This is a genomic window from Thalassospira sp. HF15, assembly GCF_011806525.1.
In the GTDB taxonomy this organism is placed as follows: Bacteria; Pseudomonadota; Alphaproteobacteria; order Rhodospirillales; family Thalassospiraceae; genus Thalassospira.
This window is the reverse complement of the sequence record NZ_JAAVKI010000008.1, coordinates 1-57,671: the sequence shown is the minus strand read 5'-3', so window position 1 is coordinate 57,671 and position 57,671 is coordinate 1. Positions and strand designations below refer to the sequence as shown.

The 57,671-nt window shown below is 54.3% G+C and carries 43 protein-coding genes (1 of these 43 running past the window's edge); 29 read left to right on the top strand and 14 right to left on the bottom strand.

Annotated features, from left to right (window positions below):
• From HED22_RS17120 to HED22_RS17030, 19 genes are all read left to right on the top strand, one after another.
• Positions 1-1,139 carry the 3' portion of a penicillin-binding protein 2 gene (locus HED22_RS17120; protein WP_167724520.1) on the top strand. The gene continues 580 nt to the left of window position 1, outside the view, so 1,139 of the gene's 1,719 nt are visible here — the last part of the coding sequence; its start codon lies beyond the left edge, outside the window; the stop codon is at positions 1,137-1,139.
• A complete protein-coding gene (locus HED22_RS17115) occupies positions 1,126-2,586 on the top strand; it encodes a UDP-N-acetylmuramoyl-L-alanyl-D-glutamate--2,6-diaminopimelate ligase (RefSeq protein WP_167724518.1) in 1,461 nt (486 codons plus the stop codon). Before HED22_RS17120 ends, HED22_RS17115 begins: the two co-directional genes overlap by 14 nt.
• A gap of 59 nt (positions 2,587-2,645) precedes the next feature.
• Positions 2,646-4,076 carry a UDP-N-acetylmuramoyl-tripeptide--D-alanyl-D-alanine ligase gene (gene murF, locus HED22_RS17110; RefSeq protein WP_167724516.1) on the top strand — a complete coding sequence of 477 codons (1,431 nt, stop codon included), beginning with the start codon at positions 2,646-2,648 and terminating at the stop codon, positions 4,074-4,076.
• 24 nt (positions 4,077-4,100) lie between these two features.
• The gene (gene mraY, locus HED22_RS17105; RefSeq protein WP_167724513.1) at positions 4,101-5,189 is read left to right on the top strand and encodes a phospho-N-acetylmuramoyl-pentapeptide-transferase; all 1,089 of its coding nucleotides are present in this window, start codon (positions 4,101-4,103) and stop codon (positions 5,187-5,189) included.
• A 12-nt stretch (positions 5,190-5,201) separates the two neighbouring features.
• On the top strand, positions 5,202-6,599 hold the full coding sequence (gene murD, locus HED22_RS17100) for a UDP-N-acetylmuramoyl-L-alanine--D-glutamate ligase (RefSeq protein ID WP_167724511.1): 1,398 nt from the start codon (positions 5,202-5,204) through the stop codon (positions 6,597-6,599).
• Positions 6,596-7,735, top strand: a complete 1,140-nt coding sequence (gene ftsW, locus HED22_RS17095) for a putative lipid II flippase FtsW (RefSeq protein WP_167724509.1) — start codon at positions 6,596-6,598, stop codon at positions 7,733-7,735. The genes murD and ftsW overlap by 4 nt, the downstream gene beginning before the upstream one ends.
• A 154-nt stretch (positions 7,736-7,889) precedes the next feature.
• Positions 7,890-9,089: an undecaprenyldiphospho-muramoylpentapeptide beta-N-acetylglucosaminyltransferase gene (murG, locus tag HED22_RS17090; protein WP_167724507.1), complete on the top strand. Its 1,200-nt coding sequence runs from the start codon at positions 7,890-7,892 to the stop codon at positions 9,087-9,089.
• Entirely contained in the window at positions 9,086-10,495 is a 1,410-nt protein-coding gene (murC, locus tag HED22_RS17085; RefSeq protein WP_167724505.1) for a UDP-N-acetylmuramate--L-alanine ligase, read from the top strand. Before murG ends, murC begins: the two co-directional genes overlap by 4 nt.
• Positions 10,496-10,502: 7 nt before the next feature.
• On the top strand, positions 10,503-11,447 hold the full coding sequence (gene murB / locus HED22_RS17080; protein WP_167724504.1) for a UDP-N-acetylmuramate dehydrogenase: 945 nt from the start codon (positions 10,503-10,505) through the stop codon (positions 11,445-11,447).
• The gene (locus HED22_RS17075; RefSeq protein ID WP_167724502.1) at positions 11,444-12,358 is read left to right on the top strand and encodes a D-alanine--D-alanine ligase; all 915 of its coding nucleotides are present in this window, start codon (positions 11,444-11,446) and stop codon (positions 12,356-12,358) included. Before murB ends, HED22_RS17075 begins: the two co-directional genes overlap by 4 nt.
• Complete coding sequence (locus HED22_RS17070) at positions 12,346-13,209, top strand: cell division protein FtsQ/DivIB (RefSeq protein WP_167724500.1); 864 nt, start codon at positions 12,346-12,348, stop codon at positions 13,207-13,209. Before HED22_RS17075 ends, HED22_RS17070 begins: the two co-directional genes overlap by 13 nt.
• 269 nt (positions 13,210-13,478) lie before the next feature.
• On the top strand, positions 13,479-14,690 hold the full coding sequence (gene ftsA / locus HED22_RS17065) for a cell division protein FtsA (protein WP_254870220.1): 1,212 nt from the start codon (positions 13,479-13,481) through the stop codon (positions 14,688-14,690).
• Positions 14,691-14,879: 189 nt separating this feature from the next.
• A complete protein-coding gene (ftsZ, locus tag HED22_RS17060; protein ID WP_167724496.1) occupies positions 14,880-16,535 on the top strand; it encodes a cell division protein FtsZ in 1,656 nt (551 codons plus the stop codon).
• A gap of 335 nt (positions 16,536-16,870) precedes the next feature.
• Positions 16,871-17,839 (top strand): UDP-3-O-acyl-N-acetylglucosamine deacetylase, encoded by a 969-nt coding sequence (lpxC, locus tag HED22_RS17055; RefSeq protein WP_167724494.1) that lies wholly within the window; start codon positions 16,871-16,873, stop codon positions 17,837-17,839.
• A gap of 223 nt (positions 17,840-18,062) precedes the next feature.
• A complete protein-coding gene (locus HED22_RS17050; protein ID WP_167724491.1) occupies positions 18,063-18,887 on the top strand; it encodes an outer membrane protein assembly factor BamD in 825 nt (274 codons plus the stop codon).
• Between the two features lie 260 nt (positions 18,888-19,147).
• The gene (recN, locus tag HED22_RS17045) at positions 19,148-20,818 is read left to right on the top strand and encodes a DNA repair protein RecN (protein ID WP_167724489.1); all 1,671 of its coding nucleotides are present in this window, start codon (positions 19,148-19,150) and stop codon (positions 20,816-20,818) included.
• Between the two features lie 49 nt (positions 20,819-20,867).
• A complete protein-coding gene (gene ligA, locus HED22_RS17040) occupies positions 20,868-22,967 on the top strand; it encodes an NAD-dependent DNA ligase LigA (RefSeq protein WP_167724487.1) in 2,100 nt (699 codons plus the stop codon).
• 27 nt (positions 22,968-22,994) lie between these two features.
• The gene (locus HED22_RS17035) at positions 22,995-23,387 is read left to right on the top strand and encodes a hypothetical protein (protein WP_167724486.1); all 393 of its coding nucleotides are present in this window, start codon (positions 22,995-22,997) and stop codon (positions 23,385-23,387) included.
• Positions 23,359-23,946 carry a thermonuclease family protein gene (locus HED22_RS17030; RefSeq protein ID WP_167724483.1) on the top strand — a complete coding sequence of 196 codons (588 nt, stop codon included), beginning with the start codon at positions 23,359-23,361 and terminating at the stop codon, positions 23,944-23,946. The genes HED22_RS17035 and HED22_RS17030 overlap by 29 nt, the downstream gene beginning before the upstream one ends.
• Positions 23,947-23,958: 12 nt before the next feature.
• Here the strand turns inward: HED22_RS17030 and HED22_RS17025 are convergent, their stop codons facing one another.
• Positions 23,959-24,996: a DMT family transporter gene (locus tag HED22_RS17025; protein ID WP_167724481.1), complete on the bottom strand. Its 1,038-nt coding sequence runs from the start codon at positions 24,994-24,996 to the stop codon at positions 23,959-23,961.
• 141 nt (positions 24,997-25,137) lie between these two features.
• Here HED22_RS17025 and HED22_RS17020 point away from each other — a divergent pair, with 141 nt between their 5' ends.
• On the top strand, positions 25,138-26,043 hold the full coding sequence (locus tag HED22_RS17020) for a LysR family transcriptional regulator (RefSeq protein WP_167724479.1): 906 nt from the start codon (positions 25,138-25,140) through the stop codon (positions 26,041-26,043).
• Positions 26,044-26,119: 76 nt separating this feature from the next.
• Here HED22_RS17020 and mgrA read toward each other — a convergent pair whose 3' ends face one another.
• Positions 26,120-27,172: an L-glyceraldehyde 3-phosphate reductase gene (mgrA, locus tag HED22_RS17015; protein ID WP_167724477.1), complete on the bottom strand. Its 1,053-nt coding sequence runs from the start codon at positions 27,170-27,172 to the stop codon at positions 26,120-26,122.
• A 160-nt stretch (positions 27,173-27,332) separates the two neighbouring features.
• Positions 27,333-29,357, bottom strand: a complete 2,025-nt coding sequence (locus tag HED22_RS19770) for an aminopeptidase P family protein (protein ID WP_167724475.1) — start codon at positions 29,355-29,357, stop codon at positions 27,333-27,335.
• A 255-nt stretch (positions 29,358-29,612) separates the two neighbouring features.
• Between HED22_RS19770 and HED22_RS17005 the strand changes: the two genes are divergently transcribed.
• Both HED22_RS17005 and HED22_RS17000 read left to right on the top strand, forming a co-directional pair.
• Positions 29,613-29,804 (top strand): hypothetical protein, encoded by a 192-nt coding sequence (locus HED22_RS17005; protein ID WP_167724472.1) that lies wholly within the window; start codon positions 29,613-29,615, stop codon positions 29,802-29,804.
• Positions 29,805-29,998: 194 nt separating this feature from the next.
• A complete protein-coding gene (locus HED22_RS17000) occupies positions 29,999-30,736 on the top strand; it encodes an SDR family oxidoreductase (protein WP_167724470.1) in 738 nt (245 codons plus the stop codon).
• 17 nt (positions 30,737-30,753) lie between these two features.
• On the opposite strand, the gene HED22_RS16995 is transcribed toward HED22_RS17000, so the two are convergent.
• From HED22_RS16995 to wecB, 5 genes are all read right to left on the bottom strand, one after another.
• Positions 30,754-34,353, bottom strand: coding sequence for a PAS domain S-box protein (locus tag HED22_RS16995; protein WP_167724468.1), 3,600 nt, complete (start codon positions 34,351-34,353; stop codon positions 30,754-30,756).
• Between the two features lie 19 nt (positions 34,354-34,372).
• Positions 34,373-35,458, bottom strand: a complete 1,086-nt coding sequence (locus HED22_RS16990; RefSeq protein ID WP_167724466.1) for an HD domain-containing phosphohydrolase — start codon at positions 35,456-35,458, stop codon at positions 34,373-34,375.
• Between the two features lie 363 nt (positions 35,459-35,821).
• Positions 35,822-36,703, bottom strand: coding sequence for a 50S ribosomal protein L11 methyltransferase (locus HED22_RS16985; protein ID WP_167724464.1), 882 nt, complete (start codon positions 36,701-36,703; stop codon positions 35,822-35,824).
• A 75-nt stretch (positions 36,704-36,778) separates the two neighbouring features.
• The gene (locus HED22_RS16980) at positions 36,779-39,133 is read right to left on the bottom strand and encodes an ATP-dependent helicase (protein ID WP_217701907.1); all 2,355 of its coding nucleotides are present in this window, start codon (positions 39,131-39,133) and stop codon (positions 36,779-36,781) included.
• 132 nt (positions 39,134-39,265) lie between these two features.
• Positions 39,266-40,363 (bottom strand): non-hydrolyzing UDP-N-acetylglucosamine 2-epimerase, encoded by a 1,098-nt coding sequence (wecB, locus tag HED22_RS16975; protein ID WP_167724460.1) that lies wholly within the window; start codon positions 40,361-40,363, stop codon positions 39,266-39,268.
• A gap of 315 nt (positions 40,364-40,678) precedes the next feature.
• On the opposite strand from wecB, the gene HED22_RS16970 reads away from it, so the two are divergent.
• A complete protein-coding gene (locus tag HED22_RS16970; protein WP_167724458.1) occupies positions 40,679-41,266 on the top strand; it encodes a hypothetical protein in 588 nt (195 codons plus the stop codon).
• Positions 41,267-41,336: 70 nt separating this feature from the next.
• On the opposite strand, the gene HED22_RS16965 is transcribed toward HED22_RS16970, so the two are convergent.
• Positions 41,337-43,130, bottom strand: a complete 1,794-nt coding sequence (locus tag HED22_RS16965; RefSeq protein WP_167724456.1) for a chloride channel protein — start codon at positions 43,128-43,130, stop codon at positions 41,337-41,339.
• A 291-nt stretch (positions 43,131-43,421) separates the two neighbouring features.
• Between HED22_RS16965 and HED22_RS16960 the strand changes: the two genes are divergently transcribed.
• The gene (locus HED22_RS16960; protein WP_167724454.1) at positions 43,422-44,672 is read left to right on the top strand and encodes a multidrug effflux MFS transporter; all 1,251 of its coding nucleotides are present in this window, start codon (positions 43,422-43,424) and stop codon (positions 44,670-44,672) included.
• 67 nt (positions 44,673-44,739) lie between these two features.
• Here HED22_RS16960 and metH read toward each other — a convergent pair whose 3' ends face one another.
• From metH to HED22_RS16940, 4 genes are all read right to left on the bottom strand, one after another.
• A complete protein-coding gene (gene metH / locus HED22_RS16955) occupies positions 44,740-47,391 on the bottom strand; it encodes a methionine synthase (protein WP_167724451.1) in 2,652 nt (883 codons plus the stop codon).
• A gap of 38 nt (positions 47,392-47,429) precedes the next feature.
• Positions 47,430-48,503, bottom strand: coding sequence for a homocysteine S-methyltransferase family protein (locus HED22_RS16950; RefSeq protein WP_167724449.1), 1,074 nt, complete (start codon positions 48,501-48,503; stop codon positions 47,430-47,432).
• Between the two features lie 44 nt (positions 48,504-48,547).
• Positions 48,548-49,441, bottom strand: coding sequence for a methylenetetrahydrofolate reductase (gene metF, locus HED22_RS16945; RefSeq protein ID WP_175581294.1), 894 nt, complete (start codon positions 49,439-49,441; stop codon positions 48,548-48,550).
• Between the two features lie 90 nt (positions 49,442-49,531).
• Entirely contained in the window at positions 49,532-50,509 is a 978-nt protein-coding gene (locus tag HED22_RS16940; RefSeq protein ID WP_167724447.1) for a metalloregulator ArsR/SmtB family transcription factor, read from the bottom strand.
• A gap of 302 nt (positions 50,510-50,811) precedes the next feature.
• On the opposite strand from HED22_RS16940, the gene HED22_RS16935 reads away from it, so the two are divergent.
• Together HED22_RS16935 and HED22_RS16930 are read left to right on the top strand one after the other, a co-directional pair.
• Positions 50,812-51,597 (top strand): VacJ family lipoprotein, encoded by a 786-nt coding sequence (locus tag HED22_RS16935; RefSeq protein WP_254870213.1) that lies wholly within the window; start codon positions 50,812-50,814, stop codon positions 51,595-51,597.
• 9 nt (positions 51,598-51,606) lie between these two features.
• Entirely contained in the window at positions 51,607-52,245 is a 639-nt protein-coding gene (locus HED22_RS16930) for a phospholipid-binding protein MlaC (protein WP_167724445.1), read from the top strand.
• Between the two features lie 133 nt (positions 52,246-52,378).
• Here the strand turns inward: HED22_RS16930 and ettA are convergent, their stop codons facing one another.
• On the bottom strand, positions 52,379-54,058 hold the full coding sequence (gene ettA, locus HED22_RS16925) for an energy-dependent translational throttle protein EttA (protein WP_167724443.1): 1,680 nt from the start codon (positions 54,056-54,058) through the stop codon (positions 52,379-52,381).
• A gap of 531 nt (positions 54,059-54,589) precedes the next feature.
• Here ettA and HED22_RS16920 point away from each other — a divergent pair.
• The 3 genes from HED22_RS16920 to HED22_RS16910 all read left to right on the top strand — a co-directional run.
• On the top strand, positions 54,590-54,850 hold the full coding sequence (locus tag HED22_RS16920) for a DUF4212 domain-containing protein (protein ID WP_167724441.1): 261 nt from the start codon (positions 54,590-54,592) through the stop codon (positions 54,848-54,850).
• Between the two features lie 24 nt (positions 54,851-54,874).
• Positions 54,875-56,641: a sodium:solute symporter family protein gene (locus HED22_RS16915; protein ID WP_167724438.1), complete on the top strand. Its 1,767-nt coding sequence runs from the start codon at positions 54,875-54,877 to the stop codon at positions 56,639-56,641.
• Positions 56,642-56,764: 123 nt separating this feature from the next.
• The coding region (locus tag HED22_RS16910) for a CBS domain-containing protein (protein ID WP_167724437.1) at positions 56,765-57,671 on the top strand (907 nt) is incomplete at its 3' end.

Here is a 57,671-nt window from a genome sequence, read left to right as displayed (position 1 = left end):
CGGAGCGCGAGTTTGACAACGAACTGCGCATCAATAACGGCCCGCTGGAACTTTCGCTTGATACCCGGGTGCAATACGCACTTGAGGAAGAAGTCGAAACCGCGATGGAAACCTATAGCGCGGTTGGGGCTGCAGGCCTTGTGATGGATGTCTATACCGGCGAAGTCATCGCCATGACGTCACTTCCGAACTTTGATCCGCACCGTCCGGGTCAGGCACCAGCCGATGCACGCTTTAACCGTTCCACGCTTGGCGTTTATGAAATGGGCTCGGTGTTCAAGCTGTTTAACACAGCCATTGCCCTTGAAACCGGTACATCCACGCTGAATTCGGTCTATGACGCGACGGAACCGCTGGCAATTGGCGGTTTCAGAATTCGCGACTATCACGCTGAAAACCGTTGGCTGACTCTGCCCGAAATTCTTGTTCATAGCTCGAATATCGGATCAGCCCGCATGGCGATGGCCTTTGGCGGCGAGAACCAGCGCAAGTATCTTAAAAAGCTAGGCATGCTCGACAAACCGCAGATCGAGCTTCCTGAAGTCGGCGGGCCGCTTGTGCCCAATCCGTGGCGCGAAATCAACACCATGACGATTTCGTTCGGCCATGGTCTGGCTGTCACCCCGCTTCAGGTTGTCAGTGGCATTTCCACCATCGTCAATGGTGGCATTCGCCGCCCGGCGACCATCCTTAAACAGGATGGTGCACCGGCAGGCGAACGTGTGTTTTCCCAGAAAACGTCGGATCTGATGCGTCGCCTTATGCGACTGGTCGTAACCGATGGTTCTGGCAAGAAGGCCGAAGTGGCGGGGTACTTCCTTGGCGGGAAGACCGGCACTTCGGAAAAACTCGTGAACGGGCGCTACGTCAAGAACGCCCGCATGTCGACCTTTGTCGCCGCCTTCCCGATGCAGGACCCGAAATATGTGGTTCTGGTGACGTTGGACGAGCCCAAAGGCACTAAAGAAACTTTTGGATTTGCCACAGCAGGTTGGGTGTCCGCCCCTGCCGTTGGCAAGGTTGTGACACGTATTGCTCCCCTTTTGGGCATTGAACCGGCGAATGCGAAGGCGCCGGCGATTGAGCAAGCGCTGCAGATCGAACTTCGCAAGGGGGAGCGCAAACTTGCGTCTTTCTGAGCTCATGGCAGGTGATCAGGCGGCATTGAAACATGCCGAAGGACAGGACCCGGATATCACGGGCCTGACAGCAGACTCACGTACTGTGAAGGATGGCTATATGTTTGCCGCCCTGTCCGGTGCGCGTGATGACGGATCCAAGTATATCGCCGATGCGATCAAGCTTGGTGCCGCAGCCATCCTTGCAAAGGACGGAACGCCAAGACCGGCAGCCCCAACGGTTCCGCTGATCCCGGTGGAAAACCCGCGCAAACGTTATGCCCAGTTGGCAGCCCGCTTTTATGGTCAGCAACCGGCAAACATTGCAGCGATTACCGGTACCAACGGCAAGACATCAACCGCGATCTTTACCGAACAGCTCTGGACGATCCTTGGCAATATGTCCGGATCGATCGGAACACTTGGTATTCGCGCGGCTGGCGCAAAAATCCCCGGTTCGCTGACGACACCGGATCCGGTCGCACTTCACCAAAGCCTTGATGAAATGTCTGGCATCGGGGTCACCCATGTCGCGATGGAAGCAAGTTCTCACGGGCTTGACCAATATCGTCTTGATGGCGTGAAGGTCACGGTTGCTGCCTTCACCAACCTGTCGCGCGATCACCTGGATTATCACGGCACGTTCGAAAAGTATTTCGCCGCCAAAGCCCGCCTGTTTTCCGACCTTCTGGTTGCAGACGGCACGGCCGTGCTGAATGCCGATATCGAACAGTTCAACCTCCTTAAAGAAGTCTGCGCCAAGCGCGGTGTGAATGTTCTGTCCTACGGACTGAATGCCGATGACATCAAACTGATCAAGGCAACACCGGACAGCACCGGCACCAAAATCCGCCTTGCGGCGAACAAGGGCGAATACAACATTCACCTGCCGCTGATGGGAAGCTTCCAGGTAATGAATGCGCTGGCCGCGCTTTCCATTGTTGTCGCATCCGGTGCCGATCTTGATCAGGCGGTTCTTGCGCTTGAAAAACTTGAAGGCGTGCGTGGACGTCTGGAACTGGTCGGCAAAACAAGCTTTGGCGCGCCGGTATTCGTTGATTACGCCCATACACCAGATGCGCTTGAAACCGTAATCAAGGCCGTCCGACCGCATTGCAAAGGCCGCCTGGTTTGTGTATTCGGGGCCGGTGGAGACCGTGACGTCGGGAAACGCCCGTTGATGGGACAGGTTGCCCAGGACTTTGCCGATATTGCCATCATCACCGATGACAATCCGCGCAGCGAAGATCCGGCCACCATTCGTGCTGCTATCAAGGAAAAGTGCGAAGGTGCCGTCGAAATTGGTGACCGCGCTGAAGCCATCAAACGCGGCATTGGCATCCTTCAGCGCAACGACGTCCTTATTATTGCCGGAAAAGGCCATGAAAGAGGCCAAATTGTCGGTGATACGGTTCTTCCATTCGATGATGCATCTGTTGCCCGCAACATCCTTGCAGGTGGCAACTGACCTTAATTCCCGTTACGGCGCTTTGGTCGTAATGGTCTGCTCGAAAAGAAAGTGACGTTATGACGAAGGCTGTTTTATGGACCGCACAGGATGCCGCAACCGCAACCGGTGGCAAAACCACAGGTGACTGGACGGTAACCGGCATCTCGATTGACAGCCGCAAAGTCAGCGAAGGCGATCTGTTCATCGCCCTGAAAGGCCCGAATTTCGACGGCCACAAATTTGCCCAGGCCGCCCTTGATGCAGGTGCCCATGCCGTCATGGTTTCAGATGACCGTGGCATTACCGACACTGACAAGGTTCTTCTGGTTGATGACACGATGGCCGCCCTTGAGCGCCTTGGCATTGCCGGACGTGCGCGCAGCAAAGCCAAAATCGTTGCCATCACTGGCAGTGTCGGCAAGACCGGCACCAAGGAAGCCCTTAAATACGTGCTGTCCCAGCAGGGAAAAACACATGCCAGCCCGGCCAGCTTCAACAACCATTGGGGCGTACCGATAACACTGGCGACACTGCCGGCCGATGCCGATTTTGGTGTCTTTGAAATTGGCATGAACCATCCCGGTGAAATCAGTTCGCTTGTCAAAATGGTCAAGCCATCTGTGGCGCTGATCACCACGGTGGTTGGTGCGCACACCGAATTCTTTAAGGATGAAGCCGAAATCGCCATGGCCAAGGCCGAGATTTTTGAAGGCCTTGATAGCGACGGCACCGTCATCCTGAACCGAGACAACCTGCATTACTTTGCCCTTGCCCGCCGTGCCAAGGAACTTGGCCTTGGCAACATCAAATGCTTCGGCACGGATGCCGTTTCGAATTATCGCCTGTTTGAAGCCAACATTGTCACTGATGGCAGTGCTGTCCGTGCGCGGGTCGGCGGTCAGGATCTGGAATATTTCATCGGGTGCCCTGGCGAACACTGGGTTCTGAATTCATTGGCCGTTCTCGGCTGTGTCGATGCGATTGGGGCGGACCTCATCAAGGCCTCCAAGGATCTGGCCGATGTCACACCACCTGCCGGGCGCGGTGAAACACACACCGTCAAACTGCCATCTGGCGAAGGCACATTTACCCTGATTGATGATGCCTATAACGCCAACCCGACCTCGATGATGGCCGGGATCAAGGTATTATCCCAAACCAAACCGGGAGAAGGCGGACGCAAGATTGCAGTTCTCGGTGACATGCGTGAACTTGGCGACAGCGCGACCAAGATGCATGCCGATCTCTATCACCCGCTGACTTCGCTTGAGATTGATCGGGTTTATTCGGTTGGGCCTCTGATGGCCGAGCTCGACAAGACTTTGCCTTCCGAACGCAATGCCGGCCACTTTGACACCGCCGAAGACGCGATTGAGCCGATCAAGGCCGATTTGCGCGATGGCGATGTGGTTTTGCTCAAAGGATCGCTTGGCATTTACGTTTCGAAAATTGTATCGGCACTAAAATCCTGTGGCGTGTTGGAAAAATCCACAACCGCAACAGAGTAAGTCGCAAAAGGAACGACCAGAGCAATGCTCTATAATCTGCTTTATCAATTTGCTGATCAGATGCCGGTACTGAACCTGTTTCGGTATATCACCTTCCGCACGGGCGGTGCGATCATCACATCGCTTGTCCTTGCCTTTGTGATCGGCCCGCACCTGATCAACTGGTTGCGTTCCAAACAAAGCGAAGGTCAGCCGATCCGTGAAGATGGCCCCGAAAGCCATTTGTTGACCAAAAAAGGCACGCCCACCATGGGCGGGCTTTTGTTGTTGCTATCAACGTCAATTGCCACCCTGCTGTGGGCCGATTTGACCAACCCCTATGTCTGGGCGGTCTTGCTGGTAACCATCGGCTATGGCTTCCTTGGTTTCCTGGACGACTTTCTGAAGGTTTCCAAACGTAACACCAAAGGTCTTCCGGGCAAGCTCAAGCTTCTTGGACAGTTTTCGATTGCTGCCCTTGCTGCCTGGTGGATTTCTTACAACACCGCCGATCCGCTTTCGACCGCGCTGGCCTTCCCGTTCTTCAAGAACTTCCTGCTGGATCTGGGTTGGTTCTTTGTGCCATTTGCCATGTTTGTCATGGTTGGTGCTTCGAACTCGGTGAACCTGACAGATGGCCTTGATGGCCTTGCCATCGTGCCGGTAATGATTGCGGCAGCAAGCTTTGCGTTGATCACCTATCTGATCGGTAACGTTCAGTTCGCGGAATATCTGCAAGTCCATTACGTTGCCGGTTCTGGCGAATTGACCATTTTCCTTGGCGCCCTGGTTGGTGCAGGCCTTGGCTTCCTTTGGTACAACGCACCGCCTGCAATGGTGTTTATGGGCGATACGGGCTCACTGGCGCTTGGTGGTGCGTTGGGCGCGGTTTCGGTTGTCACGAAGCACGAACTGGTTCTGGCGATTATTGGTGGCCTGTTTGTTCTGGAAACCCTGTCAGTGATCATTCAGGTCGGGTCATATAAACTGACCGGCAAGCGCGTATTCCGCATGGCCCCGCTTCATCACCATTTCGAGAAAAAGGGCTGGCAGGAAGCGACCATCGTGATCCGCTTCTGGATCATTGCCGTCATCCTCGCACTGGTTGGTCTTGCAACCCTGAAACTTCGTTGAGGACAAACTGAGGTGATTGATCTTTCGCATCTGCGCGGCAAAACCATCGCGGTTCTGGGGCTTGGGAAATCCGGACTGGCCAGTGTGAAAGCATTGATCAATGCAGGCGCAATCGTCTGGGCATGGGATGACACCGCGTCATCGCGCGAACAGCTCGAACCGCTTGGCCTTGTGCCGATCAATCTGGCGGAATGTGACTGGTCAGAGCCCGAGATGCTGGTGATCAGCCCGGGCATTCCATCCACCTTCCCGTCCCCGCATCCGGCCGCCGAGAAAGCACGCCGTGCGGGCAAGCCGATCATTTGCGACGTCGAACTGTTGTGCACGGCACAGCCTGATGTCCCCACACTTGCCATCACCGGCACCAACGGCAAATCAACCACTACAGCCCTCACCGCCCACATCATTGGACAGGCCGGGATCAAAACGCAGGCCGGTGGCAACCTTGGCAATGCGGCACTCGGGCTTGAGCCATCGACGAGCGACGATTGCCTTGTTCTTGAACTGTCATCCTATCAGCTTGAACTGCTTGAACATGCGGCCTTTGATGCCTGCGCACTTTTGAACATTACGCCGGATCATCTTGATCGCCATGGCGGGCTCGATGGTTATATCGGCGCAAAGCACCTGATCTTTGCACGTTCCAAAGGCCCCAAATGGGCAATCATTTCCATTGATGATGAGCCATGCGCGAAAATGGCCGTTGAACTGGCCCGTGAAGGTGGTCGGCACATCATCGAAGTATCGGTCAAACAACCGGTCGATCACGGCATCTATGTTGATGCGGATGGCTGGTTGATTGACGACATGACCGGCGCACAGACCCGTATTCTTGATCTTGCAACCGTCACCCACATGCCCGGACGCCACAACTGGCAAAACATTGCCTTTGCCTATGGACTGTGCCGTGTGCGTGGGATCGATGCCACCCGGATCATTGATGGCATCATGTCCTTCCCGGGTCTTGCCCACAGACAAGAACTTCTGGGCAGCATTGATGGCGTGGTATTTGTCAATGACAGCAAGGCCACCAATGCCGAGGCATCGGCAAAGGCGCTTTCGGCCTATAAGAACATTTACTGGATTGTGGGTGGCAAACCCAAGGAAGGCGGGATCGAAGGCCTGCAGGAATTCTATCCCCACATCAAGAAAGCCTATCTGATTGGCGCTGCGACCAATGAGTTTGCCGAAACCCTTGGCGATGATTTGCCGTGGGAAAGATGCGAAACCCTTGATGTCGCAACCCGTGCCGCGTTTACAGACGCCAAGGCAAGCGGTGATGATAAACCGGTCGTGATGTTAACCCCTGCCTGCGCATCTTTTGATCAGTTCAAAAGCTTTGAGGCACGTGGTGACGCATTCAGGGAAATCTTCGCCCAACTTGGGACATCCGGAAAGGTAAGCGCATGAAGTCCCTGTTTGGTCATAACACGCATATCGCCTTTTCGCGCGCCGACACATCAGTTCTGGGAATCTGGTGGTGGACGGTTGATCGCTGGTTGCTGGCCGCCATCATCCTTCTGATGGGGATTGGCGCACTTCTGGTGATGTCAGCAAGCCCACCGGTTGCCGATCGCATCAATGTTGACAGCTTCCACTTTGTGACCCGCCAGTTTGTCTTCCTCGGTATGGCGACGATCTGCATGTTTACCATTTCCCTGTTACCGGTGAAATGGATCAGGCGGCTGGCATCGTTCATGTTTCTGGGTGTGATCTTCTTGCTGATCATAACCCCCTTCATCGGATCAGACATCAAGGGTGCGGTGCGTTGGATCAACATTGCCGGGATTAACCTGCAACCTTCGGAGTTCCTCAAACCGGCCTTTGCAGTTGTCATTGCCTGGATGTTTGCCGAAGGACGCCTGAACCCCAACTTCCCGGGTTATATCGTTTCCAGCCTGATGCTGGCACTTTGCATATTCCTCCTGATGATCCAGCCCGATTTTGGTCAGACCGTTGTGATCACCTCGATCTGGTCAGTGCAGATCTTCCTGGCTGGCCTTCCGATCATTCTGGTGTTCTGTCTGGGGCTCGGCGCGGTTGGGCTGGCGGTTACCGCCTATCTGATCCTACCGCACGTGCAGTCGCGCGTGGATCGCTTCCTTGATCCCGCATCGGGTGACAGCTATCAGATCGAACGATCCATGGAAGCCTTCATGAATGGCGGCATCATGGGCCGTGGACCGGGTGAAGGCTGGGTTAAGAACTCCATCCCCGATGCCCATTCCGATTTCATCTTTGCCGTTGCGGGCGAGGAATTCGGGCTTCTGTTCTGCGTGCTGGTTGTCGGTGTCTTCACCTTTATCATCATGCGCGGTCTTTCACGCCTGATGGGGGAGCGCAACCTGTTTGTGGTTCTCGCGGTCACCGGCATTCTGGTTCAGTTCGGCTTGCAGGCCGTCATCAATATGGCCTCCACCCTGCAATTGGTCCCGCCAAAAGGCATGACGCTGCCGTTCGTTTCCTACGGTGGGTCTGCAACCATCGGGATTGCAATAGGCATGGGATTTGTTCTGGCGCTGACGCGTAAGCGCCCCGGCGAATAACCAACAATCGACCACAAAAACTTTCTGCATCAAAACGACAAATTCGGGCCTTATTCAGTGACCGGTTTGAAGGGATATTAACCTTTGTCGGGTTCTGATGGGGGTAACTGTCAGGGACCTTCCCTGCACCGCCGCCGTTTTACATGTGGACAAGATGACTGACTTCGCAAATCCAGAATTTTCTGCCGCTGAAACACCGCTGGCAGGTCAGGTGATCGCCGTAACATCCGGCGGCACCGGCGGACATATGTTCCCGGCGGTTGCCTTGTCCAAATCACTGGTCCGTCGTGGCGCACAGGTCCTGTTTTTCACCGATGCCCGTGCCGCACGCTACACCGAGGGTGTAGAAGGTGTCGAAACCGTCATCCTTCCTGCAGGCGGGATTGCCGGCAAAGGCATCAAGGGCCGCCTGATCGGTGCCGCCCGTCTTGGCCTTGGCACACTAAAAGCCCGTAAACGGATCAAAAAAACCAAACCATCAGCTGTGATCGGCTTTGGCGGCTATGCATCCATCCCAGCGACCATGTCGGCGAAGTGGCTGGGTATTCCCTATGCCATACATGAACAAAACGCGGTTTTGGGTCGGGCGAACAGACTGGTAGCGAGTAACGCACAGCGGATCGCCACGTCCTTTGCCAAGGTCACGATGATTGCACCTGGTGACGAAGCCAAGGTGATCTGGACCGGTAACCCGGTGCGCGCCGAAGTCGCCGCCCTTGCCGCGAGCGAATATGACGCACCCACCAATGATGGTCCAATACGCCTTCTGATAACCGGCGGGTCACAAGGGGCACGCATCCTGTCCGAGGTGCTGCCGACTGCACTTGTCAATCTGCCAGAAGGTCTGCGTAAACGTCTGGTCGTCACCCAACAGGCCCGCGAAGAAGATATTGATGCGGTCCGCAAGACTTACGATGGATCACAGATAGACGTCACACTGGCATCATTCATCGATGACATTCCCGAACGTCTGCGTGATTGCCATCTGGTGATAGCCCGTTCGGGTGCCTCGACCGTTGCCGAACTGACAGCAGCCGGTCGACCGGGTTTTCTGGTGCCGTTGCCCCATGCCATCGATGACCACCAGCGCTACAATGCCCAGCAGGTCGAAGAAGCAGGTGGCGCATGGTTGATGCCACAGGATCGTTTCAGCAGCGAGGCTGTAACAGACCGTTTGGCAAAACTTTTGACCAATCCCGCTGCCCTAACCCGTGCTGCGAAGGCTGCAAAAAGCAGTGGGCGTGCGAACGCCGCAGAGCGGTTGGCAGACATGGTGCTTGATATGCTGGGCTTGAACCCGGCGGGAAGCCCTGACAACAAGAACATGAATGAAGACCGAGGAGACACGCAATGAACACCCTGCCGCTCAACATCGGCACCATCCACTTTGTCGGTATTGGTGGCATCGGCATGTCCGGTATTGCCGAAATCCTGAATAACCTTGGTTATTCGGTGCAGGGCTCGGACATTTCCGACAATGCCAATGTGCAGCGCCTGCGCGCCCTTGGCATCAAGGTCTTTGTCGGCCACAAGGCGGAAAATGTCGAAGAAGCCAAGGTTGTTGTGATCTCAACGGCGGTTAAGGCCGACAACCCCGAAGTGATTGCTGCGCGGGCTGCGATGATCCCGGTCGTGCGCCGTGCAGAAATGCTGGCCGAACTGATGCGCCTTAAGGCCGCGATTGCGATTGGCGGCACGCACGGTAAAACCACGACAACATCGCTTGTCGCCACCATGCTGGATGCCGCCGGATTGGACCCGACTGTGATCAATGGCGGCATCATCAATTCATACGGCACCAATGCACGTTTGGGCGAAGGTGACTGGATGGTGGTCGAGGCAGATGAATCTGATGGCACGTTTGTAAAAGTGCCGTCCACGATTTCAGTCGTCACCAACATCGATCCCGAACATCTCGACCATTGGAAAGATTTCGATCAACTGCGCGAAGCCTTCAAGAACTTCGTTCAGAACATCCCGTTTTATGGCTTTGCCGTGCTGTGTATCGACCATCCCGAGGTCCAGGCCCTGATTGGTCGGGTAACGGATCGACGCATTTTCACATTCGGTTTCTCGCCGCAGGCCGATGTACGTGCGGTCAATGTGCGTACCAATATCGGCGACAGTGTCTTTGACGTTGTCATCCGCGAACGGGTCGATAGCGAGGAACGTGTCATCAAGGATGTTCGCCTGCCGATGGTCGGTGACCATAACGTATCGAACTCGCTGGCGGCGATCACCGTTGCCCTTGAGCTTGGCATCCCCGACGAGAAAATCGTCTCCGCCTTTGACGGGTTTACTGGCGTAAAACGCCGCTTCACCAAAACCGGCGAAGTCGACGGTGTCACTATCATTGACGATTACGGTCACCACCCGGTTGAAATCAAGGCCGTGCTAAAAGCCGCCCGTCAGGCAACGCGCAACAACGTGATCGCAGTGGTTCAGCCGCACCGCTATTCGCGCCTGCATGACCTTTTCGAAGATTTCTGTACCTGCTTTAACGACGCGGACAGCGTAATTGTCGCAGATGTATTCGAGGCCGGTGAAAGCCCGATTGAAGGTGCATCACGTGACGCCCTTGTCGAAGGCCTGCGCAACCGTGGCCATCGCCATGTCAGCGCACTCGAAGGACCTGAGAAACTGGCGGAAGTGATCAAAAACGAAGCCGAGGCAGGCGATCTGGTCGTTTGTCTGGGTGCTGGCTCAATCAGTGCATGGGCCAATGCCCTGCCCGCCCAACTTGAAGCAATCAAGAACTGAAACAGATATGAGCACGCCGGAACACCATACGCCCCTGATCGACCGCCTGCCGAAGGTACGTGGCAAGCTGCGTGAAGGCGCGCAACTTGCCAAAGTCACCTGGTTTCAGGTTGGCGGCCCGGCCGATGTGATGTTTCGGCCCGCCGATGAAGCCGACCTTGCCGATTTTCTTAAAGGCAAGCCAGCAGACATGCCGGTAACTGTGATCGGGGTTGGGTCGAACCTTCTGGTGCGTGATGGCGGAATTCGCGGGATTGTGATCCGTCTGGGCCGTCCGTTTACCGAGGCCAAGATCAAAGATGGTGATCTGCATGTCGGCGCCGGGGCGCTTGATTTGAACGTTGCCCAGACCGCTCAGATGAACGGCATCGCCGGTCTTGAATTCCTGTCAGGTATTCCGGGCACAATTGGCGGGGCCCTGCGCATGAATGCCGGTGCCTATGGCACGGAAATCAAAGATGTTCTGGTTTCTGCCACTGCGATTGATGACAAGGGCAACATACACAATGTCACGCCCGATGAAATGGATATGTCCTATCGCCATTGCGGTGTCCCGGAAGACTGGATTTTCACATCCGCCGTCTTGCGCGGCACGTCAGGTGATCCAGCAGATATAGCCAAACGCATCGATGAAATCCAGCAGGCGCGTGCCGGATCACAACCGATCAAATCGCGCACAGGCGGGTCGACATTTGCAAATCCGGTTCCGGCCCGAGCATGGGAAGTCATCGATGCTGCCGGCTGTCGCGGACTTAAGATCGGCGGCGCACAGATGTCCGAACAACACTGCAATTTCATGATCAATACGGGCGATGCCACCGCCCTTGATCTTGAACAGCTGGGTGATGAAGTCCGTAAACGGGTCAAAGAACATAGCGGCGTAGAGCTGCGCTGGGAGATTCGGCGCATTGGCGAACGCCTTGGCCACTCGATCATAGGAAAAGACGCATGAGCAAACATGTCGCTGTCATTCTGGGCGGTTGGTCAGCAGAACGGGAAGTTTCCCTGTCATCGGGACGCGAATGCGCCAAGGCACTACGTGAAAAGGGTTATAGGGTCACCGAGGTCGATGCGACGCGCGATATCGCACGTCAAATTGGGGCAATCGATCCCAAGCCGGACGTGATTTTTAACGCACTTCACGGTCGCTGGGGCGAAGATGGCGCGATTCAGGGCCTCCTTGAAATCATGAACATTCCCTATACCCATTCGGGTGTCCGGGCATCGGCGATTGCCATGGACAAGATGTCTGCCAAGGCGATGTTTGCCGAATATGACATTCCCTGCGCTCGCCACGTCTGGGTAACACGCGATGACATCGCGTCCGGCAAGGCATTGCCACCGCCCTATGTCCTGAAACCCAATAATGAAGGGTCTTCTGTCGGAGTTGAAATCATCCTCACGCCAGAGGAAGAGCAAAACATGCTGGCGCGTGATTGGGATCACGGCGAAGGCGTCATGCAGGAAGAATTCATTCCCGGGCGCGAAATGACCGTTGCCGTCAAGGAAGGCAAGGCGATGGAAGTCATCGAAATCCTGACTGGCAATCATGCCTTTTACGATTTTGAATCCAAATACGCCCAGGGCGGGTCAGAGCATATCATTCCGGCCGACATTGAAACTTCCCTGCGCGACCGACTGCAACGCCACGCCGAAGAAGCCTACAAGGCACTTGGTTGCCGGGGTGTCGCACGTGCAGATTTCCGCTATGACCCGGACCAGGACCGACTGGCGATCCTTGAGATCAATACCCAACCCGGCATGACACCGACATCGCTTGTTCCCGATGCCGCCCGTCACGACGGAATGAGCTTTGCTGATATCGTCGCATGGATGGTGGAGGATGCCTCATGCGAACGCTAGAGGAGCAGGCCCGCGAACGGCGCGAAAAGCTTGATAAACGGCATGGCGTTGCCTCCAACGTCAAAAAGATCGCGCGCGTCATGTGGTGGAGCGGCTTTATTGGGGCCATTACCATCATTCCGGCGACCCTTTTCTATACCGGCAAGGCTGACAAATGGCTCGACATGGCCGAACAGGAAAGCATTCGCCTGTCCGCCGAATTTGGCATGACGGTCAAGAATATCGAAGTATCAGGCCGCGAAAAAACCGACACCAACGCGCTTCTGGCCGCCATTGGACAGAAACCGGGCACGCCGATCATTACCTTTGATGTTGATGCTGCACGTGAACGGGTCGAGGAACTGTCATGGGTGCGCAGAGCAACGGTCGAACGCCAGTTGCCTGATACCCTGATCGTATCGGTTGTTGAACGAAAGCCGCTGGCACTTTGGCAGACCGAAGGTCGTGAACATGTCCTGATCGATGGCGATGGCGAACAGCTTCAGAATTATGAACTGGGGGATTATCTTGATCTTCCGGTTCTGGTCGGCGATGACGCACCAAAAGCCGCGGCTGAAATGCTGACCACCTTGCAAGGCATACCGCATCTCTATGACCAGATCACCGGTGCGCAGCGCATTGGCCATCGCCGCTGGAATATTCAGCTTGCCAATGGGATGTTCATTCGCCTGCCCGAAGAAAACATGGACAAGGCCTGGCAACGTCTTGAATTGCTGGACCGTGACCATGGCATTCTTGATCGCGATGTTCTGATTGTTGATCTGCGTCTGCCGGACCGGACATTTGTCCGCCTGACACCCGGGGCCGCGGAACAAAGACGCAATCCGCCAAAGAAGGAAGGCGCGGTCTGAACTGACCGCCCATCAGCCTTCTTGCAAAACCGCCGCCTTGCAGCCAGCTTGGACGGTAATTTTTGATTACCGATATTTTTTACGCTGTTCTTTCGAACATTCGCATGAAAGATGCGTTATCTGAGGGCCTGCCTTAACCAAATTGCAACCGCTTTTGGTGGAAAACAGGCTTAATAAGGTAGGGTTATAAAAGTCCCGCCACATAACCGATAAAAATTCAGAGCATTCAATTGGCACGCGGCAAAACCAGATCAGGATTGATTGCGGCTTTGGACATTGGAACGTCCAAGGTCTGCTGCTTTATTGCGCGACGTGAAAAAGACCAGCCCCCCAAAATCATCGGCATCGGTCATAACATGTCCAAGGGTCTGCAAAGCGGAACCATCTCCAATCTTGATGCCGCTCAGGAAGTTGTTCTCGCCGCTGTCAATGCGGCCGAAAAAATGGCGGGTCAGACAATCGACTCGGTCATTGTTAACCTTTCTGGTGGCCGTCCTGAGTCTGAAACCCACACGGTTGAGCTCCCGCTCGGTTCCCGCCCGATCGGCAACCTTGAGATCCGAAAACTCAACGACCAGAAAGAAGCCCTTCTGCGTCAGGCCGGCGATGAACTGATCCATACGGTTCCGCTGGGCTTTCGTCTTGATGGTGCCAATACCATGAACGACCCGCGTGGCATGTATGGATCGACCCTTGGTCTTGATCTGCATTTTGTCCGCACCCAGACAGCACCTTTGCGTAACCTTGATACCCTGCTTGCGCGCTGCCATCTTGCGATTGAAGAAACCGTTGTCACCCCGCTGGCATCGGGTCTTGCTGCGCTGACTCCTGATCAGCGGGATCTGGGCGCAACCGTGATCGACATGGGCGCCGGTACGACCAGTGTTGCCGTGTTTAACGCCGGTCAGGTGGTCTACACTACATCCATCCCGGTGGGTGGTGCACATGTGACGCGTGATATCGCCTATGGCCTCAACACGTCGCTTAACCATGCAGAACGTATGAAAACCCTGCATGGCAGCGCTTTGACGTCCCCGTCTGATGATCAGGAAATCCTTGCGGTTCCGACCATTGGCGATGAAGACGAAAACAATTTCAATCATGTCCCGCGCTCGATGCTGATCAACATCATCAAGCCCAGGCTTGAAGAAACCTTTGAATTGATTCGCGATCAACTTGAAGAGCATGGCCTGACCCAGATTGGCGGCCGCAGCATCGTTCTGACCGGTGGCGCCAGCCAGCTTAACGCCATTGCCGATCTGGCCAGCCAGATGTTTGAACGCCCGGCTGCCATTGCCCTGCCACACGGTGTATCGGGCCTTGCCGAAGCAACTGGCGGACCCGCCTTTTCCGCCTGTTCGGGCCTGCTGTTACGCGCAGTTTCGCAACAGAACGACCCGCTGAGCGAGGCCATGGCGCAAATCCGTCAATCCGGCGGACGTTGGGGCCGATTGGGCGCGTGGTTCAAAGAGAACTTCTAGTACGCAAATCAAACGTACTTTTTTCTCCGATTTCCTGAAAACTTTTAGCCGTATTAAGAAGGCAATAACTCTTTGCCCGCTAAAACGAACTTGGAGGTCTTTGTGTCCGATGTGATTTTTGCACACACAGGCAAAGGGAAGGCTTGTGATGGACCCTCAGCTCTAAAGCGCGGAGAGGAAGAGCAAACAATGAGTACAATCAATTTTTCCGTCCCGGAGACGGAAGAAAACCTGAAGCCGAAGATTACCGTTATCGGTGTCGGCGGTGCCGGCGGCAACGCCGTTAACAACATGATCGCATCCGAACTCGAAGGATGTGACTTCGTTGTTGCCAACACCGATTCTCAGGCCCTGACCCAGGCAAAAGCAACACGTAAGATGCAGCTTGGCCGTAAAATCACCCAGGGGCTGGGTGCAGGCGCACGTCCTGATGCAGGCAGTGCCGCCGCTGAAGAATCCATTGAAGACATTCAGGCACAGCTTGAAGGCAGCCACATGGTATTCATCACCGCCGGTATGGGTGGTGGTACGGGTACCGGCGCCGCCCCGGTTATTGCACGTGCCGCCAAAGAGGCTGGCATCCTGACCGTCGGGGTTGTTACCAAGCCGTTCCATTTCGAAGGCACGCGCCGCATGCGCACGGCCGAACAGGGCATTGAGCAGCTTCAGCAGTATGTTGATACCCTGATCATCATTCCAAACCAGAACCTGTTCCGGGTTGCGAATGAAAAAACCACCTTCGCAGATGCCTTCCAGATGGCTGACGATGTTCTGCGCAACGGTGTGCGTTCGATTACCGACCTTATGATGGTTCCGGGCCTTGTGAACCTTGACTTTGCCGATATCCGCACTGTCATGAGCGAGATGGGCAAAGCCATGATGGGCACCGGCGAAGCATCGGGCGAAAAACGTGCACTTGAGGCTGCCGAAGCCGCAATAGCCAATCCGCTTCTGGAAGATGCTTCGATGAAAGGTGCCCGTGCGGTGCTTATCAACATCACCGGCGGCATGGATATGGCGCTTTACGAAGTTGACGAAGCCGCGAACCGTATCCGCGAGGAAGTCGCATCCGAAGCCAACATCATCTTTGGTTCGACTTTCGATCCGACCATCGAAGGTGCACTTCGCGTTTCTGTCGTCGCAACCGGTATCGATGCCGAAGAAGTTCGTCGTCCGCAGCCGACCACCGTTTCCGTGGCTCAACCCTTGGCACAGAAACCGGCTGAACAGCCAGCAGCAGCGCCGTCCTTCGCCCAGCATGGCGCAGGCAACGCAGCAGCCGCTGCTGCAGAGAGCGCCGGTACAGGTGATTACGCTGGCGGTGGATCGGTTGACCATATTCCGGCTGATCGCTTTGCTGCGACAGGTAGTGCACAGCAACCGGAAATCAGCCATCAGGCTGAAGCACAGGAAACCGGGTCGATAGAAATGGGCCAGACGGTTCTCAAGCCGAAACCTGTTCTGCGCGCTGACAAGCCGACCGAGAAGACCACCAGCAACGGCGACATGGCGTTCATTCCGCCGCGTGCTGTAAGCCCGAGCGAAGCTGAGCATAAACCGCACAGCCCGGATGTCTTCGAGGCAGCTGATGCCCAGAATGCAACCTCGCCGCGTTCGGTTCTGAGCAGCCTGTTTGGCAAGAATAAAACCGCCAAGGAACCGCATCAGCATGCGGAACCGAGAGTCTCGCAGCCACAGGCACCGGCACCGCGTCAGACCGAAATGCCACTTGGCGAAGATGGCGAGCATGTCACCAAGAAGGAGCCCGCTTCCCGGGGCAAGGCGCCCGGCGCGTCTGATGACCTTCTTGAAATCCCGGCCTTCCTTCGTCGTCAGGCCAACTGACGACGACCTCCGCGCGAAGATGGGGAAGGCTGGTGGCCTTCCCCTTTTTTTTGAGTGTTCAACCTTAGATGACGCAACACATCAACGATTGTGATCAAAGGCCCAGGCCCGGATTATGGCACAGCACCTAAATCGCAAGACGAAACTAGATTTTATTGTTTAATTTCAGATTTCTACGAAGTTTACAAAGCGTAACAAAGAGTGATTTGAGTGATTGTTCAATCATCAGTAATGTCTGAAACTAACAAAGCAGGGGCCGATGGATTTGAAAATGGCCTTAAACATGCTTTGACTGTGATTGATTATAAACTGACTGACCTGATTTGGGGGTTCCTGTGAACAATATTGCCGATCTTGGTTCTGCTATCTCGCAGACAGGTATGTCCGGCGACGGTTATGTGGCCCAGCGCACATTGAAAGCCTCCATCGGGTGTGCCGGTGTCGGTTTGCATTCAGGTCAGAAGATCCGCATCACCTTGCACCCCGCACCTACTGATCATGGCATCGTATTTCGCCGCACGGACCTGGATGACCAGCCGCTATTTCCGGCACGTTACGATCGTGTGATTGATACCCGTCTTTGCACTTGCCTTGGCGATGCGTCCAAGGGCATCAAGATTGGCACCATCGAACATCTTATGGCCGCCCTTGCCGGATCACGCATTGATAACGTTCTGATTGATATCGATGCCGACGAAGTTCCGGTCATGGATGGCAGCTCTGCGCCGTTTAATTTCCTGATTGATTGTGTTGGCATCGAAGAACTTGATGCCCCGCGTCAGGTCATTGAAGTCCTCAAAGCGGTTGAAGTCGAATATAACGGTTGTACCGCCCGGGTCGAGCCGGCCAACGGCTTCGAAATTGATTTCGAAATTGATTTCGCCAGCAAAGCCATCGCCAACCAGCGGATGTCGGTAAAATTCGATGATGGCGTGTTTGTTGCTGATATTTCGCGTGCACGCACCTTTGGTTTCCTGCACGAAGTCGAAGCCATGCGCTCTGCCGGTCTGGCACGTGGCGGATCACTTGATAACGCTGTTGTTCTTTCCGGTGACGAAGTCATGAATGAGGAAGGCCTGCGCTACGAAGACGAATTTGTCCGCCACAAGATCCTTGATGCACTTGGCGATCTTTACACTGCGGGCAAGCAACTTCAGGGCAAGGTCACGGCCTACAAATCGGGTCACCACGTCAACAACCTGCTGCTGCAGGCCTTGCTGGCTGATGAAAGCGCCTACCGGGTTGTTCCGCTGTCCAAGGCGTCCCTGCGCGGTGTCTCCGAACCGGTTCTTGCCACCGCCTGAGAACAGGCAAGTTTGGCATTTGAATTACAACAATGGCGACCTTCATGGTCGCCATTGTTGTTTCTGGCCCATGTTTTGTGATTGCTGATCAGGGTCAAAGCATTCAACATCGAATAAAAGTCGACAAATGGCGACACAACTACTTGCCCAAGCACGCCCTTCACATGATATAGTCCGGCGAATTTTCCGGTGAGTGCGTCACAAATTTCGAGGATACGTCACAGTGCTAAGTACCGTTCGCGCCAAGCATCTCATTGCCACTTTCGGCCTGTCGCTAATGCTTGCGGCATGTTCAAGCAATGAGGCACCGGAATATGTCGAACGTCCGGTTTCCGAGCTGTATAATGGCGCGCAGGACCTGCTTGACGCCAAGGAGTACAAGCAGGCAGCCGAGGCGTTTGACGAAGTGGAACGCCAGCACCCCTATTCGGTCTGGGCGACCAAGGCGACCTTGATGTCGGCCTATGCCTATTATCAGGACAACGAGTATGACGATGCGATCAATGCACTGGATCGCTTCATCTCGCTCCATCCGGCGAACCCGGATGTGCCTTATGCCTACTACCTCAAGGCGCTGTCCTATTACGAACAGATTTCCGACGTCGGCCGTGATCAGCAGATGACCCAGCACGCGATGGACGCGCTTGATGACGTTATCCGCCGTTTCCCCGATAGCAAATATGCCCGCGATGCAAAGTTGAAAAAGGACCTTACGGTCGACCACCTTGCCGGCAAGGAAATGGATGTCGGGCGTTATTATCAGGACCGCAACGAATATCTGGCCGCGATCAACCGCTTCAAATCCGTGATCGAAAACTATCAGACCACCACCCACGTGCCAGAGGCCCTTGCACGCCTGACCGAATGCTATCTTTCGCTTGGTCTGGAAGGCGAGGCAAAACGCACTGCAGCCGTGCTTGGCCACAACTTCCCAGGCAGCGAATATTACAGCGAATCCTATAGCCTCATGCTGGGCGAAGAAGCCCCAGAGCGTGAAGGGGAAAGCTGGTGGGATTCAACGAAAAACTCCATCTCCAGCCTGTTCTGAGTTCAGATAGACGAACCTTCGCAATTCCAACGGTTTGCTTGACAACCAGCCTTGCGACAATATAGAACAAAAATAGAACAACTTGCGGTTAGCATCTGAAATCACTGCACTTTGACCAAACATTGTTGTCACGACTGGATTGAAAGTTGTTTCGCCGTCGCAAAGCTTGCAAGGCAGTGCGGGATTGGGCACTCTGCAAATTCAACAACAAGTTTGGCTGTACCTGTCTGCTGCTCCGTTAACAACATCAGTACCCAGCAATGCTTCGACGCCTCAGCATTCGGAATGTAGTCCTTATCGACAAACTGGATCTCGATTTTCACGATGGGCTTAGTGTGCTCACGGGTGAAACCGGTGCCGGGAAATCGATCCTGCTTGACTCACTCGGACTTGCATTGGGCGCGCGCGCCGACAGTGGCCTTGTTCGCCATGGTTGCGACAAGTGCAGTGTCACGGCGACCTTTAATCTGCCGCAGGGACATCCCGTTTTCGCGTTGCTTTCCGATCAGGACATCGACCTAGAAGGCGAAGACCTTGTCGTCCGACGCGTGGTGACATCTGATGGTCGGTCACGTGCCTACGTAAATGATCAGTCCGTTTCGGTTGGTTTGCTTCGCGATGTTGGCAATTACTGCGTTGAAATTCAGGGCCAGTTTGACCAACACGGATTGCTGGACCCGACAACCCACCGTGCGACGCTTGACGCCCATGGCAATCTCGGCACCCTTGCGATGACCGTGCGCGATCACTGGCGCGCCTGGCGGGAAACGCAAAAGGAACTCAATGCTGCGCGGGCGCGCATCGATAAGGCGCGCGAGGAAGAAGAGTGGCTGCGTCATGCCGTGGATGAGCTTGAAAAGCTCGCCCCCGAAGAAGGTGAGGAAGAACGCCTTGCCGAAGAACGCCAGTTCCTGATGCATGGCGAAAAGCTGGTTGCGGCCCTTAATGATGCGGGATCCGAACTATTACGCGGCAAGGGGGCAGAAAGTGCGCTTCGTAGTGCCCAGCGCTGCCTGGAACGCGAACTTGAAAAGGCAGATGGCCGGTTTGAGCCGATCATCGAGGCCCTTGATCGTGCAGCCATCGAACTTGAAGAGGCCAGCCGATCAATCTCGGCGACCCTTGCGGATCTTAACCTTGATACCGGCCATCAGGAAAATGTCGAGGAACGCCTGTTCGCCCTGCGCGCTGCGGCCCGCAAATATAATGTTCCCGTCGACGGGCTGAATGCCTTGATGAAAGATTTCCGGTCCCAGATTGATCAGCTTGAATTCGGTGAAAAGGAACTGTCGCGCCTGACCGTCGCGGTTGACCAGCATCGCAAAGCCTATATCGAAGCAGGCGAAAAGCTGCATGCTGCCCGCCAGGAAGCCGCGGCCAAGCTTGATGGCGCAATTAATGCCGAGCTGCCACCGCTTCGCATGGAGAAGGCGCGCTTTGTCACCGATATCGCAGAACTTGAAGAAGCCGACTGGGGCCAGGACGGTATCGACCGGGTACAGTTTACCGTCGCAACCAACCCAGGAAGCCCGCCCGGCGCCTTGAACAAGATCGCATCGGGTGGCGAGCTTTCACGCTTCTTGCTGGCCCTTAAAGTCGTGCTCGCACGGGTTTCCGCTGTCCCAAGTCTGGTGTTTGACGAAGTCGACAGTGGCGTCGGTGGGGCAACAGCCGCCGCCATTGGTCAGCGTCTGCATCTTTTGGCAAAGGAACGCCAGATCCTGGTCATCACCCACAGTCCACAGGTTGCCGCACGCGGCCGCACGCATTTTTATATCGCCAAGCGCGAGGCAGACGGCACCATGGTCACACGTGTGGATGCGCTTGTTGACGGGGCACGGCGCGAGGAAATCGCCCGTATGCTGGCCGGGCATTCCGTGACCGCCGAGGCCCGCGCGGCGGCCGACAGCCTGCTTGAACAACCCAATTGATCCCGACGCCAACATGTCGGCCCAACCTTGAATACGGAACAAAAAGAATATGAGCGCCGAACACGCGTCAAACATGTCCGATCTACCCGAACTGCCAGCGTCCAGCACCGAGGCGCGCAAACAGCATGCGGAAATTTCCGAACGTATCCGGTCTTACAACGAGGCCTATCACGTCAATGACGACCCGCTGGTTTCGGATGCGACCTATGACGCGCTGTTCAATCGCCTGATCGAACTTGAATCGCATTATCCGACGCTTAAGAAAAACAGCCCGACACAGGACGTCGGTGCCGCCCCGGCAGAAGGATTTGCCAAGGTCAAACATGCCCGCCCGATGCTGTCGCTGGGCAATGCGTTTTCGCGCGAGGACATTGTTGATTTTCTTGCGCGTATTCGCCGCTTCCTGAACCTGACAGCGCATAGCCCGGTTGAAGTGGTCGGCGAACCGAAAATCGATGGCCTGTCCCTGTCGCTGCGCTACGAGAACCGCAAACTTGTCACCGCTGCCACCCGTGGTGACGGGTCAGAGGGCGAAGACGTGACTGCCAATGTCGCCCATATTGACGACATCCCCAAAACCCTGCCCGATGACGCACCCGATGTGGTCGAAATCCGTGGCGAGGTCTATATGGCGCGTTCGGCGTTCCAGAAACTGAACGCAACCCAGGCCGAAACCGGCGGCAAAACCTTTGCCAATCCGCGCAATGCGGCGGCCGGGTCACTCCGCCAGCTGGATCCATCGATCAGTGCCAAGCGCCCGCTTCGTTTCTTTGCCTACAGCTTTGGCGAGTTGTCCGAAAGCCTTGCCCAGACCCAATGGGATTTCCTGCACAAGGTTGAAGGATGGGGCTTTGTTACCAATCCACTGACCCGCTTGCTGCATGACGCCGATGACATCATAGCGTTCTATGACGAATTGGGCACACAACGCCCCGATCTTGATTACGACATTGATGGCATCGTCTATAAGGTCAATGACTTCGAACTTCAGCTTCGACTTGGTTTTGTCAGCCGGTCACCGCGTTGGGCGATCGCGCATAAATTCCCGGCTGAAAAAGCCCGCACACGTTTGAACGCGATTGAAGTCCAGGTCGGTCGTACCGGCGCATTGACGCCGGTCGCGCGGCTGGAGCCCGTCACGGTTGGTGGTGTCGTGGTTTCGAATGCCACCCTTCATAACCGCGACGAGATCGAACGCCTTGGTGTTCGGGTCGGTGACATGGTTGTTATTCAACGTGCCGGTGATGTCATCCCGCAGGTGGTTGAAGTCATCCGCGATGAGCGCCCGGAAGACACGACCGAATATCAGTTCCCCGACACCTGCCCGAAGTGCGGCAGTCACGCCATGCGCGAAGAAGGCGAAGCCGTCACGCGGTGTACCGGTGGCCTGATTTGCCCGGCACAGGCGGTTGAACGCCTGAAGCATTTCGTATCGCGCAACGCCTTTGATATTGACGGGCTCGGCGCCAAAAATGTCGAGGCGTTCTTTGAATTGGGCTGGCTGAAGTCGCCTGGCGATATTTTCCGCCTCGAAAGCGATCATGGCGATGCCATCCGCAAGCTTGAAGGTTGGGGCGATAAATCCGCCGCCAAGCTGTTTGATGGCGTCAATGAACGCCGCACCATTGGTCTGGACCGGTTCATCTATGCCCTTGGCATTCGCCAGATCGGGCAAGCCACCGCCAAGCTTCTGGCGCGTCACTATGGCTCACTGGGCGAATGGCGCAGTGCCATGGTCGCAGCAAACGAGGCTGACAGCGAAGCCCTGCGCGAACTGATCAATATCGATCAGATTGGTCCGGGTGTTGCCAAGGACCTGATTGAATTCATGGCCGAAGATCACAATCGTGAAGTCCTTGATGATCTCCAAGATCTTTTGACCATCACCGATGTCGAAGCGCCCACCGTCAGTGACAATCCGGTCAACGGTAAGACCGTCGTCTTCACGGGCAAGCTTGAGCTGTTTTCACGCAACGAAGCCAAGGTCAAAGCTGAAAGCCTTGGCGCAAAGGTGGCGGGTTCTGTTTCGGCAAAAACCGATTATCTGGTTGCGGGACCGGGCGCAGGCTCCAAATTAAAGAAAGCAGAAGAATTAGGTGTTACAGTTCTTGATGAACAAGGATGGCTTGATCTGATCGCTGCTGAATAAAAATGTTCTTACTGGGGAAGTGTGCTGATGGAAGACCTTGGAAATTTCTTTCGCCGTTATGTCGACGCCCATCTCAAGCTTGAAGACAACGCGCTTGATGACTTCTTCCACTTCCCGTGTCTGATCAACGACTTGTCCGGTGTTCAGGCGATTGCGAACTCTTCAGACCTGCACAAGTATCACCAGTCGTTTTTCGAAGAACTGAAAAACGCCGACCTTGCCATGGCCAAATCCATGGTCGTTGAACAGCATTCCGCCCTGCCCGGTGGCGCGCGTGCGATTGTATCTTTCCGCTTTGGCAATTCGGACAACAACCTGATTTTTGATTGCGACTATGCCTTTGCGCTGCTCAAACAGGATGATCAGTGGAAAGTTATCTTCGCGCAACTTGATGAAATCAGATACAGCGACCTGTATTGAGGCCCGCATGGTGCCCGCCCTTCCCCAATACCTGATCAGACTTGGTCTTGCCCTGATGCTGGGCTGCATTCCCGGCTTATCAAAGGCTGATCCGGACTTTGACACCCTGTCAGGTCGTGCACGCGCGATTGACGCCGACACCCTTGAGTTTGGTTTCCGGCGGGTCGATTTGTGGGGTGCAGATGCGATGAACCGGTTTCAGAAATGCCTGGTGAATGGTCAAAGTACCGCCTGCGGGGCCGAGGCATGGCAGCTAACAACAAACCTTCTGGTTGCCACCCCGATCACCTGCGAAGTGCGCGGCAAGAACCGATATCACCGGAACATGGCCGTCTGTCGCAATGCCAACGGGGTTGATATCGGCCAAAGCCTGATCTTGCGCGGGATGGCAGTTGCACGTCCTGATCAGATGCCGGAATACGAAGCCTATGAAAATCAGGCCCGCCAGGCACGGAACGGCGTTTGGGCCGGCGATTTTATCGATCCGCTCAAATGGCGACGCGGCGAGCGCCTGCCGGAACATGAAATTGAAATCCGCCGCTGGCAACGCGACGATTAAAAGCCAAACCTCTTAACGTTGCGACGGTCCGCCAGACGACGCAAACGGGCGCGCCATCAACCTGCCCAACCCTGCCAGGGTGAAACTATTTTTGAGCGAAGCCACACCTGCCGTAACCACCACAAACCCGATCAACTGCGGAATTGTCAGCATCTCGCCAAGGAAAAGCCAGGCGGCAAAGAATGTCATGGCCGGGCCTGACAGTGAAATCAACGACGCCTGCGTTGCCCCGACCCTTCGGATGCCCTCATACAGCAAGAAGAACGGAATGACCGTGCAAAAAATGGAAATTCCTGCGGTCCACAGGATACCCGCGAGGTTCAAATTGAGCGCGTTCTGGGCAACCAGTTCATAAATCACCATGCAAATGCCCGCCATGGTGTTGATCAGCGCTGCAAAATGCATGGATCCTATGACCGTAATCATACGCTGCCCGAAATAGAGATAAATCGCATAGGTCAGTGCAGAGCCAAACGCCCACGCCGCGCCGTACCACAAGCTATCCGACACTTCGCCAAACCCGTCAGGGGCCAAAACCAGAACCAGCCCGACATAGGTTACGACAAAGCAAACAATCTGCCGCAAGGGCGGGAATCGCCGCTTGTGGAGCGCCTCCAGGATCATTACGACCGCCGGGAACGTGAACAACACAATCCGCGAGACCGTGACATCAATCAGCGAAACGGCGGTAAAATCAAACAGGGCTGCCAAGAAGAACATCCCGCCATAAAGTCCGCCCCAAGCCAAGTCAACCGGTCTCATCCTGCGTTCACCGGGTCGGTTCTTGCCAAATAGAACCACACCCAGCCAAAAGAACGGCATGGCAATCAGAAACCGCAACAACAACAGGCCATCCACTGTCATGCCTGTGGCATAGACAAACTTTGCCAGAAGCCCTTTCATGGCCAAGGCAACCGTTGCCAACAAGACAATGGTCAGGGCAGAGCCCGCCGGCGACACAGAAGGCACGACTGACGGAGCAGACACGTCGGTGTCTGCTGGCAGAGCAGTCTGTTGCTTGGGTTCTGAAGGTGACGATGGTGGCGTCATGAGTTTCTCCGATCCTCTCGTGGTTGCCATAGTCACCCGCAAACTGCCATTATTCAATTCGAATTAATTGCTATCAGATATCAGCTTTGGCTATATCTGTTTATCTTATCAACGCAGTAACCCTGCGCAGGAACGCGACGCATGGATATCAAACAGCTCAGAAGCTTTGTCCACATTGCAGAACTTGGAAGCCTGTCGCGCGCGGCAGAGCGCCTGAACCTGTCGCAGCCTGCGCTCAGTCGGCAGCTTAATCTGCTTGAAGAGACCCTTGATACCAAACTGCTGGAACGCACCGGTCGCGGCGTCAAACTGACAGAGGCGGGGCAGATGCTTGCCGAACGGGCGCGTGTCATCCTGGCTGACCTTGCACGGCTGGAGGCTGATCTTTCTGCCCGCAGCAGTCAGGTCACCGGTCACGTCCATGTTGGCGTGCCACCAAGTGCGGGGATCGTAATTACCGGTGCGTTGGTTGAAACCCTGCGTGATCGTTACCCTGATCTGAATGTGACAGTTGCCGAAGACCTGACTGGAGATGTGCAGGAAGGCTTGCTTTCAGGGCGGCTTGATATCGGCATTCTTCATGACGGCATGATTTCGCGTAGCCTTCATGCCGAACCGCTCTGGCGCGAAGACCTGTTTCTGATTTCCCATCCGTCCCAGGTAGGCGAACAGGAAACCGAAATCGCCTATGAGGATGTCCTGTCCCTGCCCCTGATCATGCCAACCAACAAGCACGGACTGCGCGCCATGATGCAAGAAGCCGCATTTCGGGCCGGACGTCCGCTCACCCCGGTGGTAGAGGCCGATGCCCTTCGTGTGCTGGTCGACCTCGTGACGCGCAACGTCGGGCACACTGTCCTGCCGCGCAGTTCGCTGGTACAGGAACTTTCCACCGGACGCCTGATGGCACGACGGATCACGAACCCGGAACTGTCGCGCAAGGTTATGCTGTCCTGGCTCCATGACCGCCCGCTGAGTGCCGGCGGCAAGGCAGTAGTGGATACTTTGCGTGATCTTGCCGGAACTGTCCCGATGGCCAATCAATAGGCTGACTTGCCTTAAACAAAAACCCCGACCGGATCATGTTCCGGCCGGGGTTTTCATCATCAAACGGGCCCCCTGATCAGACGGGTGCCTGACTGTCTGAGGACTTCTGCCAAAGGTTGATGCCAGCATCACCGGCATATTTGTCGATCTCTGCCAATTCGTCGGCGCTGAATTCAAGGTTATTGAGCGCATCAAGGCTGTTATCGAGCTGCTGGACATGGCGCGCCCCGATCAGTGCAGAGGTAACCTCTGGACGGCGCAGCACCCAGGCAATTGCCATCTGCGCCAAGGTCTGCCCACGTCGTTTCGCGATTTCATTGAGCGCGCGAACGCGATCAAGGTTTTCGTCCGACAACATGCCCGGCTGGAACGATCCTTCCAGTGCGGCACGGGAATCTTCCGGTACACCGTTCAGATACTTGTTGGTCAAAAGCCCTTGGGCCAGCGGCGAAAAGGCAATGCAGCCCATGCCAAGCTCTGACAAGGTATCAAGCAGGCCGTCCTCGACCCAGCGATTGACCATCGAATAGGACGGCTGATGGATAACGCACGGAGTCCCCATGTCTTTGAGGATTGCATGCGCTTCGCGGGTCATTTCCGGTGAGTAGGACGAAATCCCGACATACAGCGCCTTGCCCGAACGCACGATCTGATCAAGTGCGCCCATGGTTTCCGCAAGCGGCGTGTTGGGATCAACCCGGTGCGAATAGAAGATATCGACATAGTCGAGCCCCATCCGCCTCAGGCTTTGATCCAGGCTCGAAATCAGGTATTTGCGTGATCCCCATTCGCCAAACGGTCCCGGCCACATGCGATAGCCCGCCTTGGTCGAAATCACCAATTCATCACGATGGCTTTTAAGGTCTTGTGCCAGAACCTTGCCAAAGTTTTCTTCGGCCGAGCCCGGCGGCGGGCCGTAGTTGTTGGCAAGATCGAAATGAAACACGCCGCGATCAAAGGCACGACGGATCATGGCGCGCTGGGTTTCATAAACATCCACGCCACCGAAATTCTGCCACAGACCAAGTGTGATTTTCGGCAAAAGCAATCCGCTATGCCCACAACGGTTCCAGTTTTCGTCGTTGTAGCGGTCGGGATTTGCCATCCATTGGGCTTCGACTTCAGCCATATGTTCCTCCTGCTTTCAGAAGCGGTTTGCCGCTTTCCTTGAATCGATCCAATGCCATCTTCTTACGGCATTCAATCCTGTTTGTCAGCGCCGGGGCAAAAAGCCGCGTCGAATTACCGACGCGGCCCTTTGTCAGGTAAATGGACTTCACCCGCAGAAATCAGTCAGATTTCTTTTTGATCGGCGCGGTCGCGTTTTGCAGCCATTCACGATGGTCGTCATCAAGATCATCGGCATACATCGCATAGACCTGTGCGTGGTAATCGTTAAACCACTGCAACTCGTCCTTCGTCATCAGTTCCGGATCGATCAGCTTGCGCTCAATCGGCGAGAAGGTCAGTGTCTCAAAGCCAAGCATCTTGCGGTCCGCCCCGATGGGGGCATCAATTTCGATCACCGCGATCAGGTTCTCGATCCGGATGCCATATTCCCCTTCCTTATAAAAACCCGGCTCGTTTGAAACGATCATGCCCGGTTTAAGCGCCACCTTGTTCGGGGCCTTGGAAATGCGTTGCGGCCCTTCATGCACACCAAGGTAACTGCCAACGCCGTGACCGGTACCATGGTCAAAATCAAGTCCGGCTTCCCAAAGCGGCATGCGCGCAAGCGTATCAAGCTGCTGGCCGGTCGTGCCAACCGGGAAGACAGCGCGGGCCAGTGCGATATGCCCCTTAAGCACGCGGGTAAAACGGTCACGATGTTCCTGTGTTGGTTCGCCAATCACGGTCGTTCTCGTGATATCGGTGGTGCCATCAAGGTACTGCGCACCGGAATCAATCAGAAAAATCTCGCCTGGGCTCAGGTTGCGGTTGGTCTCTGGTGTGTTCCGGTAATGGCAAAGTGCGCCGTTCGGACCGCTGCCGGGAATGGTTTCAAAACTGGAATCGCGGAACAACGGATCTTCGGTACGCATCGACAGCAACATGTCCGCAGCCGCGCGCTCATCAATATCGCCGTTAACAGCAGATTCATCGAGCCACTTGAAATAACGAATGATTTTCTCGCCGTCGCGTTTGTGGGCCTTGCGTGATCCTTCGAGTTCGACCTCGTTCTTGCACGCCTTGGGAATGGCGACCGGATCACGCCCGACGCGCACGATTGCACCGGCCTCGGACAGTTGCATGCGCAACCAGTCAGCGGCCGTAGCTTCATCAAGACGCACGGACTGATTTCCCATCGCCTGCAAGGCATCGGCAAGCTCCCCCGGTGCACGCAAGTTTGCTTCGCCAGACAGCCATGCAACGGTTTCAGCCGCAACTTTTCGTTCATCCATGAAAAGATCGACCGAAGCATCCCCGTAAATGATCGCATAGCCAAGAGCAAGTGGCGTCTGCGGCACATCTGCGCCGCGGATGTTCAAAAGCCATGCAATGCTGTCAGGGGCCGACAAAATGGCGCTGTCACATGAAATGCGCGACAAGATTTCAGCAACCTGGGTACGTTTTTCGAAACTGGATTTACCGGCATATTCCATCGGGTGCGGTCGCACCGGCCCCAGCGGCAGATGCGGCTGGGCATGCCAAATGGCATCAATCGGGTTGGTATCGATGGCAACCAGTTCTGCCCCGGCGGCCTCACAGGCAGACCTCAAATGATTGGCCTGCTGCACGGTATGAAGCAATGGATCATAGGCCAGTTTTTCCCCGGGATTCAGACTGTCATGCAACCACCCCACCACCGGCTCCTCGACCAGGTGGCGATATTCAAACAGATCACGATTGACTTGCTGACGAACCTGAATGGTGTAGCGACCGTCAACAAAAACTGCAGCCTTGTCACGCAAGACAACCGCAGCCCCGGCTGATCCGGTAAAGCCGGTCAACCATGCCAGACGTTCTGCGCGGGCCGGAACATTTTCACCCTGATGTTCGTCCGCACGCGGGACAACAAAGCCATCAACCCCCTTGGCTGCCAGATAGGTCCGCAAGGCATCAAGACGACCTGGTGCATCGAAATCATCCTTGGCCATTTTGAAAAGTGTCTTGCGTTCGTCACGCAGTGCCAGCAATTCGGCACGCAATTCGTCATCCGGAGATTGGCAAATCAGATCAATCCAGTCTTCTCGCGTGCTGCCTTCGGCTGCGGCCAGAACACCATCGATCAGGTCGATGACAGCGCTAACATCCTTGTCGACATTGGCGGCTTCGAGCAGTTTGGCAAGTTGAGCATCACCGGAAATGGCCATGAAGGTCCTCTTAATTCGTGTGGGGCATCGGGCGGGCGCTATGACTTATGTAAGGGTTAGTGCCGACATCGCGCAAGCGTCAAACATCACATCGGCATGCTACGCCATTTTTGACTCCGGAAATACCAGTGCATGCATAGCGCGAATGAATGCGTTGCAAGGTTCGCAATGCACATTAGTCAAAGCTTAACGTATTACAGGTCCGTGACAAAAAGATGGCCCGTCGGGACGTCAATTTGCTGGAGACCATGAACGGTGATCCGTTTTCCTATTACTGCCTTGAGCGTCATACAATCTCGTCGTCGCCAGACGGCCTATGACGGCCTTGAGCGCCTGACCCTGGGTCAAAAAGCTGCGCTCGGTCTTGATACAGGCCCTGCCCATTTGGCAGACGACATTGCGGACCGGGTTACAAGCCGTCCGCAAGATGCCAAGGATAAGGAATAACGGATCAATCCCGCCCGGGTTGGTCTGACATCAAATGACGACGCGCAGGATCACGGTTCATGATCCTTGCGGCATTTTTGTCTTTTTCCCTCTGAAACGGCCCTGCTTCTCCACAGCAGGGCCGTTTCTTTTTGACCGGTCCCGACCTTGCGCGTCATAGTGCCCCAAACAATAAATCGAGATGCGGAGTGGAAATGGCCAAGACAGTTCTGATTACCGGTGGATCGCGTGGCATCGGACGGGCAACCGCCGTCTTGTTCGCATCCAAGGGCTGGAATGTTGCGCTGAGTTTTGTCGGCAATCAGGACAGCGCCGCCGAAACCTGTGCGATGTGTGAACGGACCGGATTAACTGGTAACGCTATGGCCCGCAAATGCGATGTCCGCGACGAGGGCGATGTCATTGCCTTGTTTGCGGCCGCACGCGAGCGGTTCGGTGGGATTGAGGGTGTCGTCAACAATGCTGGTATCGTTGCCCCGCAAAGCACACTTGCCGATATGGATATTGAACGCATGAAGGACGTATTTGATACCAACGTGCTTGGTGCCTATCTGGTCGCACGTGAAGCTGCGCGAACCCTCCATTCCGGTACGGCGATCGTTAATGTTTCATCCGTGGCTGCAAAGCTTGGATCGCCAGATGAATATATTGATTATGCTGGTTCAAAGGGCGCGATGGATACTTTGACGGTTGGTCTTGCCAAGGAACTCGGCCCAAAGGGCATTCGCGTCAACGCCGTGCGCCCGGGCATTATCGAAACCGCCATTCATGCCAACAACGGTCGCCCCGAACGGATTACTGAACTGGGCCCAATGTGCCCACTGGGACGCACCGGTGCCCCAGAAGAAGTCGCCAAAAGCATCTTCTGGCTTATTTCCTCTGACGCGTCCTACGTTACAGGCAGCATCCTCGACGTGTCAGGCGGACGATAAGGGATCTTCGCTGTTGGTTACTCAACCGGTTTGGCGTCGATATCAGCATCTGACAACTCTGCAGGGTCGGTTGCCAACTTCCCGGCTTCGTTGTCCTCATTGAACACAGCGGCCAAGCCATCATGCAACTCCATGATGTCGAGCGGCTTGGATAGAATACGCGAAACACCAAGTGCCTTGAAAGACGCCGTCGCCTCGTCCGAGGCATAACCGGTCATGACGACGACGGGGATGTTGTTGCCAGCTTCGCGAAGTTTCTCGGTCAATTTCTGACCGGTCATGCCGGGCATTGTCTGATCGGTCAGAAGACCGTCAAAATTCGCACCTCGTGCGGTAAGTGCCTCAAGCGCCTTGGCAGCGTCGTTAAAGGTTTCGACGGAATACCCGATACGCTCCAGCATGCGGGCACATAGCTTAAGGTTCTTTTCCTCATCATCAACGACAGCAAGGTGCCCGCCAGCACTTGCCAACAGGCTGCGGGCATCGCGTGTCTCATCGATGACTTCGCGATCATGTTCTGGCAACAGGATGGAAAAGCGCGTGCCCTGTCCCAACCGGCTATAGACAGAAACTTCACCTTTGTGACCCGCCACAATTCCGTGCACGGTCGACAAACCAAGGCCCGTACCCTTGCCAGGTTCCTTGGTGGTAAAGAACGGGTCAAAGATCTTCTTGGCCGTTTCCGGCTCCATGCCAACCCCGTTATCCACGACACTGATCTGAATATAGCGCCCCGATGCCAACAGAGGATGCATTTCCAGACTATCTTCGGTGACCTCGAAACGGCTGGCCTTGACACGGATTTCCCCCTGATCGCCAACAGCATGATAGGCGTTGGTGATCAGGTTCATTAGGCACTGGTCAAGCTGCGTAGCGTTGCCCATCACCGTCATTGTTTCATCACCCAGTTCAACACTGATCGAAACACTCGATGGCAGAGAACCACGGGCGAAACGAACAGTTCCCGTGATCATGGAGCCGACATCAATCGGGGACCTTTCTGTTTCTGAATTCCTGCTGAACGCAAGGATTTGGCGTACAAGGTCCCGTGCACGATCCGCGCCCTGACGAATTTCCATAACATCATCACGCAGCGGAGAATCTTCAGGCAGATCTGTATAGAGTAACTCTGCATATCCACTGATCGGTTGCAGGATATTGTTGAAATCATGCGCAATACCGCCAGCCAGAACACCCATTGTTTCCATCCGCTGGGAATGACGAAGTTGCTGTTCAAGTTTTTCACGTTTGCGGTCGGACTGCAGACGTTGAAGTTCGGCAGATGCACGCGATGCAAAAACCTCGACAATTGACTGCGCCAGATCGGGATCGCCAATTGGCTTGTCCGAGACCGTCACCAGAATACCAATCGGGTTTCCGTCGCTGTCATAAAGGGCTGCGCCGACATACCCAACGACATCAATATCGGTAACCCTGCTGACGTCATGCATGACGCTTTGGAAGTTGTTCTTGCAGACAAAAAGTCCTTCCTTCAGGACGCGTTCAGCAGCTGAACCCGCCAAGGCAAAATCAAGCCCCCCACGGCCTTTATCGGGAGAGTAATAGGCAACTGACTTCACCCTGTCGCCGACGATCTCGGCAATATGGCAAAAGGACATATCAAGCGTTTCGCACAGAACCTTTGTCAGATTCTCAAAAAACCCGGTCCCAACCTGATATTTGATCCCGCGGTAAATCGATTCCAGCGTACCCTGATGGCGCTCGCGCTCGGTAATATCCAATGCGAAACTGGCGATACAATCCAGCTTACCATTGGCATCAAAGATCGGGCTTTCATACCATTCGCAGATGATACGACTCCCATCCGCTTTGACATTCTCGAACCGATTATTGACGCTGTTTTTCGTCTCCATGATCCGCTTGATCAAGGTACTCAGTCGCCCGCGATCTTCCTCTGGAATCAAAAGCTCCAGCTTCTTGCCAACAATTTCGTCTGCGCCATAGCCAAACAACTGACAAGCGGTTTCATTGACCTCAATAATCGTTCTATCAGGCGTCCAATAAAACACACCGATTTTCGCATTGTTGAAATGTGCTCGAAGACGCCTTTGGTTCGCCTCCAGATCACCTTTGGCGACCTCAAGATCATGGCGATGCTTGATGCGTTCGGTAATGTCGCGACAGCTTATCCGAACCCCCATGTTGCCGCCGTCACAATCAGCAATCGGTTGCCAGGAAATATCGATACCGACTTTTCGACCATCCTTGTGAACGCCATAGAATTCGCGATCACTACCGGAAAGACCATCAAGCCCCTCATTGATATAGTGGCGAACCCGATCGCGATCCTCTGCTGAAACCAAGGACAGCGGATAGTCGTCAAGCGCCATACATTCATCGACCGTGTATCCCAGAACACGTTCAATTCCGGGATTTACCCAAATCAGTTTGCCATCCGGTGCGATCCAGCTTTCCCAGCCATACGTGTAATTGGCGACCGCCTCAAAGCGGCGGCGAGAGAAACTAAGTTCGTCATTGGCTTCCATGACGTTTTTCATGCCTGCCGCTGCTGCCAACAAGCCACCTGCCATATGGGCAAAGACGATCTCATCAGGACGCCAGGATCTGGTACGTCCGACAGACTCAAAACACAGAATTCCCATGCGACCCGCCGCCGAGATCAGCGAAACATCAAGGATCGCCTTGATATTCATCGGAATAAGATAGGAATCTTTCAGCTCTGAGGTGCGTGGATCTTCTACAGCGTTATCCGCGTCCAGAATCTGCCCTGTCTCAAGGGCTGAGAAATATCGCGGCAATTCGGCTCGTTTCAGAAGCATGCCATCATGCTTGGCATCAGGGTTATTGGCATCAAACAAGCCAACGCATTCGACATCGCCATCTTCTTTCTGCAGCCAAAGGCTCGTTCGCTCGCAATTCATCAGATGCGCAAAACGTTTAAGTGTCGGTCGGAAGGAGGCATTTTCAATGCGATCAAGGGATGAAAAATGATTGGCAACTTCCGACGCGCTCTCGCGGATTTGCTCGAGGAACTTTTTGCCCGACATCAGTTCGTTCTGCGAACGCAGTTGATCGACACTCATCTGCAGAAGTGCCTGTCGCATCCAGACGATACCGACAACAATGGATGCAGTCATCCAAGTGTATCCGAAAAGAACAGATCCCCAGACAGGTAAGGTATGGGGGACCGTCCCGCTATCGGTGATCAGGCCACCATCAAGTTCAAAGACCCGTACCAGCCCGACGCCAATGATCGCCAGGAAACAGAACGCTGCGTATCGCACCGTAATCCTCAGCGACCAAAGCAGTGCGACAAGCACGGTTGCAACAATCATCATCGCCATACCGCTGGCGGGAGAGAATTTGACGATATATAGCAACGACATGCTCGTCATTGCCGCCATGATCACAAGTGACTTGGTTTCGGTTTTGATACGCTTGCGCATCAAAAGGCAGACGAAAACCCCGACAAACACCACAAGATGAAGGGCCTCGATCACCATCGAACGCTGACTTGCTTCACGCAACATGGACGCAACAACTGCAGGAAGCCCCCCGACCGACATGACAAGAAGCATAAAATCCGCAGTGCGGTTTTTGGTCTGACCCAAAATGGCGTTTAGTCTCTGGGGCATCGGCTTTCTGGTTCCCTTGTCAGACCAACTGGTCGGGCATACTGTTATAGATGCTTTCAAAGCGGCTGTGATTTTCGACAAAAAGCCCCAGAAGCATGGGGTCAAACATCTCGGGGGATGTACGATCATCACCTTTGGCAATGATTTCGACGGCCTCAAGGTGTTCGTAGGATGGCTTGTAGCGTCGCGCACTGCGTAGCGCGTCATAGACATCAGCCAACGAGACAATTCGCGCGATGATCGGGATGTCAGAACCAGAAAGTCCTGCACAATATCCCGACCCTTCCCAATGTTCATGATGATAGCGGGCAATCGTTGCGGCCTGTTCCAGAACCGGATTGTCCGAGGCGTTCAGCATGGCAAAACCGATTTCGGTATGGCGCTGCATGATTTTGAATTCTTCGTCGGTCAGCTTGCCGTTTTTAAGGAGCACTTCATCGGGCACCCCCACCTTGCCGATGTCATGAAGAATACCGGCCAGTCGGATCGTGCGCTGAACATCCTGATCCAATCCAGCCATATCGGCCAGCAATTGCGAGTACAAGCCGACACGCACGCAATGCTCGGCAGTTTCAATATCCCTGTACTGCGAAATCAGGCTCAGGCGGTCGATCATTTCCTGTTCGGCACCGCCCAGCTTGCGGGTGATGTCATCAAGGGTCTTTGACTGGCTGATATTTTCAAGTTCAAGCTTGCGAACCCGCTCAACCTCCTGATCACGCGCAAGCAATCGCGCCTGCGCATCCAAAGCAGCACGTTCAAGATCAGCCCGTTCGATCGGTTTGTCCAAGAATTCGCGCACACCGAGACGCAATGCCGTAACCGCATCGGACTTGTCGCCATCTCCGGTCAAAAGAATGAACTCGAAGTCCCGCTTGTATTCATTGATCGCCCGTTTGACGAATTCAAGCCCACCACAATTTGGCATACGCAGATCGGACACCACTAGTCGCAGAGATGCATCCATTCTTACTTTTTCGAGTGCCTCAATTCCGTCAGATGCGGTCACCACATCAAATCCGGCTCGCTCAAGAATACGCGCCAGCAGTTTTCGAATAGGCGGCTCGTCATCAACAACGAGAATGCGGTGTTCAAGCTCGCTCAATCCGTCTCCCCCCTATTTGCTACGAGATACTACCAGCGAATAGAACAAACCTATCCGTTGGTATTGTATATTGCAATATACGCAAAAGATGGCGGAGAGGATTTCAAGCTGCCAGACGGGTTCATCCCTTGGTATCTCTTGGAAATTTCGGAGGAAACCCTTGATTGCAAACGGAGCGGGAAGTTCTGCTTTCGCTGTGCATCGGATCCCTATATCCGAATCACAGCGCGAATCGAATGCGACAAGGCAGAAGGAGCAGAATGCGTTCTGAACCGATATTGATCGGAATTCACAACAAAAAACGGCTGCCCGTCATACTCGAAGGGCAGCCGCGAAAATCGTTTGATTTTAAATTGCTATGCGTTAGCCAACGACCAGTGTCGTCCAGTTTTCGACCTTGAAACGGTTAACCAGAGACAAACCGACTTCACGATAGGCAGAAAGAACAAACTGTTCCTGATGCGCCAGAAGCCCCGACAGGATCACCACACCGCCTTCCGAAAGTGTATTGGTCAAATCATGTGCCATCCCGCGCAGTGGTCGGGCTAGGATGTTGGCGCAAACAATGTCGTAATAACCGCCATCGGCAATGCGTGAATCCTGAAAACCATTTGAATTAATGGCGGTAACGAGATCGGCGACCTTGTTGGTTTTGGCATTTTCGCGTGCGACCCGCACAGATGCAGCATCAATATCAGCCATCATTACCGGGCAACGCCAGGTTTTGGCACATGCCATACCCAGAATGCCCGACCCACACCCCATATCAAGGGCATTGTAGCGCGGGCCACGTTTTGCCAACCAGTCGATTGCCGCCAGACAGCCTTTGGTGGTCTGATGTTCACCTGACCCGAATGCCAAACCGGCATCAACCTGCAACGCGGTTTTAGCGACCGGGAGATCCTCGTCCCAGTGAGAGCCATGCACGAAAAAGCGCCCGACGGAGATCGGCTTAAAGCTACGCAGGTTTTCACCAACCCAGTCTTTTGGCTCATAGGTGCCAAAAGTCACGGTTGGCGTTTCAATGCCCACCGCAGATGCCATGATCGAAACCGCGGTTTCCACCGCACCCTTGTCAAACATTTCGCCGGAAAAACCTTCAACCCGCCATGGTGCGGATGGATCACCATCACGTTCGAAATGCGAAAGCGCATCACAGTAATCAAACAATGCATCGGCAAATACTTGCGCATAGGCGCCATCAACTTCGAACTTGAAGTTATAGCAAAGGACGGGTTCGGTCATATCGCTTCTCACTAGTGTGGGCGGCGGATACGCTCTGCCCGGTTAAATCGGTCATCCGAAACGGTTGGCTGGGGCTTACCCCGGCAGAATGAAGCTGTCGACCACTTTCTTGGTGCCGACAGTTTCGAAATGGATTTCCAGCTTGTTGCCATCCACCGCACGCACCGTTCCCGATCCGAACTTCCGATGACGCACCGTATCGCCCACCTTGTATTTCGATGATTTCGAACTGGTGGAGTAACTGACTTCGCCATCGGGCTTCACATCAATGACGTTCTTGCGCACGCGATCCTGCCAACCGCTTGAGGCAAATTTGCGATCCCCGGCCCCCAATGTCTTGTTGCGGTCCGGTGCACCGTCACTGGCCCAACTTGGCATTTTCATCCAGTCATCGGCACCCCATGCCCCCGGCGAATGGTTGCCACCATGGCCGCCAAGCCCCGTATCGCTGCTGCGTTCGATATGCTCATCGGGCAACTCATCGACAAAGCGCGATGGCAGGGCCGATTGCCACTGGTTATAGATGCGCCGGTTAGCTGCATAACAGATGGTCGCACGCTTGCGCGCCCGGGTAATGCCGACATAGGCCAGACGACGCTCTTCCTCAAGCCCCTTGACCCCGCTTTCATCCATGGCGCGCTGATGGGGAAACACGCCCTCTTCCCAGCCGGGCAAGAAGACATAGTCAAACTCAAGCCCCTTGGCCGCATGCAGGGTCATGATCGTGACTTTTTCCTCATGATCGTTCTGCGCGTTTTCCATCACCAGCGACACGTGTTCAAGGAAGCTGGTCAGGTTTTCAAACTCGCCAATCGCGGAGACAAGTTCTTTCAGGTTTTCAAGACGGCCCGGCGCATCAATTTCCTTGGATGTCCGCCACATGTCGGTATAGCCGCTTTCATCAAGGACGGTTTCGACCACCTCGACATGGCTGCTATTGGCCAGCATTTCGCGCCAGCGTTTGAAATCCCCCAGAAGCCCACCGATGCTTTGGCGCATCTTGGGCTTGAGTTCTTCAGTATCAATCAGATCGCGCGCGGCCGCCGGAAGCGAGATCGCCTGATCGCGCGAATATTGATGCAACGTCTGAAGCGTTGCCTTGCCAACACCGCGCTTGGGCACATTGACAATCCGCTCAAAGGCCAGACTGTCTTCAGGCTGGGCAACAAGTCGGATATAGGCCAGCGCATCACGGATTTCCTGACGCTCATAAAAGCGCGGGCCACCGACAACACGATAGGGAATGCCAAGTGTGATCAGCCGTTCTTCAAACTCACGGGTCTGGAAACCGGCACGCACAAGAATGGCAATCTGCGATGCGCCAACACCCTTGCGTTGCAGGTCTTCGATGTCTTCGCCAATCAGGCGTGCTTCGGCCTCGCCATCCCAGACACCTTTGACAAAGACCTTTTCACCGGTATCCATTTCGGTCCAGAGTTGCTTGCCCAAACGACCGTCATTGAACGTGATCAGCTTGGACGCAGCCGCCAGAATATGCGGGGTAGAACGATAATTCTGTTCAAGGCGTACAACCTTGGCACCGGGAAAATCAGATTCAAAACGCAGGATGTTGCCGACCTCGGCCCCGCGCCAGCTATAAATCGCCTGATCATCGTCACCAACACAGCAAATATTGCGATGGACCATCGCCATCGCGCGCAACCAAAGATACTGCGCGACGTTGGTATCCTGATACTCATCAACCAGAATATAGCGGAAGGTATTTTGATACTGTTTCAGGACTTCCGGGTGCTGCTGGAACAGGGTCAGGCAATGCAGCAACAGATCACCGAAGTCGCAGGCATTCAGAACCTTCAGCCGTTCCTGATAAATCTTGTAAAGATGCTTGGCCCCGCCATTGGCGAACTCGACACTTTCATTGACCCGTTCAGGCGTCAGGCCTTTATCTTTCCAGCGCTGAATGATCCCCATCAGCTGCTTGGCCGGCCATTTTTTCGGATCAATCTGTTCGGCATCCATGATCTGCTTAAGCAGGCGAATCTGATCATCGCTATCAAGGATGGTGAAATTTGACTGCAACCCAATGAGATCGGCATGACGGCGCAACAAGCGGGCAGAAAGCGAATGGAAGGTTCCCAGCCACCATCCTTCAACCGGGCGCCCTAGCGCCTGTGCGACACGTTCCTGCATTTCCTTTGCCGCACGGTTGGTAAAGGTCACGGCAAGGATTTGTTGCGGATGTAGCCGTTCTGTCTGCGACTTGGTTTCCAGAAGATGCGCCAGACGCGTGGTCAGAACCCGCGTTTTCCCGGTTCCGGCCCCAGCCAGAACCAGCAAAGGTCCATCAAGGGATTCCACAGCATCGCGCTGCTCGGCATTGAGATTCTCAAGATATGCCGGGGGTGCTGCATCGGCCAGACGCATTTCGGGACTGGCGGCGAATTCATCAATTTCGAAGGGATCATCCATCATGCAAGCATATATATCACTCTGTGTGGACGGGGCCAGTCTCGTTCCATTTTGACCGGTATATTTTTACATTCTGCACCACATTGCCTGCATCAACCAACCCTTCCGCAAGATCGCTTTTGTCCGCCGGATTCAGGGCAGTAGAAAGTCTTCAAGAGCATGGATGACACGCTCACTGGTTTTTCCATCCCATAACGGAATATCAGCGGGCAAACAAACACGGCTATCGGAAGCAGATAGCGCGGACATCACCGCATCGATCATCCGATCAACCTCAACAAGGCCGTTGGTGCCCTGCGTAATTGTGATCGGTCTCTCAGTCGAGTTGCGCAGCGTCAGACATGGCACACCAAGACAGGTGGTTTCTTCCTGTACACCACCAGAATCAGTAACAACGCCCCCCGCATCCTGCATCAAACTTGTAAATCCGACATACCCCATTGGCGGCAACAAACGCACACCTGCAGCGCGCAGGCCATCTAGTAAACCTAGTGCCGAAAGACGCTTTTCTGTTCGGGGATGAAGCACGAAACAAACATCAGACCTTGCTGCGAGTTCCGTCAAAGCAGCGCAGATCTGCCTCAAACGTGCGGGATCATCGACATTGCCTTGTCTGTGCAGCGTCACAAGAACATAGCGTCCCTTAACGAGCCCGATCTTGCGTGCCGTTTCTTCTTGGGCGATCTGAGTTTTCATCATCACGAGCGTGTCGATCATGATATTGCCGACCAATCTGATCTGCTCGGGCGATATCCCCTCGGCAAACAGATTCTCGTTCGCATCTTTTGATGAGGTCAGCAAAAGATCAGCCCTGTGATCTATCACCACGCGGTTTTGCTCTTCTGGCATCGTGGAATCAAAGCACCTGAGACCAGCCTCAAGATGCACGAGAGGGATACCCATTTCTGATGCAACCAGTGCTGCCGCGCATGATGAATTCACATCCCCCACGACCAAAACCGCGTCTGGTCTGTGAGTGTCACAAAGCACCCCGTACGCCCGCATCATCTCCGCAACCCGGTCACCATTTTCTGACGGTTTCCAGCTCAGCACATGATCAGGGTCCGGCAATCCAAGTTCACGCCAGATCGCCGACGACATCGCCTCATCGGACTGCTGAACCGTATGAACAAATGACGGCCGGATTACCGGATGCTTCATCAATCCGCGCCACAACGGGGCAATCTTCATGAAGTTGGGTCTGGCACCGGCGATAAGGTGGAGTTTCATCTGTTACTGATACGCGTCCTGATTTTGGGAAAGCTCGGCCATCTTCCCATAGCCTAATAGATAAGATCAAATACAGGTAACCCACTTTGGTATCGGTATTTTTTACCGCCGATCACAAAAGGCAGGATGCAAGAAACGCTTCGAATACGGGTCACAGTATCCAACGTTCTTTGCATGTAATTTGCGAACCCTCGACTGCGACAGCCATGGTCTGAAAATTGCTTTGATCTCAGATGGTAGGCATGCCTGACACCCCGGCGATATTGCCGCGGTGTCAGCTGTGCTTTGTGCATCCCATAAGAAAGGTATCTCGAAATGAGTACTATTTTTGGATTGGGTAACGGGTTGCCGATGTCAACCCGGGCCAGTTCTGTGGAACGGTCAGGTGCACACGAAGGTATCGAAGGTTTTAGCGCAGGTAGCGCTGCACCTGTTTCAAGCGTCGCGGCAATCGGATCTGAAAGTGGTTCTTCCAAAAGCCAGCTTTCGGACGCGGTTCAGTCCGTCATGCTTGAATTTCAGGATATCGGAAGCGGGTCATCAAGCTTTGCTGCTGCCATGGACGCAGTCAAAGCCAATGACCGTGCAAACGGTATCAATACCGGCGATGACGTGGTTTCGTCGAATTCTGATCCAGCCAAGGATGATCCTGCACTTGCTGAACAGGATGCTGAGGAAGAATTCAAATCTGCCCTTCGTGACAGTTTGAGTCCGCCAACAAAGGACGAGAAACACAACGAAAAGGCCGAGATTGAGAAACGCCAAGAACGTCAGAAAATCGATGATGCAGCTCAACAGTCTGCAACTGATCTTCCAGAAAACGTCGCCGGTCTCGATAGCCGGGTTGCAGCCCAGGTCATGTCTGGTCAGCCAGCACGACAGCAACCCGCATTGGCCGCCTGATAGCATCGGCCTCGAAACCTTGAACGGAGCAGCGCCGTATGGCGCTGCTCTTTCTTCTTTTTTGAAACGACTAGAACAGCTTGGGCGGCGCATCGCCGCGATCTTCGCTTTGCAGCTCAAGCAATGCGTTGTTGTAGGCCATCATCGCGTCTTTTTCATGAACGAACCCGATGATATGGCGTTCTTCGGCGCTATTAAGGACCGGCAGATGCTCTTCGCCGGTTTGTTCCATCAGTTTGATGGCCTTTTCGATACTGTCGGTCCGATAAAGCACCGGGGGCTTTGATCTGGCCACCTCGCCTGCCGTCACTTCATCACCAAGTTTGGGGTCAAATGCGGCATGGCGCAAATCGGTCAGCGTAATCGTGCCGTGCAATTTGCCCTGGTCATCAATGACAAAAAGCTCTGAATACGGGGCGTTGATCAGTTTTTCTCGCACCACTGTCAGCCCCTCTGTCAATGGGACAGTTTCGTATTCGTGCTTCATGATCTCGGCGACCTTGATCGTACGTAGCAAGTTGACTTCCCGGCCCCAACGGGTCGACACACCGCGACATTTCAATTGCCACTGGAAGAACGAGCCCCCCTGGAACTGGTCCATCACCACCGTTGCCAGAACGGATGCAACCATTACCGCAGCGGTCAGGGCATAGTCGCCAGTCAGTTCAAAAATGATCAAGGTCGTTGAAATCGGCGCACCAAGAACAGCGGCCGCCAAAGCCCCCATGCCAACAAGGGTATAAGCCGAATATCCTGATGAAAGCTCAGGAAAAGCATTGGTTGCGATAATGCCAAATGCACCGCCCAGCATCGCGCCAAGGAAAAGTGCCGGACTGAACATGCCTCCCGCGAAGCCAAGTCCCATGCAGATCGAAACCACAAACCCCTTGGCAATCAGCAACCCGATCAGGAAGGTCAAGTTATAGCTTTCATTAAGCGCATCATTCATCGCCCCGTATCCGACGCCCACGATCTGGGGGAAAATCAGCGCAACCAAACCGACAATCAGACCGGCAACAGCTGGACGCAGCCAAAGCGGCACACTGGTTCGATTTGCGGTTTTTTGTACAATCGGGATGGCACGGACGACCAGCACCGCCGCAATGCCGGCGATAATTCCCAGAAGGGCAAAGGCCGGGAACTCCCAGAAAGACTGGATTTGATGCCCCGGTATCAGGAAGGCGACCTCATCGCCATAATAGATGCGCGTAATGACGGTACCGGTGACAGAAGCCAGAACAATCGGCGCAAAGGCCGTCAGGGCATAATGGCCAAGGGCAACTTCATGGGCAAAAAGCGCCCCTGCCAATGGCGCATTGAACGATGCAGCCACCGCAGAAGCCACGCCACATCCCAAAAGCGTTCGCGATGCCGAACGGCGCAAATGAAGAATCCGCGCCAACCACGCCCCGAAGGACGCGCCCATATGAACCACGGGTCCTTCACGACCAAGAGATGCACCACTCCCAAGAGATACCGCACTGGCAATCGCACTTTTGATCCCGCAACGCGTCGACATCCGGGCATCATGGAAAGAGGCCGCATCAATAACATCAGCGACCCCGTGCGGACGCTTTTCCGGCAGAAACTTGTAAATGAAAACACCGACAATCAAGCCGCCAACCGTCGGCGCAAGAATAAGTTGCCAGATTGGAATTTCACTGAGATGACGGTGAAGGGCTTCTTCCCCCGTTCCAAAAAACAGTGATTGGATAAACAGCAATCCGTCCCGAAACAGGATGGTCCCGCCACCAGCCAACGCCCCCACAATCAATGCCAAAATCGACAGAACCAGCTGCTCGCTTTTGACGATACGGCGCAGACGGTTCAACAGGATGTTCGATTTCAGAAGCTTTTCAGCCATATCAGCAATACCAGGGTTGGCGCGGCGAAACTCAATACGATCATAGGATCACGCTTTCCTGCGAATAAAGGGTAAAGACAAGCACTACCAAGGTTATTTTCGCATTTCTGACATCCATTGATTGATCCCAGCGGATGTGTAACAACAAGTGACCGGGGTTCAGGCCATACCGAGTGCCGAGATCCTGTTTCAGAAAACCGTCATTGCCAAAATCACACGAAATGCCGCATCCTGCGCATATCGTGAGACAGTAATGCCGCCACCAACCGTTCTGATACGGAACCAAGAAAAATGAATGACCCCAGACCAACGGGCACAACGGCGGCAAAGCCGCTTCCCGGACTTGTTGAATTTATCTGCCTGATGGCGATCACCATCGGACTTGTTGCCCTGTCGATTGATAACCTGTTGCCGGCTTTTGGCCCGATCGCGACAGATTTCGGTATCGAAGACGGCAACCGTATGCAGATGCTGATCTATTTTTTCATGATCGCGTTTGGCCTAATGCAGATTGTTTATGGCCCACTGGCTGACAGTTTTGGCCGCCGCCCTACCCTGATTGCCGGTCTTGGCATCTATTGCGTCGGTACAATCATGGCCATCTTTGCCGACAGCTATGAACATCTTCTTGCTGCGCGTTTTGTTCAGGGGCTTGGCGCCGCGGCACCGCGCGTTTTGACCATGGCAATTACACGCGACTGTTTCGAGGGACGCGAAATGGCCCGTGTCATGTCCTTTGTCATGATGGTGTTTATCATTCTGCCCGTGTTCGCCCCGGCATCTGGTAGCCTGATCCTGGCACTGGCCAACTGGCATATGATTTTTGTCAGCACACTTGTCCTCGCGATTGCGATAGTCTGCTGGTATCTGCTGCGCATGCCTGAAACCCTCCATCCCGAATATCGACACAAGCTGTCTGTCCGACGGATCGTACGTGACATCAAGACCACGGTTACCAATCGCCAGACCTTGGGTTACGCCACCGCAATGGGCATGATGTTTGCCTGCCTGATGGCCTATATCGGATCAGCTCAGCAGGTCTTTGAAACCGAGGTCTATGGGCTTGGTGTCTGGTTCCCGCTGGTGTTTGGCATGATCGCCGCCTGCATGAGCGTCTCGTCATTTGTCAACGCGCGCCTTGTACGCAAGATCGGCATGCACAAGATTTCGCATGTCGCATTGTTTGTCATGACAGTCAGCAGCCTGATCAATGTTCTGATTGCGCTTTGGTTTGACGGTCAACCGCCGTTGCTGGTGTTTGGTATCGGCCTGACGACAATCCTGTTCTGCTTCTCGCTGACCATGCCGAATTTCAACTCACTTGCGATGGAACCGGTTGGGGCGATTGCAGGCACCGCATCCTCGATGATTGGCGTCTACAGCACGCTGATCGGGGTCATTGCCGGCGGCATCATCGGCCAGCAGTTCAACGGCACAGTGATCCCGCTTCTGGTAGGTTATTTCTTACTCGGGCTGATTGGCATTGTGATTGTCGGTGTCACTGAACGCGGAAAGTTCTGCCACGCCACACACGAGGCCTGAACACACCAAAGAATAAAGCCCCGCAGAGTGCAGTCTGCGGGGCTTTTCATTGCGACCTGAAAGACGGTTATTTCGCCTGACGCGGATCGTAATTAAGGTTCGGCGCCAACCAGCGCTCTGCCTCTGCCAAGGTCATACCCTTGCGCTCGGCATAGCTTTCGACCTGATCGCGCTCGATTTTGCCAAGACCGAAATACTTTGCATCCGGATTGGCAAAATAGAAGCCACTGACTGATGCAGTCGGCGTCATGGCATAACTTTCGGTCAGCGACACACCGACATTCTTTTCGGCATCCAGAAGATCCCAGAGAATGCCTTTTTCGGTGTGTTCCGGACAAGCCGGATAACCTGGCGCCGGGCGAATACCGCGATATTTTTCGGCAATCAGCTCATCATTGCCAAGCGCCTCATCAGGGGCATATCCCCAAAGCTCCTTGCGGACCTTTTCGTGCATGCACTCAGAAAATGCCTCGGCAAAACGATCACCAAGAGCCTTGACCAAAATGGCGTTGTAATCGTCATGCTCGGCTTCAAGCTTACCGGCGATTTCTTCAACCTCCGGCCCGGCAGTGACAACAAAGGCGCCGATATAGTCGGTCTTGCCACTGTCTTTCGGCGCGATGTAATCGGCAAGGGCCCGGTTCGGGCGCTTGTTGTTTTCGCGGTACATCTGCTGGCGCAGGGTATGGAGCATCACCGGTTCGTTGTGATCGGGTGCCGGGGTGACTTCGATATCATCACCGACCGAGTTGGCTGGCCACAAGCCGACCACCGCTTTGGGCTTGAACCACTTCTCGGCAATGATTTTCTTGAGCATCTCCTGCGCGTCTTCATAAAGTCCCCGCGCAGTTTCACCGACCTTCTCGTCTTGGAGGATTTCAGGGAAACGGCCGTGCAGTTCCCAGGTCTCAAAGAATGGTTTCCAGTCAAATCGCGATACCAGGTCTTCCAGTTCGAAGTCCTCAAACACAGTTATGCCCGGCTTATTGGGAACGGGTGCTTCGAAGTTTTCCCAATCAAGCTGTGCCTTGTTGGCTCGGGCATCGACAATCGAGAACCGCTTTTTCTGTAATTGCTGTGCCGCGTGTTTTTCCGCCATCGCGACATATTCATTGCGGATTTCCGCGGCAAATCGTTCACCATGCGTTTCGGACAGCAATTGACTTGCAACCCCGACCGCGCGCGACGCGTCGATCACGTAAACCACCGAAGATTTCAGGTAGTTCGGCGCAATTTTAACCGCAGTGTGAACCTTGGACGTCGTCGCCCCACCAATCAGAAGCGGGATATCAAGTCCTTCGCGTTCCATTTCGGCCGCGACATAGGTCATTTCTTCAAGAGACGGTGTAATCAGGCCCGAAAGGCCAATCATGTCGACGTTTTCGGCCTTGGCTGTTTCAATGATCTTCTGGGTTGGCACCATGACGCCAAGGTCAATGACCTCGAAGTTATTACATTGCAGAACAACACCAACGATGTTCTTGCCAATGTCATGCACATCACCCTTCACGGTTGCCAGCAGGATTCTGCCGTTGGTTTCGTGCTTACCGTCTTTTTCTTCTTCAATGAACGGAATCAGATAGGCGACAGCCTTTTTCATCACACGGGCGGATTTCACCACCTGGGGCAAGAACATCTTGCCGGCGCCAAACAGGTCACCGACGATATTCATGCCATCCATCAGGGGGCCTTCAATCACATGAAGCGGTTTGTCTGCCTGCTGACGTGCTTCTTCGGTGTCTTCCTCGACATATTCGGCAATACCGTTGATCAGAGCATGAGCCAGACGCTCATTGACCGGCTTTTTACGCCATTCAAGATCTGCCTTTTTCTCTGGCCCGCCGGTTCCTTTGTATTTCTCGGCCACTTCGAGCAAACGGTCAGTCGCATCTGAACGGCGGTTCAAAATGACGTCTTCAACACGCTCGCGCAGTTCTTCCGGGATTTCTTCGTAAACCACCAGCTGACCGGCATTGACGATCCCCATATCCAGTCCAGCCTTGATGGCGTGATACAGGAAGACCGAATGCATCGCTTCGCGCACGGGGTTATTGCCACGGAACGAAAACGAGACGTTTGAAACACCGCCGGAAATCTTGGCATAGGGCAGGTTTGCTTTGATCAGCTTGCAGGCTTCGATGAAGTCGACAGCATAGTTATCATGTTCTTCGATACCGGTTGCCACAGCAAAGATATTCGGATCGAAAATGATATCTTCTGGCGGGAAGCCCACCTTATCGACCAGCACGTCATAGCTGCGTTTGCAAATTTCAAACTTGCGATCAACTGTATCGGCCTGACCTTTTTCATCAAAAGCCATAACCACAACAGCAGCCCCATAGCGGCGCAGCATCTTGGCCTGCGCGATGAAAGGCTCTTCGCCTTCCTTGAGACTGATAGAATTGACAATCCCCTTGCCCTGCAGGCATTTCAGCCCCGCCTCGATCACGTTCCATTTGGAACTGTCGACCATGATCGGAACGCGCGCAATGTCTGGCTCAGCCGCAATCAGGTTGATGAACTTGACCATTGCCGTTTCGGCATCCAGCATCGCATCATCCATGTTGATGTCGATGATCTGGGCGCCGTTTTCGACCTGCTGGCGCGCGATCTCAAGCGCTGCATCGTAGTCTTCATCAACGATCAGCTTCTTGAATTTCAGCGATCCCGCAACGTTGGTCCGCTCACCAATATTGATAAATCTGGAAATGTCGGTCATGGGTGTTTTCGATCTCTTTTCAGCAATCAATATCGGGATTACGCAGCGTCAAACGGCTCAAGGCCGGCAAGACGCATACGTGGCTCGAACTTCGGCACGGTCCGAGGCTTGGCATCTGCGACTGCATCCGCAATCGCCTTGATGTGCGGCGGTGTCGTCCCACAGCAGCCACCAAGCAGGTTGATCATCCCGCTATCGGCCCATTCCTTGACCAGTTCAGCCATCTCGGCGTCAGTCTGGTCATACTCGCCAAACTCGTTCGGCAGACCGGCATTCGGATATACCGAAACGCGGCACTCAGCGATCCGCGAGAGTTCCTGAACATAGGGGCGCAGCTGTGCGGCACCCAAAGCACAATTCAGACCAATCGAGAACGGTTTGGTATGGCGCACTGAATTATAAAATGCCTCGGTTGTCTGCCCAGACAGCGTCCTTCCCGACGCGTCGGTAATCGTACCCGAAATCATGACCGGAACATCTTCGCCGCGCTCTTCAACAACTTCGTCGATGGCAAACAACGCCGCCTTGGCATTGAGCGTATCAAAGATCGTTTCCACCAGCAGGGTGTCTGCTCCGCCGTCAAGCAGCCCTTTGGCCGCCTCTTTATAAGCGTCTTTTAGCTGATCAAACGTAACAGCCCGGAATCCCGGATTATTCACGTCTGGTGAAATCGACGCGGTTCGGTTGGTCGGGCCGATTGCACCATTCACAAAGCGAACATCACCGGGATGGGCTGCTTCCCATTCATCGCAAGCAGCCCGGGCAATCTTGGCACTTTCGTAATTGATCTCGTAGGCCAGATCTTCCATGCCGTAATCGGCTTGTGCAATGGTTGTTGCGCTAAAGGTGTTGGTCCCGTTCAGGTCTGCACCGGCCGCAATATATTGCAGATGAATATCCTTGATGATGTTGGGCTGGGTCAGGGACAAAAGGTCGTTATTGCCTTTTACATCCAGTTTCCAGTCGGCAAAGCGTTCACCGCGATAGTCTTCTTCACTCAGATTATGCTTTTGAATCATCGTGCCCATTGCGCCATCAAGGATCAGTATCTTTTCCTCGGCTCGTTTGCGCAGCAGGGCAATGCGTTCCTTGCGATCATTCATCTTTTTCATCCAATCAATTCTTCATGCGTCCGGGTTACAGGGCAAAAGTACCTTCAGGCAGCTACCTGTTCGGTTCCGCGAATGCCCAGCGCATGGCAGATGGCATATGTTAGTTCGGCACGATTAAGCGTATAGAAGTGGAAGTCAGTCACACCTTCGCTGATCAGACCTTCTACCTGCGAAATTGCTTCATGGAATGCAACCATACGACGGGTATCTGGATCTTCATCAAGCCCTTCGAAACGCCAATGCAAACGCTGAGGCACAGAAGCACCACACATGTTGGCAAATTTCAAGAGCGAGCCAAAGTTGGTCACTGGCAAAATGCCCGGGACAATCGGCGCATCAATGCCCGCAGCCACACATTTGTCACGGAACCGAAGATAGGTTTCGTTATCAAAGAAGAACTGGGTAATCGATCGGTTGGCGCCAGCATCAATCTTACGTTTGAGATATTCGATCTCGAAATCCGCACTTGGAGCATCCGGATGGGTTTCCGGATAGGCCGAAACCGAGATATCAAAATCTGCGATTTCCTTCAGTCCCGCAACCAGATCCACCGCATAGGCATAACCACCTGGCGTAGGCTCGTACTTGTCACCCGCGTCAGGCAGGTCACCGCGCAGGGCGACGATCGAACGGATACCCTCGTCCCAATAGCTTCGCGCGATCTGGTCAATCTCTTCCTTGGTATGCCCGACACAGGTCAGATGGGCCGCCGCCGGAATGCCGGTTTCCTTTTGGATCCGGGTCACGCTGCCATGAGTACGGCCACGCGTGGTACCACCAGCCCCATAAGTCACAGAGACAAAAGACGGATTGAGCGGCGCAAGCCGACGGATTGACCGCCACATGGTTTCTTCCATCTTCTCCGTTTTCGGCGGGAAGAATTCGAATGAAACCTTGAGGTTTTTGCGTACTGCCTTGATTTCTGGAACCGTCATCATATCAATATCTCAATCCTGTCTTCGCTGTCCCTCGGGTTGAGTCCGTGGGTCGGGTCTTATTGTTTTGGTATGTTGGTGAAACGGTGCGCGCTATTCCGCTGCCCTTTCAGAATTCTTTTCTTCTTTGTCTGCCGCCTGACCTTTTGCCGGGTGGGCGGCCCAGATCCGGACTGTCAACGGTTTGCCGGGCAGGCTGATTACATTGTCCGGCTCAAGCTCGTTGGAACGGAACCATGCATTTAGCGACGCATCATCGAAACCAAGGCGGCGATGAGCATGTTCCTCGCGTAGTTCCTCATGCTCATGCTGTGCAAAATCAACGATGATCAATTTGCCCCCCGGGGAGAGAACCCGTGCTGCTTCGGCCAGGGCCACTTCGGGCTTTTCGGCGAAATGCAGAACCTGATGAAGGGTAACCACATCAAACATGCCGCCCGGATAAGGCAACTGATACATATCCGCCTGCCGAACAAGGCAATTGGACAAATCCGCGCGTTGCAAGCGGGCACGAGCCACGGCCAACATTTCGCGTGACATATCAACGCCCACACCTTCTTCAGCATTGCGTCCCAGCAGCTCCAGAATGCGTCCAGTGCCTGTACCGACATCAAGAATCCGCCCGCCAGTCAAATCACCGACAGCGTCCAGCAGGGCTTTTTCAACAACAGTCTCGTCAACATGCAGAGAACGAATCCGATCCCAATCTTCGGCATTGGCGCGGAAATACTCGGTGGCGATTTTCTCGCGCTCGGCCTTCACCTGATCAAGACGGGCGCGATCAAGCGATAGCGTTTCGTCATCCTTGGGCAAAAGATCAAGCACCGGCTGCACAAGATCCGCCCCGGGTCCAGAGTGTGGCGTGCGATAGAAAACCCACGTGCCCTCGCGAAAGCGGACAAGCAAGCCCGCTTCACACAATAACTTAAGATGTCGGGACACACGCGGCTGGCTTTGACCAATGATCTGGGTGATCTCACTGACGGTCAGTTCGCACTCGGCACAGATCGCCAGCAAACGAAGCCGAGTTGCCTCGGCCGCGGCGCGCAATCTTGCCAGAACCTGTTCCATGTCAACGCCCTCCAGATCAATACAAAAGATATAAAGATATGTTTATGTTTGTTCAAGGGCTATTTTCGCAGGAAAAAATGTTGCCCAAATGCCACACCTGCAACCCGCTTGATTACGATCAACTTTTTGTATGCTGGTGTTTAAATTCACCCTATGCTAACCACATGGATATCTAAGGCGTCTGCGTTACATGGTCGCACCTCCAAGCAGGAGGTTGATCGGTAACGTTTTTTGGTGTCTCGCATCAAAAACGTTTTGGGTCAGGGGAAGTCTGTGTATCGAACATCGGTTGGCTAAAAATAATGAAGTTTCGAGCTTTGCTTTCACTTTGTGCCGCAGGGTCGCTGTCTTTGCTGACCGCGTGCGCATCGACAGAACCCGCTCAGGACACGAGCGATTTCGACCCGATTGAGCCGGTGAACCGCGTTGTTCACGGAATCAATGGTGCCGTTGATTTCATGGTCCTGTATCCCGCTGCAATGTGGTACCGCGACATTGCACCGGAACCCGTAAAGACTTCCGTCGAAAGCTTTGTGCGCAACATCAACGAACCGCTGAACTCGTTCAACGCGTTGCTGCAGGGTGATCCGGAACAGGCTGCTGCCTCATTCCAGCGTTTCATCATGAACTCGACGATTGGTCTTCTGGGCTTTAACGATGTCGCCTCGGATTTCGGCATCCCTTATCGCCGCGAAGATTTCGGTCAGACCCTTGCCCATTATGGCATTGGTGGTGGCCCTTACATTGTGCTTCCGCTGATTGGCCCGTCCAACCTTCGTGATACCACAGGCCTTGCCGTTGATTATGTTGCCAATCCGCTGACCTGGGGCGCTGAAAACAGCGACACAGCCGAAGCTCTTTATCTCGGCTCTATCGGTTTGAGCGCATTGCATTATCGTTATGCTACGATCAATCAGCTGAATGAGTTGCAGAAATCGTCGATCGATTATTATGCTGCTCTGCGCAGCCTCTATCGTCAGCAGCGCAACACGCTGATTCGCAATGGTGCCCCGGCACCTGCAACGGCTGTTGAAGACGAAAGTGCATCTTTTGACTTCGACGATGCTGTCGAAGCTGCAAGCGAATAAGAGCCGACCATGGCAAACAGCAAAATCGCCATATCAGCCGCCACGATGATCGCCATCGCAGCGGCTTGGTCTGGTCCGTCGTCGGCAACGAGCCTGTCTTCAAGTGTCGTTGCCGAAGTCGCTGTTGAAACAAGTGCAGCAGAAGTGATTAAGTCCATGGCGGACCACGCCATGAACGAACTTACTGATCAAAGCCTTGCTGATGATGTCCGCCGTAAAAAGTTCGTGTCCCTCATGGACCGATACTTCGAAATGGACGTAGTTTCGCGCTTTGTCCTGGGGCGCTACTGGCGGTCGATCTCCAAGGAGGAGATTGAAGAATTTTCGGTACTGCTGCAAAATTATCTGGCCCTGAACTACGCAAACCAGTTCAAGGAATTTAACGGCGAACAATTTGTCGTCGGCGACCAGACCCAGAAAAACAAGGACACCTTTGTCAATTCGCAGTTTGTCCGCCCGGACGGTCCGCCGATCAATATCGTCTGGCGGATGAGGGTTTTTGATGACAGCTACAAGATCATTGATGTTTCCATCGAAGGTCTGAGCATGGGCATCACCCAACGCGATGAGTTCACATCGGTCATCCAGCAGAACAATGACGATGTCAGCGCCCTGACAGCAGCCCTCAAGGCGAAGACAGGCCTGTAGATTAGACTGTCGAACATCAGAATTGAAAAGCCACCTTCTTTGCGACGGTGGCTTTTTCTGTTTGTTCTTCACCATGCAAGACGAAAAAAGGCCACCCGAAGGTGGCCTTTGATCTTAAACCTTATGAACCGGCTTAGCGGGTCAGGGGCTTGTATTTGATGCGGTGCGGACGGCTTGCCTCTTCACCATAGCGGCGCTTGTAGTCCGCCTCATATTCCTGATAGTTACCTTCGAACCACTCGACATGCGAGTTGCCCTCATAGGCAAGAATATGGGTTGCGATACGGTCAAGGAAGAAGCGATCGTGCGAGATGACCACAGCACAACCGGCAAACTCGAGAAGACCTTCCTCAAGCGCGCGCAGAGTATCGACATCAAGATCGTTGGTCGGTTCGTCAAGCAGCAGAACGTTCGAACCGGATTTCAGCATCTTGGCAAGATGAACGCGGTTACGTTCACCACCTGACAACTGACCGACTTTTTTCTGCTGATCGGCACCCTTGAATGCAAACTGCGACACATAAGCACGCGAGCTCATCGGGCGTTTGCCCAGCAGGATCTCGTCGAGACCATCGGAAACTTCCTGCCAGACGGTCTTGTTCGGATCAAGCGAGTCACGCGACTGATCGACATAACCCATCTTGACGGTTTCACCGATTTTCAGTTCCCCTGCATCCGGTTTTTCACTGCCGGTCAGCATTTTGAACAGCGTGGTTTTACCTGCACCGTTCGGACCAATAACACCCACGATGCCACCCGGTGGCAAACGGAAATCCAGATTCTCGAACAGAAGCTTGTCACCATATGCCTTGGTCAGACCCTCGGCAGTGATGACTTCATTACCAAGACGCTCGGCAATAGGAATAACGATCTTGGTCGAGTCCGGAACTGCTTTGGCTGCTTCGGCAACAAGATCATCATAGGCACGAACACGGGCCTTGGATTTTGCCTGACGGCCTTTCGGGTTCTGACGGATCCAGTCCAACTCGGTCGCAAGCTGTTTCTGACGGCTGCCTTCCTGACGGGCTTCCTGTTCCAGACGCTTTTGCTTCTGTTCCAGCCAGGATGAGTAGTTGCCTTCAAACGGGATGCCCTGACCACGGTCAAGTTCAAGGATCCAGCCGGTCACGTTATCAAGGAAGTAACGATCGTGGGTGACCAGAATGACGGTACCCTGGTAATCTTCAAGATGACGTTCAAGCCACGCAACCGATTCCGCATCAAGGTGGTTGGTCGGTTCGTCAAGCAGCAGGATATCAGGCTTGGCGAGCAGCAGGCGGCAAAGCGCGACACGACGGCGTTCACCACCGGAAAGCTTTGAAACGTCAGCTTCCTTGGGCGGACAACGCAGGGCGTCCATCGCGATTTCAAGGGTACGTTCCAGATCCCAGCCATTAGCAGCATCGATGCGTTCCTGAAGCTCCCCTTGCTCGGCAAGGAGTTCCGTCATTTCGTCATCGGTCATCGGCTCGGCAAATTTGCCGCTGATTTCATTAAAGCGTGCCAGATCGTCAACGATCGAACCACACCCTTCCATTACGTTGCCAAGAACGTCTTTGTCAGGGTTAAGCTGCGGCTCCTGCTCAAGATAACCGACATTCACACCATCGGCAGGCCAAGCTTCACCGGCAAAGTCTTTTTCAATGCCCGCCATGATTTTCAGCAGGGTCGATTTACCTGCGCCGTTGTTCCCGAGAACACCGATTTTTACGCCCGGCAAGAAGGACAGCGTGATGCCCTTGAATAGTTCGCGACCGCCCGGAAGGATCTTGGTCAGGTCCTTCATGACGTAAATATACTGGTAGGATGCCATTAAATTCCCCATCCAAAATTCGTTGGGTCCGCCCCATCGGGCCGGAACACTTCGACACGCCCAAAGCGCATGCCTGAAATACTGTGCCCGTTTGTAACCGACAGGCTGTCTCTTAACAACTTCAAACCGCAGAAGCCCGAAACGACCGGCCCAACTTGGCAAATCTTGCGGCGATTCCGCATCAAGAAAACTGTCAACGGGTACATTCGCGGTTGGTTACACCCTGAAAACGTCACTTTTCTGGCATGAACCGCGCGACTTTTTCAACCTTGAAATGCTGCGTCGCACACATCAAAAACCGACCGGATTCTGTCACTATTTTCAGTTGGCAACCGCGCGTGAAAGCCCCTAACACCCTGTTCTATACGACTAATGATTAGCTTATGGCGAATCCCGAAAGCTGGTATCGACCTTTACAGGCAATGAGTGTGTCCCAATGCATTCAATGCCACTGGTTTACGCGGTCGACAATAATCAATCCAAAAACGATGTCGGCAGGGAAAGTTATCATTTCTAGGAAGGAGACGCGCGATGGATGAACAAAGCGCAGCCTACTGGAAGAGAAACGTGAAACTGGTCTCGGTACTTGTCGCGATCTGGTTCATCGTTTCCTACGGTTTCGGCATCTTGTTTGTCGATGCCCTCAATTCTATCGAAATAGCGGGCTTCCAGCTTGGTTTCTGGTTTGCTCAACAGGGTTCCATTTACGTCTTTGTCGCACTGATTTTTGTCTATGTGGCCAAGATGAACAAGCTGGACCGCGAATTCGGCGTCCGCGAAGACGACGACTGACGCAGTATCTGGGAGACAGACAAGATGGATCTTACTACCCTTACATATATTGCCGTCGGTTTGAGCTTCGCGCTGTATATCGGCATCGCGATCTGGGCCAAGGCAAGCACCACCGGCGAATTCTATGTCGCTGGCAAAGGTGTTAACCCGGTTGTCAACGGCATGGCGACCGCAGCAGACTGGATGTCTGCTGCTTCCTTTATCTCTATGGCTGGCCTCATTGCCTTCCTTGGCTATGGCGGCTCGGTTTACCTGATGGGCTGGACCGGCGGTTACTGCCTGCTGGCAATGCTTCTGGCACCGTACCTTCGTAAGTACGGCAAATTCACCGTGCCGGAATTCATCGGGGATCGTTATTATTCCAAAGCAGCCCGTATCGTTGCTGTTATCTGCCTGATCTTTATCTCGTTCACCTATGTGGCAGGTCAGATGCGCGGCGTTGGTATCGTGTTCTCGCGCTTCCTTGAAGTTGAAATCCTGACCGGCCTGATCGTCGGCATGGGCATCGTCTTCATCTATGCCGTTCTTGGCGGCATGAAGGGCATTACCTATACCCAGGTTGCACAATATTGCGTTCTTATTGTTGCCTACACCATTCCGGCAATCTTCATTGCCTTCCAGTTGACCGGCAATCCGCTGCCGCAGCTGGCCTTCGGCTCGACCGTGAATGGCACCGGCGAATTCATGCTTGATCGCCTCAACCAGGTTGTGACGGAACTCGGCTTCCTCGAATACACCACGACCAGCAAGTCAACGATTGATATCTTTGCGATTACCGTTGCCCTGATGGTTGGTACCGCAGGTCTGCCGCACGTTATCGTTCGCTTCTTCACCGTTCCGAAGGTCCGCGATGCGCGTTCTTCGGCTGGTTGGGCATTGGTCTTCATCGCGCTGCTTTACACCACCGCTCCGGCAGTTGGTGCAATGGCTCGCCTGAACCTGACCGAAACCATCCAGACCGGCGAAGTCGGCGCAGAAGATGGCAACCTTGTCTTTGAAGAGCGTCCGGACTGGATGAAACGTTGGGAAGCCACCGGCCTCCTGTCGTTTGAAGACAAAAACGGCGATGGCCGTATCCAGTACTACAATGATGCCAATGAAGAGTTCGCCGCCAAGGCAGCCGAGTTCGGCTGGCAGGGTAACGAGCTGAAGGTTGACCGTGACATCATGGTTCTGGCCAACCCGGAAATTGCACAGCTTCCGAACTGGGTCATCGCACTGGTTGCAGCAGGTGGTATTGCTGCTGCCCTGTCGACGGCTGCGGGTCTGTTGCTTGTGATTTCGTCTGGCGTGTCGCATGACCTTCTCAAAGGTACATTCACACCAAACATGACAGAAGGGCAGGAACTGATGGCAGGGCGTATTGCCGCTGCGGTCGCGATCCTGATTGCCGGTTATCTGGGCTACAACCCTCCGGGCTTTGTGGCACAGGTGGTGGCGTTTGCCTTCGGTCTTGCCGCATCCTCGTTGTTCCCGGTTATCATCATGGGGATTTTCTCCAAGAAGGTTAACCGCGAAGGTGCGATTGCCGGCATGCTGACTGGTCTGATCTTCACCATGGGCTATATCCTTGCCTACAAAGGTGTGTTCTTCGACCCGATCATTGCAAACACGCCGGAAAACTGGCTGTTTGGCATCTCGCCGGAAGGCATTGGTGCAGTTGGCATGGTTCTGAACTTCATCGTTGCTTTCTCTGTATCGAGAGTCACCGCTGAACCGCCAGAACATATCCAGGTCATGATTGAAGACATCCGTGTTCCGAAAGGGGCCGGTGGCGCGGTTGACCACTAATCGGTTAACCGGTTTGCCAAATACTGTTGCAGGCCCCCGGATCAATGATCCGGGGGCTTTTCTTTTCGATCTTTGTCAGGCAACAATGACATCAGGGCGTGCCCTTGCGGAGGAAAGCAGTCAATGAGCATCGAACTTGAAGAAATTGCAGAGTTTCTGAAACAACATCACCCGTTCGACCTGTTACCCGACGCAGAGATCAATGCGCTGCCCAAACGCCTGCAGGCCCGCTATTTCCGCGCAGGGACCAAGGTTCTCTCACCTGAAGAACAATGCCTGCATCTCTACATTATCCGCACTGGCGGCACAGAAACCCGTGATCCCAACGGACAACTTCTTGCCCGCCTGTCAGAGGGGGAATGTTTTGGCGTACGCGCGATGTATCAGAACGGGCGGGCCGCAAACAACATCACAACCCTTGAAGACAGCCTGTGCTATTTGTTGCCGGAAAAGGATTTCCACGACCTGACCAGCAAATACCCGCAATTTAGCTATTTCTTCTCGCAAATGGGTGGAGATCGTCTGCGCAGCGGCATGCAGCTTCTTGAAAAACGCGATGACGACCAGCTCAAACTGATGAGTGTTATGGTCAGTGACCTGATCGCGCGCGATCTGGTCAGTATCGACAAATCCGCATCAATCCTTGAAGCTGGCAAGCTCATGAGCAAGGAACGCGTATCCTGTCTGCTGATTACAGAGGGAGACGATGGCGTTGCCGGCATCATGACCGACCGGGACCTGCGAAACCGGGTCGTCGCCGAAGGCCGCAGCTTTGATGAGCCGGTTACGGCCATCATGACCGAAAAGCCCATTTCGATTTCTCCTGATCAGTATGCTTTCGATGCGCTTCTGACCATGACGCGCAACAATATCCGTCATCTGCCGGTTATGAAGGATGGCAAGGCTGTTGGCATGATCACGACCAACAACCTGCTCGCACGCCAATCCCTGTCAGCTGTTTACATGGCAGGTCGCATCGGCAAGTTGACCGCCCCGGAAGAAATGGCAAAAGTCATCGCCCAGGTCCCGG

Coding starts and splice junctions, on each gene's coding strand:
- HED22_RS16920 (WP_167724441.1), top strand. CDS start 54,590: ATGGATGAACAAAGCGCAGCCTACTGGAAGAGAAACGTGAAACTGGTC.
- metH (WP_167724451.1), bottom strand. CDS start 47,391: ATGACCGACATTTCCAGATTTATCAATATTGGTGAGCGGACCAACGTT.
- HED22_RS16950 (WP_167724449.1), bottom strand. CDS start 48,503: ATGAAAAAGATGAATGATCGCAAGGAACGCATTGCCCTGCTGCGCAAA.
- murF (WP_167724516.1), top strand. CDS start 2,646: ATGACGAAGGCTGTTTTATGGACCGCACAGGATGCCGCAACCGCAACC.
- HED22_RS16995 (WP_167724468.1), bottom strand. CDS start 34,353: ATGCCCCAGAGACTAAACGCCATTTTGGGTCAGACCAAAAACCGCACT.
- HED22_RS17000 (WP_167724470.1), top strand. CDS start 29,999: ATGGCCAAGACAGTTCTGATTACCGGTGGATCGCGTGGCATCGGACGG.
- HED22_RS16935 (WP_254870213.1), top strand. CDS start 50,812: ATGAAGTTTCGAGCTTTGCTTTCACTTTGTGCCGCAGGGTCGCTGTCT.
- HED22_RS16940 (WP_167724447.1), bottom strand. CDS start 50,509: ATGGAACAGGTTCTGGCAAGATTGCGCGCCGCGGCCGAGGCAACTCGG.
- ftsZ (WP_167724496.1), top strand. CDS start 14,880: ATGAGTACAATCAATTTTTCCGTCCCGGAGACGGAAGAAAACCTGAAG.
- recN (WP_167724489.1), top strand. CDS start 19,148: ATGCTTCGACGCCTCAGCATTCGGAATGTAGTCCTTATCGACAAACTG.
- HED22_RS17075 (WP_167724502.1), top strand. CDS start 11,444: ATGAGCAAACATGTCGCTGTCATTCTGGGCGGTTGGTCAGCAGAACGG.
- HED22_RS16930 (WP_167724445.1), top strand. CDS start 51,607: ATGGCAAACAGCAAAATCGCCATATCAGCCGCCACGATGATCGCCATC.
- metF (WP_175581294.1), bottom strand. CDS start 49,441: ATGATGACGGTTCCAGAAATCAAGGCAGTACGCAAAAACCTCAAGGTT.
- HED22_RS17020 (WP_167724479.1), top strand. CDS start 25,138: ATGGATATCAAACAGCTCAGAAGCTTTGTCCACATTGCAGAACTTGGA.
- HED22_RS17070 (WP_167724500.1), top strand. CDS start 12,346: ATGCGAACGCTAGAGGAGCAGGCCCGCGAACGGCGCGAAAAGCTTGAT.
- HED22_RS16915 (WP_167724438.1), top strand. CDS start 54,875: ATGGATCTTACTACCCTTACATATATTGCCGTCGGTTTGAGCTTCGCG.
- HED22_RS17025 (WP_167724481.1), bottom strand. CDS start 24,996: ATGACGCCACCATCGTCACCTTCAGAACCCAAGCAACAGACTGCTCTG.
- HED22_RS17030 (WP_167724483.1), top strand. CDS start 23,359: ATGAAATCAGATACAGCGACCTGTATTGAGGCCCGCATGGTGCCCGCC.
- HED22_RS16985 (WP_167724464.1), bottom strand. CDS start 36,703: ATGACCGAACCCGTCCTTTGCTATAACTTCAAGTTCGAAGTTGATGGC.
- ligA (WP_167724487.1), top strand. CDS start 20,868: ATGAGCGCCGAACACGCGTCAAACATGTCCGATCTACCCGAACTGCCA.
- murB (WP_167724504.1), top strand. CDS start 10,503: ATGAGCACGCCGGAACACCATACGCCCCTGATCGACCGCCTGCCGAAG.
- mgrA (WP_167724477.1), bottom strand. CDS start 27,172: ATGGCTGAAGTCGAAGCCCAATGGATGGCAAATCCCGACCGCTACAAC.
- HED22_RS16980 (WP_217701907.1), bottom strand. CDS start 39,133: ATGGATGATCCCTTCGAAATTGATGAATTCGCCGCCAGTCCCGAAATG.
- murG (WP_167724507.1), top strand. CDS start 7,890: ATGACTGACTTCGCAAATCCAGAATTTTCTGCCGCTGAAACACCGCTG.
- ettA (WP_167724443.1), bottom strand. CDS start 54,058: ATGGCATCCTACCAGTATATTTACGTCATGAAGGACCTGACCAAGATC.
- HED22_RS16965 (WP_167724456.1), bottom strand. CDS start 43,130: ATGGCTGAAAAGCTTCTGAAATCGAACATCCTGTTGAACCGTCTGCGC.
- ftsW (WP_167724509.1), top strand. CDS start 6,596: ATGAAGTCCCTGTTTGGTCATAACACGCATATCGCCTTTTCGCGCGCC.
- HED22_RS16960 (WP_167724454.1), top strand. CDS start 43,422: ATGAATGACCCCAGACCAACGGGCACAACGGCGGCAAAGCCGCTTCCC.
- wecB (WP_167724460.1), bottom strand. CDS start 40,363: ATGAAACTCCACCTTATCGCCGGTGCCAGACCCAACTTCATGAAGATT.
- HED22_RS16970 (WP_167724458.1), top strand. CDS start 40,679: ATGAGTACTATTTTTGGATTGGGTAACGGGTTGCCGATGTCAACCCGG.
- murC (WP_167724505.1), top strand. CDS start 9,086: ATGAACACCCTGCCGCTCAACATCGGCACCATCCACTTTGTCGGTATT.
- HED22_RS17035 (WP_167724486.1), top strand. CDS start 22,995: ATGGAAGACCTTGGAAATTTCTTTCGCCGTTATGTCGACGCCCATCTC.
- HED22_RS19770 (WP_167724475.1), bottom strand. CDS start 29,357: ATGGCCATTTCCGGTGATGCTCAACTTGCCAAACTGCTCGAAGCCGCC.
- mraY (WP_167724513.1), top strand. CDS start 4,101: ATGCTCTATAATCTGCTTTATCAATTTGCTGATCAGATGCCGGTACTG.